Here is a 57,671-nt window from a genome sequence, read left to right as displayed (position 1 = left end):
ATCCGGCCCAGCCCGTCATAGCGATAGGCATTGCCGTGACGGCGTTCGGGTTCCGGCACCTGACCCGAGGCAAAGGCTGCCTCAACATCCGGCACGGTTTCTGTCATGTAAGGTGTCCAGCGGAAGGTCAGCAGCTCATTGCGGTTGAACTCCGAGTACTTGAACATCCGAACACCGCCCTCAGCCACATCCTCCATCTCGGCCAGCTGATTGCCCCGTGCGTTGAACGCAGCCAACGAGCGCACGAATTCGCTTTCGCCCTCCGGCGTGTCGGCGGCGGAGGGGTAACGCCGCAGCGAGGTCAGGATCATGGATGGCGCGCCGTTCAGGCCAAAGCGGTAGGCATAGCGCTTTTCCGACCCATCCGCGCTTAGTTCGCGCAGCTTGCGGCCCAGCGCGTCGTAGTCGTAGTTGATTTCCATGCCCAGTGGCGTGGTTTGCCCAGACAACCGCCCGGCAATCCCATCATCATAGGCCATCGTGGTAACCTGATTGCGGCTGTCGTCTGAGCCGTGGAACTTGGTATGCGCCGTTGGCAAGGTGCCGGTTTCGTCAAAGGTCACGCTTTCGATTTTCGACAGATTGTCGGACATTTCCACGACGTTGCCGAACCTGTCATAGGCCATGTTCTTGAGCAGCGTATGGGTGGCGCTGTGCCAGTCGGCAATCTCTGGCGGAACATCTGCCAGACTGGAGAATACGTCGATCGCCCGCATTCCCAGCCGCCCCCCATTTTCCGGCAGGTAGGCAAAGCGTTCCCGCGACAGAAGGCGCGTGCCTGCCACGGTTCGCCGCGCCGATGCGGCGTTGACAATGCCAAGCGGTGCCAAAGTGGCGCGCGCCTCTGAGTAATCGGTTTCCGTCACCCGCGCATAACCGGGCATGACCTGGCCCTCTGGGCCGGTCAGTTCGACCACGGTTTCGGTTTCGCGGCCCGCATAGTTGAATTCGTCGAATTCCGCGAAGATGCGCGTCTTGACCGGGTTCACGCATTCCGTGTCGCTTGGCTCTTGCACGTGCTGTGGCCCCGCCGCAGCGGTCAGCCTTTCCTCGGTCTTGCGCAGCCAGCTGACATTGGCAATCCCAGTAGGCGCTGTCTGCCATGTATTGCTTTCACAGGACAGCATCGCGCCGGGCGTCGGCAATTTCTGGGCCCGTGTCGCGGTGGACAGCGAATGCAGCCCCGCCGCATTCGGATCGAGCGACGCGGACCCGGCAGCTGCAGCAAGCAGCACCGGATCGGCATCGACCGCGTAGGTCTGCCGGATACGCAGCTTGCCAGCAAGGTGAAGGTCGGCTGTCACATCGGCAAAGGCGTAATATTGCTCGAACGCGATCGAAGATTTCTGGGTATCTGCCCCGCCCACGAATTCGTCGCCATAGATGACGCGCTCGACCTCGGAAAAGCCGATGAAGCGGCGGTTGATCACGTCATAGAAGGGCTTGTGGTAGAAGTATTCCTCGACCTGCACATCACGCCGCGCCGCGTTTGCCACGCCTTCAGAGGTGACCATCTGTTTTGCCACCACCACCGGAAAGTGCAGCGTCGCGGTTTCGCGCCCCGCCGCGCGGTCGCGCAGCATCTCGTCAGTGGAGGTTGCATAGCGGATGTCGTGCCGCCGCCCGCTCTCGAAACTCACCACTGTCAGCAGGTTGGCCTTGACCAGTTGAATCTCTGTGGTGCGATTGAAATCAATCACCACGACCGGCGCAATCTCTGGTCCACTCGCCTGTTGGAACACGATGATTTCCGCCTGCCCGTCGGCATCCAGATCAGCCACGCGCGAGCGGAAGGAATTGGGCGCATTGCCCACCTGCACCCGAGCATTCAACGACAGCCGCAGGCTTTCATCCGCAAAAGAGCCATCGCCAAAGCCCAGCCAAATCTGAATCTCGTCGGTGCGGCTGCCCATCGAGGCAAAGTCGCGCACCCCATCGCCATTGGCATCCACGTACCACATCGACTGCACGTTGTCGGACGGGCTCATACCCCTTATCGCGGTGAACCGCCCTGCCCCGCATTTTGGGTCATTCAAGCGCATATCCCCCCAGAGCAGCGCACCCGCCTCGCGGCTGAAAATGTTGCCCTGGTTCTCGTAGATGCAAAACCCCTGATCAGCGACGTTGATCGTCACCAGATCGGGCAATCGATCACCGTTCACATCCGTCAGCCGGGTCGACTGGCGGCTCAAGAGGCCCCCATCTTGGCTGTCCATCGGCAGCACCTTGGACACCCGAGCGAAATTGATCGCATGGCCCCCGTCTGGCTGGCGTCGGGTAAGGTTGAGGTAAATCAGCGCCTCGGTCCGGCCATTGGCATCAAGCCGCGTCGCGACAATGTCGCTTAGACCATCAAGGTTCACATCCACAAAGCGGCCATTGCCGTCCGAGAACAGCGACGGTGAAATCCCGTCCAGCGGAATCGCCCGCCCGATATAGGGGAAATCCCCGACCGCGTTGCCGTTAAAGACATGCAGCAGACCGTCCTCGACCTCTAGAATATCGGCATAGGTGTCACCGGTGATGTCAGCGAAATGGAACCGGTTCTCAACCAGCCTCGGCGTGATCTCGCGCGTCAGGCCAGAGGCTGTCGTGCGCGTCAGCTTCAGTGGGATAGACGTCTCAAAGGCCGATTCCAGAGCCCCTTCACCCAAGTGCACCCGGGTCACTTCGGTGTCGCTGGTCTGCACCACGTCAAGCAGCGCATCCATGTTCAGATCGGCAAGTTCCAAGTTTTGCGGCGAAATATCCCCCGCAAAAGCCAGGTTTGGCGCGGGAAAGACAAGCTCCCGCTCGGCCAACTCTGCCGCCGTCCAGCTTGAATAGTCAAACCGCAGATCGGGGTAGCGCAGCGTATCATCGCCAAGCGCAGAGCCGCCGGTGTTGCCAAAGCGATAGACCGCGCGCAGCTGGTCTAGAACATTGACCGAATTGGGGTCGATCTCGCCCGCAAGGTCGGATTCGGCCATGGCCTGACAATCGGGATGGGTGCGCACGGTGAATTCGGTATTGTCATTCAGCGACCGGCCGATAAAGGCCATGCACCACTGGTCATAGACATCACCTGCGAAACTTGCCGTCACTTTGCCGTAGAGCTTGGGGTTCTGCTGGCGCACTCCGGCGATATGGCTGACAAGGCTGGCGCGCGTGTCGATCAGATCGAAATCATAACGGCTTTGCCCCCCGGCAAAGGCCACCCCGGTCAGGTAGGACCGTTCTCCGTGCTTTTCATATTCATAGCGCACTGCGTCACGGTTGGTGTTGACGCTCATCACCAGCGGCCAGCGGGTGATCGTGGGCTCGGCCGTTGCGAAATTGCCCTCGGCTACACCCTCGGCACCAGAGAAATACATCCGGCTGCCATCCGCCATGCGCAGCTCGAACCCGGCTGGGATCGTTATTACCTCTTGCTCACCGGTACGGTTCAGCACGACCACCTCGAACGGCATATCGTGGCGCACGAACACCATCTGTTCTTCGGCCACTTCCGGGCGATAGCTCGGCAAACCTTCTATCTCGCCCAGATAGACCAGCCGCGCGCCCTGAAAGCTCAGCCGGTGAAAGAAATCGCCATCCGGCTTCCTGCCCGGTATGGCGGTGCCGAAATCCTGGTTCACGATCACCGAAGACGCGGTAAAGGACCATCCCACGCCCAGCCCCGACCCGCTGTCCCCCGCGAACTGGTTGTAGCTCAGAAAGAGGCCCGGACCGAACTTGCCGCGCTGCGGCAGCTCTGGCAGCGGCAGCGAAAAGTTGGCCGACCCAGTGTTGGCGTTGAGCTGGAACGCCCCCTCCTCTTGGCTAACCGTGCCGCCCGCAGATGGCAGCTGGATCACCGAAGAGGCGGATTTGTCATCGGCGGCGAACCCGCCCACAGGTAGGACCGCGAGCATGGCGGCGACAGGAAACGCTGTGTAAAATCGTGTCATGACAAGGTCCTTTCGGTTGGGACGTAGGATCGACAATCAGGGGTTTGACGGTGTGATGATGATCGGCACCGGCTGTAAGAAGTCGCGTCGGATCACCACGTTGGGATCGACCAGATTCGAATTGAGAATGAATTGTGGCTCTCGCTGGCAGATCACCAAGATCGGAACAGTGTTCTGCAACCCGCAAACCGGGTTACCCTTGATGTAGGGGTTCTTGCTGAGCAACGGGGTGATCTGATTGAGTTGCGCGATCTTGTTGTCCCGCAAATCGAGAAAGGACAGCTGCGGCAGCCCGGAAATTCCGCTGGTCACGGTCAGGCGGTTCTTGCGCAGGTTGAGGCTTTTGAGTTTGGAATACCGGCTGACCGCGCTTGGGTTCGCGATCTGGTTTTCCGTCACATAGAGGTGTTCGAGATCCTGTGAAAAGACGATTGGAATGGTGCCAAGCTGGTTCTTGCTCAGGTTCAGGGTTTTGAGCTTGCGCAACTGCCGCATCGGCTGCACATCCCTGATGTTGTTGTCATACAGAAGCAGACTGGTCAGTTCCGGCATCCCGGCGATAGGAGCCACGTTGCTGATCTGCTTGGCATTGAGGTTCAACGATGTGACGCTGCGCGCCCATTCGTTGACGCCCCGGCAATTCTGGCTGCTCTGGCCCGCGCCCTCGGCCACCGCCATGATCGCGTCCACCGTACGCCTTGCATCGCCCAGCATCCCGATCTGAAACCTGTGCACGAGGCAATAGGTCAGCATCGAATTCATCACGACCGGCGCGTTCCACATCGTCGCGGTTTGCAGGCTTGGCAATTCGTCCAGAACGCGGATGTCGCGGACCTGGGTGTCGCGGAAATTGACGGATTGCAACTCTGGCATGTTGCGCAGAGCCCAAAGTTCAGCAATCGGGTTCGAAGAAATGTCGAGGTTCCGCAGCGCGCGCAGGTTGATCAGGCTGTCGTCATCCTCGAGCCCGGTATTCGAGGCATCGACAAATTGCAGCCGTTGCAGGAACCGCAGGTTGCTCACTTCGCCAACGGGGTTGTTGTCCAGCAGAACGTTCGTCGCGCTTTCAGCCACCCGGATGTAATCCAGCGTGGTCAGCCCGCGGTCGCGCAGGTTGATTGTCGACATGGTCTTTAGCCGGCTTTCTGATGACCTGCAGGTTTGCGTCTGTGATATGCTCAAAAGCGCGCCAACCTCAGTGCGATGCGCCTCACTCAGCGTTTCCGGTTCGTTGCGCAGGATGCAGGCCGACAGGTAGTCGCCGAAGGTCACCGGATTGCCCGCCATGCGCAGAGTGGTCAGCCGCTCCAGCGCGGCCAGGGGCCGCACATCGATGATCGCGTTATTCGATAAATCAAGCGTGATGATCTGCGTCAGCGCGGCCAGTGCCGAGACATCGGTGATCGTGTTGTCGGCAAGGTTCAACGATGTCAGATGGCTGAGGGTCGCGAGTGGTCCAAGCTCTGACAGGGTCTTGCCGGTGATCGTCAGCGCATTCGAGGAATTAAGTACGGTTGCCGCCCCCGAACAGGTGCTTTGCCCGGTGACTTCGATCATCGCGCGGATCGTGGCGCCGGTCTGGGTGGGCTCATCGCGCAACTGCACGCAAAAGGTGATGAAATCCGTGGGGCCACCGGTGGAGGCTGGATTGCCCGCGAGCTTGAATTCCACCTCGCTTCCAAAATTGGCCAGTTCGCTGAAATCGTCGATTTCGTTGTTGGAAAGGTCGAGTAACGTGAGCTGCGACAGACCAACCAGCACGCCGATGTCATCCGAGGTCAGCTCGTTTCGCGCCAAATCCAGCTCTGTCAGCTGGGTCAGAAATTGCAGAGGGGCGATGGTGTCCGGCACATTACCGGGCAAGGACAGTTGTTGCAGCAGCGGCAGCGACGAAATCGGCCGCAAGTCGCTGATAGTGTTTCCACCCAGATCAAGCGAGGTTAGGTTCACCAAGGTGGCCAGTGCGGCCACATTGGCAATCCGGTTGTCGCTGAGATCCAGGAACTGCAACGCGGTCAGCCCTGCCAGTGGCGAGACATCCGAAATCTGGTTGCCCGCAAGCGACAGCGAGTTCAGATGCGACAGTGTCGCCAGCGGTGCCAGCGACTGCGCTCCGCTATTGTCGAGGTTGCGGCTTGTCACCGCGGTGAGGAAGTCCTGTGCCTGCCTGCAGGCCACCGTATTGCCCAGTGCGCCCGGCCCGCCCGGGGTGCCATTGAGGATCGCGCGCATTGTCGCTTCCTCTTCCGGCGTCAGGTCTCCTTTGGTGCACCAAGCGGCAAAGGTCTGGGGCGCCGTTTCGATGGGGGCGGCCCCCGGGCGGCACGCAATCTCGTGGATCCGGCCTGCGAAAAACAGGGTGGGGTCGCCCGGAGTGGCATTGGAAAGGTCAAGATTCAGTGCCTCTACCAAGGCCGCACAGCCGGGGATATAGATCCGGTCATGGGCCGCCTCACTGCCGATATCAGCCTTGAATTGCAGGTAATGGATCAGCCCCTGCGACGTGTTCGCGGCAAAGACCGTGATCGGGTAATTCTCTGAGCTTGGGCAAAGTAGCGGGTTCTCCGCCGGGGCCGCATCAACGATGCTCTGATCGGTCGGATCAATGATCTGACTGGACGGGATCAGGAACCCCAACGCGGCAATCATCGTCTCTTCGTCGGACTGGCTTTCGCAGCGCACCCGATATCCCCGGCCTTCAGAAATCACCACCGGGTAATGCAGCCGGTCGCCCAAAATGTCAGTGACCAGCACCACGCTGACCTCTTGCGCCTTTGCGGGAAGGGCCAGCGCCAAAACGAGAAATAGAGGGGCAAGAAAGCGAAGCGTCATGGGTCTAATCCCTTCATTTTATTCAAGTATCTGGACGGTTCCCGCCCCGCAGGAGGGCCGGGTGTTATCCGCGGTCAGATTGTTACCGGGCAGGGTGAAGATGGCGGCGCTGCCTGCAGTCCAAAATGTGCCAACACAGGCAAATCCCTGCGCGGTCGATTGCATCAGCTGCGCCTCTGAAGCGCCGCGAAACTGCAGCGCTGTAGATGACCCGCTTTGCGCATCGGTGCTGACCAGCCGCAGGTTCGTGGCGTCGAGGGTCGCGTTGAAAAGCGACGCGCCCACCCGGCCAGTCAGCGTTACATTGCTCAGGATCATTTCCGCCCCGGCAGAGGCTGAAATCGCATACCGCGCCGATCCGAGCGTTGTGGGTGCCCCCGGCGCCCCACTGATCGCCAGCCGACTGTTGGACCCTTGCACCGCGATGGTGCCTGCCTGAACCCGCGTCGCCCGCGCATAATATGCGCCAGAACAGAGTGAAATGCCCCGTTCCGGCGGCAGCCCGGCATCGCCATCGGCCACCATAATCACCCCATCGGTGACCAGAGTGCCGCCATCGGAATGCAGCCCGATCGCCTCTTGCGGCACCTCTTCCAGACGCCGCCGAAGAGTTACGTCGCGCAGCATCAGCCTGAGATCGCCTCGGCTATGGATCATCACGCGGGGCGAGGACAAAAGACAGGGCGACGCCGCGCCAGAGGCACCTGCGGGAACCGTCAATATGGCCCGTTCAAGCCCGGGCATCGGGACAATCTCGACCTCAGCAAAGCCCCGCTCTGCGTCGATCATGAGCGGCGCTGTTGCTGTCACGGCCTCAGGCAGATGCACGATGAGTCGCGTCTTGCCAGCGCAGGAACCGCTGGCATGGAAGACTTCCGGCACCAGCGGCAGGCCCGGCCCGATCACCCTTATGCAGGTCGCCGCACGCGCCGCGTTACAACGCATCGCCGCCGCTTGGCCGGCCCCCAAGTGCGCCGCCCGAGCCATGGATTTCCAATCGCCCTCGCCCGGCACGATGCCCAAGGCACTGGCCACCGCCGCACAGCCCTGTAGCCAGAGCGCCCGCCCGTCAGCAAAACGCAGACCCGACAGGTCCCGCCCCAGAATATCGAGCGCGGCAGGCGTCTGTTCCACGCCCTCAAAGCTCAGCGCAACGTCGATCCCCGGCAGGGCAAAGAAACCATGGCTGTGATCATATCCATCGCAATTCCGCGTGCAGATGTCAGCAAAGAGCGCCGATTGCACCGCCTCCAGTTCCTCGAAACCCAAGGGCGACACCACGTCCTCCTCGGGTACGGCAAAGAGCATACGCAATGCGGCCTTTGCGGCCTCCAGTCTTGCGCCACCTTCAAGGAACAGGGGCGCAATCTCGACCCCGTCGAGCCGCCGGATCGGCAGATATCCCCGTCCCTCGCCCATCGGAGCGCTGGCAATCAAGAGCGTATCGGGCAGCCCCGCCTCGCTCATGAAAAGCTCTGCACTATGCAAGGTCCAGCCCTCTGCACCGCTGTCGGCATCGGGGATCACCGGGCCCTGCGCCTCCGCCCCGGGCCCGCAATTGATTGTCAAACGAAGCTCCAGCGGATCAGGCTGGCCAAAGCCCTGAAACCCCGCACCTTGCGCGCGTTCGCGAATGCTCAAGGCGGTCTTGATCGCCTCGCATTTCGCATCCACCGCGTAGAACCCCGCCCCGTTCGGCGCGGCCAGCAGATACCGCCCGTTTGCCGTCAGATCGGCCCAAATCGGCACGCTACCGGGCCATGCGGCCTCGGCCAAAGGTGGCGGGTTGCAGGGAATAGCGGGATGTGCGCCAAGTGCCGCGCTGTCCGTCAGATCGACCTGCGTTCGGTCTGAAATGGGCCGGTCATTCGGCATCTCGATCAGCGCCCTCACTGCGCCCTCGCTTGCGCAACCTGCAAGTTCCACCGCCTGACCGCCAAAAAGCGCCACGTAAACATCCACATTGTCGTCGGTCACATACCGCGCCAGCGCGGGTTCCTCTGCCCGCGCGGCACCTGCCGCAAGGCAGATCAGCGAGATGAGCACCCCCCTCCTCATGGCATCTGGCCCATACAGGTCAGCGCCGTCGCGGGCGAGAGGCCCACCGTCAGGAACACATCATCAATCCCCGCAGCGCGGCAGAAATCGGCAACTCCGATTCTCTGCTCGCCGTCAAAGTTCACCTGCAAATCGCCACCCTTCATCTGCCCCTGCGCATTCAGGCAGATCGGGTTATTGGTCAGAGCGGGCTGGCGGCAGACATGCTGCGTCGCGATCATCCGACGGCGGCTGGCAAGTTCGCAGAAATACACCCGGCAAAGCTGGCCGATCAGCGCCCGGTGCTCTGCCTCGGACTGCACCACCGCGCGCACATCATCCACCAGTTTGCCCGCCCGGGCCGCATAGTCATCGGTCTCGACGCGGGCCAGCTCCTCTGTCAGTTCCACGCCCCGTTCCACGATCTTTGGCAACAGGTTGACGTTGTCGCTGGTCATGAAGAGCCCTTCTTTCCAGCGGTTGAACTCGTCGAGGATGGCCGTCGCCCGCAGGATGCTTTCGCGGTAATTCTCGTAAATCGGCGTCATCTTGGCATCGCGCTCTGTCTCGTAAGCGCTGTGGTAGGCGGTATATTCCGCGTTCACTGCGGCTGCGCCGTCCTTGAGACCCTGGATCGACGCGCCCGCCATAGCGAGCACGCCCTCTGCACGCTCGCGCTTGCGTTGGAACATGGCCGTGATGGGGCTTTCAACGCCGGTGAAATAGGTCTGGACGACAGCGTCGGTGGCTTCGTCGACAAAAACGTTCAGCTCGGTTTCGGTGATATTGGTGATCAGCCCACATTCCGCGTCGAACCCGGGGGCAAGGACACCGGAATAACACGAAGCCATTTCGCCCAGCCGCGTGTCGAGCGTATTCGGCACGCCCAGGTCCTCGGCATAGTCAAAGAGGGCAAAGTCCCACCGGATGGCGTTCAGCTCTGCCTGACTCTGCATCCTCGCGGCGCAGAAATTGTCCCGCGCGGTCAGGTCAGCATTGCCTGATCCACGAAAAGTCTCGAGGTGGCGTTCTGCAGTCGCGCAGTGCCCCAGCCCGGTCAGGAACCCCGCCAGTTGCTGATGCACCACCGGAAGCCCCTGCACCTGCGCCCGGTTGAGGAGTTTCAAGACACGGTCCAGCTGTTCGGCCGAACGGGCGGGCTGATGGAACTGGCAGACGCCTTTTTCAAACGCCTCGATCCGCACATCGTCAAACGCAGGGCCCTCGCAGTTCGGCGCGCGGATGACGGCGCGTTCGATCACGTAACCTTCGATAGAATTGCGCGCCGTATCCCGTGCCTCGGCACCTGGGGCCGCGATCAAAACGGCCAGCGCCGTCAGAAAGACAAATCGGCTCATGGCGTGCTCGCAAACAGGAAGAGAAGGGTGAAAACCGCGCCTTCAAACGGGCAATCGGATGGGTTCACGGCCAGCTTGTAGGTTCCGTAAACCGGCGCGCCGAGGAATGGCAGAATCGCGTCCTGATCGTTGGGCGGCCCGGGCATGCGGGGGAATTTCCGCGCCGCAAAGCGGTTGAACTGCCAATAGCTCAGTACCCGGTTCAGATCGGCCTCGTTTGCGGCCATATTGTAGAAGGTGTGCTGCCCACCCCTGCTCGGCCCGATGATCCGTTCCGGCACCGTCACTGGCGATCCTTCGGCCAGCGGCCGGAACACCGTGCCGGACCCAAGATGGCTCAGCGTGTAGGTATTCCACTGGGCCCCAGTGCAGGTGTACTGCGCCCCGATCAGCACATCGATCAGCGTCATCGTTTTGCGCTCGCGAAACTTTTCGTCCCAGATGACAAAGAACCCGGCCTCGCGCATCGCGTCGTCACTGCCCGCGAAGGGCGAGATTTCAAAGGTCACTTCCTCGTCGAGCGCCAGTTTCTTGATGAAGCCCGATTGCGACGGCACCACCACGCGCGCCACCTCGATTGGAATTTCGGTTTCGTCAAAGAACCTCTGCCCCTCGATTTCCGAGACCAGCGCCGTCAATTGCGCCGCATCCTTGACGTAGGTCAGCGGATAATCATCGCGCCGGCCGGTGATGCCCAACACCAGGGAATACCGTTGCCGCATCAGGTGCAGCAGCCGGTTCGCCGTGGTCAGGCTGGTGCGTTTGGCCGAAATGTAATCCGGGATCCCGCGCAAAAGCTCGCTTAGTGTTTCTTGACTCGCGATGAAAAGCTGCCGCCGCTCGTCCGGGTCGTCGATCTCACTGGCAAGGTTGACCATCTCCTCGCGCTGCGCGGCCACCTGCACCAGCATATCCGCCTGCACCTGCTCGATCTGCGTCTTGAGCTCTGCCCGCTGGCCCACCAGCTCGATGGAGCCTTCAAGCGCGCTCACCAATTGCTCGGTATTGCCCTCTTCGCCACGAATGCGCGCCTCGACAAAGGCCAGTTCCGAGTTGGAAATCGCCAACTGCTGATCGGCCTGTCTTTGCCGCAGCTCGTCAATCACGGTGGTCACTTGCTGGCTTTCCTCGGCCAACCCTTCGACCGTTGCGCGGGTCATCTCGATCCGCTCGATCCGTCCCTGAGCAGCGTCCACCAGCGCGCCAAGCTGCGCGTTATCCTCGGTCAGCTGCGCCTCGTTCAGCGCCAGCTTTTCAAGCTCAAGCTGCAGGATGGCGATCTCGTTGAAATACCGCTCGATGAGCCCTTCTTGCTGCAACCGATCAAAATCCAGAAGCGCGTTTTCCTCTGCCTGCAACTCCATCGTCGCCAACATCCGGGTGTGCTGCGCCTTGAGCCTTGCGACCTGTTCATCAATGCCAAGCTGCGCGTTGTCGCAATCCACCGCAGCCATCGATCCCTGCAGCTCAAGCTCTTTAATCGCCTGCAGCCCCTCGGCCCGTTTCCCGGCCAACTGGAAATGCGCCCGATGAAGCGCCAGCGCCTTGACCGCTTTCTCGAAATCAATCCGCTCATTGGCCTCGCGGATATTGGCCAGCTGCGTGGCAAAGGCACGGACCTGACTTTCGGTCTGGATGTTGATCTTGCCGAATGCCAGCGCGGTATTGAGTGCCACGCGCGCCGCTTCCATCACCGCATAGGCGGGCTTGTCCACCGTGATCGTGGTGTAGACGCCGCTTGCCATACCCGCAGCGGCAACCGTGGTTTCCGGCACCGCAGCCAGCGCCGCATAGGCACCCTGCACGACGGCCAACCCAGTCTGCAGACCCAAAATTGTGTTCTGAAAATCACTCGCCCAGCCCGTCACGAAATCAAGCTGCTCATTCACCTTGTCGCGCTGCTGTTCCAGCCCGACCCGCTGCTTCTCCAACAGCGCCTTTTCCGCGTCATAGATGCCCTTGGCAAAATCCACCTCGGTTTGCGAAAAGCCGTTGCAAGAGACGGCGCCCAGTTCATCCTCAAGGCTCAGCCCGCTGTCGATCAGGGTCGAGGCCTCGGCCATCGGCTCAAGCTCGGCCAGTTCCACAGGGTCGCCGATCACACATTTCAGTATGAAGGCTCGGCCAAGGATTCTTGCATCGTTCAGCTTGGCGCGCAGTCCCGGCTCGCTGTCAGTGCCGCACATCGTGTCTTGGTATTCCACACGAGTGAAAGATGGGCTGACCACGTCGCAGGGTTCCTCGCCCGGCAGAGCGGGGGCAAAAGGCGTGTCCAGCGTCTCGCCGATAAGGGCAAGCTGGTTTTCAACGCCGCAAATGTCCTCTCGGATCACATTCCGCCGCAGCGCGTGCACGTCCACCTGTGTTACGTCGATCCGGTCGATCCGCTGCTTTGCGCCCTCGATGGAACTCTGAGCATCGACAATCCGCGTTTCCAGAATCGCCCGCTGCCGCACCAGCGTTTCCAACTGCGTCCGATTGCGCGCCAGTTGCCGGTCATATTCCCCAATCTGGCTTTCCAGCGACGATACCTGCAGATCAAGGTTCATCCGCGTCATCTCGAAACTCAGCAGCCAACGTAGTTCCGCTCGCCGCTCGATCTCTGCTTCCTTGGTAATCGCGATAAGGTCGAGCGCCTGGCGTTCCTGCAATTGCTGGCGGCGGTTCTCGAATTCCGCGATCTTGGTGGACAGCGCGATCTCGAGATTTCTGATCTGTTGCCGTCGGCTGAAGGTGTCTAGCTCTGCGTCCAGCGCACTTATCTCTTGCTGCACTTCGCCGGTCAGGATCTGCGCCTCGGTTTCCAGTTTGCCGATCTGATGCGCGAGAAGATTGATCTTTTGCCCCCGCACCACGCGGCGCTCATCAATGGCGCGTGTCGCCTGCCCCTCGGACGCCGCCGACCATTCGCGCACAATGGCCTCCATCCGCGCCTCGACCGCCTCCAGATCGCGTTTTGTCCGGTCGAGCGCCTGTTGCAGTTCCTCGAAGGGGATCGTGGTGAACGCCACCGGATCGATATTGAGAAAGATCATCCCCCGTCTCAGGCTCTCCATTCTTGCCTGCAACTCGCCTTCGAGGATCGTGAGATCAGCACGCAGATCATCATAGGTCTGTTCTGCCGGGATGTCGGTCTTGGTCTCGATCAGGGTCCAGAGCGCGAACTCATATTGCGTGTGCGCTTTGTGCAGGTTTGGCTGATCTTCCAGCGCGGCACCCGGGATCACCTCTAACGCCTCGCTGACGGCAAAACCCAACGATTTGACGCGCGCCTCACTCATCGTCTGATACCAGGTGTCGCCCACAGTCATGCGCAGCCTGATCTTGACGCTGCTCAGCCCCACAAGCTGCCGTGTATAGGTGCGAAACGCATCATCTGCCTCGGCGCTTCCTTGTTGCCGGGCAAGCAGTTTCAGCCCCCGTTCGGCCACCGCAATCCCGTCTTCTGCATGTTGTTGCGCGCTCTGCGGCGACAGCAGCGTGCTGTCGCGGCTCAGAACACCTGCGGTGGAGAGAAATGGCAGGTCAGAGGCCAGAAAGAGCCGGTAGCGCGCCAGTTGCAGATGGCAGTCAAAGCCACAGACCTGCGCCAGCCGCCCGCCTGGATCGGACCCGCAGCTATCAAGATAGGATTCCAACTCTGGCGCTACGTCCGACATGTATTTCAGGTCGCCCCGGAACGTGGCGATCTGCAGCAACGTGACCAGCTCGGCGGCGTGCAACTGCGCCTCCTCCGCCGACACGTCGAGGCATTGCTGCGCCTCTGCCCCCCGCCCCGGCAGGGCGGCGGCAAGAGCCAGCACAAGGATCAAGGAAAAGTGCCGGATCATTGCAATTCCTCCAGCAAATTGGCGCTGATCTGGCCGACATGGCGGGCCAGTTCGGCCATCAATTCTGTCTCAAGACTTGGGGAGGTGCCCGCCTCTACCAGCGCCCGTGCGCGCGCGAGGCAGGCGACGTAGGGTCCTTCGATTTCGCTCGACAGGACAAAGGAGTCGCGGTTCATATCCAGCCCATCATAGACCGACCCAAGCCCCCGGCATTCCGCCAGCCCGTCATCTGGCAGCAGTTCGGCCAGCGCCGCCAGCTCTGTCAGCACCCCGTCCATGAGTGCCACCATCGCAACCATCTGACCCTGTGCCGCTTGGTATTCCGACATCTCACCCGGCTGGTTCAACGCGGAAAGATCCACTGCTTCCAGCTCTGCAATGGTCTTTTCAGCCTTCAGCTGGTCGTTCTGCACCAAACGGATATTCGCTGCCGCATTGCCGAAAACGCGCTCCAATTCGAGGATCTCCGCTGTCAGGATCTCTACGTCCATCGCGGTGACGAGGCTTTGGAATTCTTCCGCTGCCGCGTTGAGCAGTGTCAGGCTGTCCTCTACCTTTGCCCGCGCCTCCAGCGCGATCCGCTCCCTTACCCGGACCTCGATCAGCCGCACGGTTTCGGCCCGCCCCCGCACCGGCTCGAACGCGCAGACCAGATCGGAGAGCGCCGATCCCCCCAGCCGCTCCGCCGCCGCTGCTTTCAACGGTTGCAGCGCGGCCCAGCCCTCAGCCGGTGTAATCTCCACGCTCGTCTCAAGCGCGCTGTCCTCAAGCGCCGCCATGCGCGTAAGCCTTGTGCATTTCTCCGTCAGGTCCGGCGCTGCAAAGTAAAGCCGCGCGGTGATCAGATAGGCCTCGAGCGCCGCAGCCTTTTGCCTCGCGGCCAGCGCCGCGACCATCTCTGACGGGTCTTCTTGATCCTCGGCGTAGTAACCCACACGCGTCAGGTAAAGCTCTGCCCAGGCCAGCCGCCGCATCAGCGGCCCGGCCTCTTCCTCGGTTAGGGGGATGACCGGAAAGGCCAGTCTGGCCCCTTGGCCATCCGTGCCGGGGGCGGTCTCTCCTACCACTTCGCCGATGATCGGCACGCCGAAATCAACTGCCGGCTCGCGCACCGGTTCAGGCACAGCTGCCACAATTTCGAACATCTCGAACGCGGCAAGGTCAGGCGCTTCGCTACCCAACGTTGCCCGCCAGAATCCGTCGAGCTTGCTGATGCCATAGGCACGGTCCAGCACCGCGTTCTGCGCCTCTGCTGGCCCCGACAGGCATATCACGAGCGTGATCCACAAGAGCTGTCTCATCGGCAGTACCACACGCGTTCCGCGGCATTAGGCAGCGCGCAGTTGCCATTCGCATCCCCCAGCGACCGCCAATCCAGCCGAATATCCGACAGCGCCTCGCGCGCCGCATTGGCCGGGCTGTCCGCGCCCAAAACGCCCTCAAGCTGCGGGAACGGCCGTGCCGGATCGGTCGGCATCAGCACGCCGATCATATTGATATGAAACGCCGATTCCTTTAGGAACCCCTGCGCCTTGCGGACCGTCTCGGTCCTGACCTCGGCGTAATCCGCAGGCCTGAAACCCCCAAGCGCCACCCGAAAGGCATCCTCACGGTTTTCCACGCGGCGCAGCCTTGCGCGGCCATCAGCCAGGAGCTGATCCAGTACCACGCTATCTACGCGCAGCGCCGCACCTTCGCCCGACACACCGCCGAACACCTCATCGAAAAGGCCGCGCACACTGCCCAGCACCCGGCCCGCCGCCTCGATCTCGATCCGGCGCAGCGCGATCCCTGTCTCAAGATCCGAGGCTTGGGAGACGAAGGTCCGCAGCGCGATGTTGAGCGTGCCCATCACATCGGCCACCGCATCGGGCGGCGTCAGGAAAATAGCCCTCGCAAACTGCGTCGCCTCTGCCGCTGCGATGGCCTGCACCCTTGCCCGGGTCAGCGCGCTTTCCGGACAGCCGCCCACCTGGTCTAGCTCGCCAAGCATCTGCGTTGCCTGATAGATCTGGCGCATCTGCGCCAAGGTCCCGAAACTTGCGCTTTGCCGGAACTCTGTGTCCACCGTACCGAGGTAATCGCGCAGCCATTCACGCCCTTTCACGACGGCCCGACATTGGAGCCCCGTCGCCCTTGCCCGTACGTGATTACCGAAATACGCGGCACCAAGCGCGAATTTCTGGTCCAGCGTCGGGGCCACATCCTCGGCAAAGAGCGTTGCGATGATAGTGTCGTATTCTCCGCAGGCCAGCACCCGTTCGAGGCAGAGTTGATCCTGCTGGAGATCACATGCGGTGATCGTCGGCCCGCAAAAAGACTGCGCCGCCACCCGCTCTGGCCCCATTGTGGTCAGCATCATCGCGGGAAGCACCAACATCGCGCAAACGGCCCTTCTGGCCGTCAGTCTCTGCATCATTTTTTGTGACATCGACCCCGTGCCCGCATCCGGCATGGGACTGCAAAATTCACACTGTCAAAGTAAGAGGTTCATTGTGAAAGCGCAGTTTCCCAAAAAAACCGGAAGTCATCAAAAAAATCGTATCAACCTAGGATAGTATTTGACCTCGATTCGCACAAGCTAAAGAAGTGTTATATGCGGGCACGCTCCACTCAGAGATGATTCGTGCCAAACGCGAGCTGTACCCGTGGACCGAGCGCGTGACGCCGAAACGAGATAATCACGGTTATCTTTCAGACGCTTAAATTCGTCGCGTTGCCCCTAATCTGTTCCGCCTCAGTTTGTGTGTCGGGACTATTCTGAAACTGGAAAGTTCAGGAGGGATCGTCGTGAACCGAAAGAGACCCTGTTCACCCGGAAACGATGTTTCGCTTAAGCGCGTGAAGCGACGGCATACCGAGGTGGATTTTATCCGGCAGTCTGGCACCCAGAGGCATCTAGCCAGACTGTCGTGTTGAGACGCAACTTAGAGCGCCCCACTGAAAAGGTGCAGTGCCTGATCATGCTGACGCTGTTGGATGTGGGGCAGCGCAGGTTGTCTGAAGCTACCCTTCACTTTGCACAACCGAAGACAGGATGCACATGTATCCGAGGTTCTATACCTTTGCTTGTGGGCCGAAAACCCCGAGTTGGTTGACCGTTTCGGCGATATCCCGTTCTGAGGGCGGGCACCCTCAGGTCCGGCGGGGAAACCCGCTGGGGCGTAGCGGAACGACGAAAACTGCGTACAGACCTGTTGTGATCATCAGCCACCACGGGATCTGAGCAAGGCAACAAGCGACACAATTACAAGCGTCATGCCCAGCAACTGGCTCAGCACAAGGCGCTCACCCAGGAAGACAATGCCGCCAAAGACACCGAAGATGGGTGTTGTCGTCAGGAACATGCCCGCCAGCCCCGGTGCAATCCCTTTCAGTCCTACAATGTAAAGCCAGAAGGCGAGGGCGTACTGGATCAGGCCCGACAAGATGGCGAGGCCCAACGCGGGCAAAGTCACCGACGCTGGAAGCGACTGCCAACCCGCAAACAACGCAAATGCGCTCAGGATTACGACCAGCCCAAGGCCAGCGGTTTGCTGCAACGCAGTCAGAAGGACCGCAGGCATCGTCACGGCAAGCTTGCTGGACGCCAGAACATAGGCAGCCGCAAGCGCTGTGCCGAAGAGGACCAAGCCATCGCCCAAAACCGACCCGCCCCCAAGACCTGCAGGATCGGTCAGGGATACAAGTGTCACGCCGATGACTGCGGTGACGATCGCCACGATCGCCCTGAGGGTTGGCCGGGTCCGGAACAAAAGCCATGCGCCGAGAAAAATGAACACGGGCTCGAGGGCTGCGATGACCGAGGCATTGCCCGCCGTGGTCAGGGCAAGGCCCGGAACACCGACGGCATAGGCTAATCCGGGTTCAAGAACGCCCGTGGAGCCAGCCCGCACCATCGGTCGAAAGGCCAAAAGAGACGTGGAAGAAAGAAGAACAGCAGTCCAAAGCGCGGCAACACTGGCCACCAATTGTATGACCAGCAAGATGAAGGGATCGAAAGCATCAAGCGCCCCTTTGGTCATGACGGTCGCGCCCCCCCAGCACGCCGCTGAGCAGAGCATCGCCGCCACGGCAACCGAGCGTGACGGGACAGGATGGCTTATGGCGTCGGTCATGCGCGTGACAGCGCAACGGCCTGAATTTCGACGGGGCAATCATCCTGCCCGCAGACCCCTTCGTCACAGAAGCGGCAAATGTGATCCGCACTTTGGCGGCTTTTCGTCAAGGCGGCGAGGATACGGGAAAGTGCGACCTCCAGCGTTGCCCGTTCCATGGGAGTAAGTCCCTCGGTCAACGGAATCAGTATCTCGCTCTGCGCCTTTCGCAGATCCGCATAAAGCCTAAGACCTTCAATGGTCAGCGAAATCGCAACTTCGCGCCGGTCCTGCCCATCGCCGCGCCGTGCCAGTCCCTTGTCCGCCAAGCCATCAATCAGCCTTACTGTCGCCGAATGGCTAAGCCCGATAATCCGCGCAAGTTCCGACAGAGTAAGTGCGGAATGCTGGCCCAAGGTCAGAATCGCACCTGAGGTTGATGGTTTTAGATCCGCATGCCGTGCCATCGACATCGCCTGAGCATCCGAGATGGCCGTGGCTGCTGCGTTGAGCAGGTTTGCTAGTCTGTCCATGGTGAGTCTCTGCTTTATATGTATGCATCATGCATATATAATTAAACGGCGCTGTGTCAAGCGACCTGCATGGCTTACGGGTGCCATCGGTCTTGCCTGCCCCCTTGCACCATTCGCGACATCACTTGGGCGATGAGGTAAAATCGCCAGCGCCATTTTATGCTTGCCTTAAATACATTTATGTCCATACATAAAAGTAAGAGTCAGATCCTTCATGAAAGACTTAGCTGTAAATTCCAGCAGCCTGGGCGTGGGCGCATACTCTTGATCCAAAGGTAACCTTCGAAGGGGCCAAAGAGCTTGCCTTCGATCCGAACAGGGAAATCTCCAATGAAAAATCTTGTGACAACTCTGGCAACATCCGCGGCGCTGTTCATTGGGCAAGGGGCGCAAGCAGATAATTTTGTCGTTGGCACCAAGAACTTCACCGAACAATTCATTCTTGGTGAAATCTATGCCGCTGCGCTGGAAAGCATTGATATTCCGGTTGAGCGCAAGATCAATCTTGGGGGTACGCTGATTGCCCATGCGGCGCTCACGGGTGGGGATATCGACATGTATCCCGAGTACACCGGCACGGCCCTGTCTGCGGTTGTCAAAGGCGAGATGTCTTCTGACGCACAGGTCGTGTATGATACGGTGAAAAGCTACTATGATACAGAATTGGATCTAAAGTGGCTGGAGCCTGCCCATATCAACAACGGCTATGCCATGTTGGTGCGCCGGGAAACCGCTGAGAAATACAACCTCAAAACACTGTCCGACCTAGGCGTTGCAGCGCCAGAGCTGTCCATTGGCGGAGGGCCGGAATTTCCTGACCGTGCCGACGGGCTCGTCGGCCTGCGAGACGTCTACGGGGCCGAGTTTCGTGAATTCCGCATGTTTGCAAAACTTGGGCTGCGGTACGATGCCTTGGCTGCGGGTCAGATTGACGTGAACAACGGGTTTGCGACTGATTGGCAGATTGCAGCTGAAGACTATGTCGTAATGGAAGACGACAAAGGGCTTTTCCCGCCGTATTTCGTGGCACCCGTCGTTCGCAAAGACGCGCTTGAAGAGTTTCCGGGGGCCGAGGAGATGCTGAATCGCGTCTCTGATCAGCTGGACAATGACATCATGCGGACCCTGAACAAGCGGGTAGAGGTCGGGCGTGAAGAAGCGCGCGATGTGGCACAGGATTTCCTGAAATCCGTCGGCATTATTGACTAAGGAGCGTGCAAGGCAGGTATGATCCTGCCTTGCGTTTCTAACTGATCGGACCCTTTTCATGATAATCAATATCGACTCTCGGGGAGTGTCGGCGCGCACGATTTTCAAGATCGCTCATGACTTCACACCGATAAGTATTTCCCCCGAGGCCGCCAAAACAATCGCAGCAAGCTATTCATGCTTGCAAGAGCATGCGGCCAGTGGCCAAGCGATTTACGGCGTAAGTACAGGTCTTGGCGCGGCCGTGGATACGGTCATGAAGGTGCGCACGGGCGATGACCAGCATTTGATTCCAAGGGCGCGGGCCGTTGGGGTAGGTCGTATCGCCACCGAGGTCGAAACCCGCGCCATGATCGCCACGCGTTTGTCGCGTGTCTGCGTTGGTCATTCTGGAATGTCCTACGCTGTGGCCGCTGCATTGGCAGGGATGCTCAATCACCGCATTGTGCCCCGCGTTCCGATGCTTGGATCTGTCGGAGAGGCAGATTTGGCCCCGATGGCCCATATCGCAGAAGTTCTGACCGGTAGAGGCACTGTTATCCGCGCTGATGGTAGCCTGACAGACGGGCGTACCGCCTTTCGTGAGGCCGGACTAGAGCTGCCGAAATTTGGTGTCAAAGACGGGCTTGCGCTGGTGTCATCGAATTCAGCCGCCCTTGGGCTTGCCGCGCTTGCCATCGCGGATGTTCAGCGTGTCTTTGCCGCGCAAGTGGCCGCAGTGGCATTAAGCTATGAAGGGTTTCGCGCCAGTATCGCGCCACTCGCACCCGCAGCGACGGCGCTGCGACCAGCCCCGTATCAGGGCACAATTGCCGAAAGCCTATTGTTCTTACTCGAAGGCGGCAATCTGATGCAGCCCAAAGCACAGCGGCGGCTGCAAGACCCTTTATCGCTGCGTTGTGTGAGTTCGGTTTTCGGTGCGGTGCAATCCACAATTTGCCACGCCCGCGACGCCGTTGCCTTGGAACTGGCGACCAGCGACGACAATCCTGCGGTCAATACGGCGCTTGATCTCGTATTGCCCAACGGGAATTTTGATCCGACCCATGTGGCCCTTTCCTTTGATACAATGGCACTGGCCCTCGCGCGTCTTGCCGCGATGACGGGCGAGCGGATCATGAAGATGATGTCCGCCGAAATGTCTGATTTACCGCGGTTTATGGCACCTGACGTGGGCGGTTCCAACGGTTTCGCAACAGTGCAGAAAACCGTTTCCGCGCTGGTCGCAACGATTGGGCAACAGGCGATGCCGATGCCATTTGCCGCGATCCCCGTTGCGGATCGGGTCGAGGATTACGCATCTTTGTTGATGCCCGGCGTTGAGAAATTCTCGGCCATCGTGGAGAACCTGCGCTATCTTGTCGGGATCGAATTGATGGTTGCGGCGCAAGCGGTTGATTTGCGAACAGGCATAACTTTGGGGCAAGGTACGGCAGCGATCCAGCAAGCAGTAAGGGCGCGTGTTGCGCCATTGACCCAAGACCGTGCAGCCAGTCCTGATATTGTCGCTCTGGCCGAGGCGATCCAGCAACAAAGGTTAGGCCCGATCCTCACTGAACTAGAGGAACAGCTTTCGTGAATTGGTGGCCCTACAACCTTGACCGGATCGGAACCGCTTTTTTAGAGCATTTGTACCTTTTGATTGTGCCAATCACGATCGCCTTTGTGATTTCCTTGGCCGTTGGTATCTACAGCGCCAAAAAACCTAGGCTTTACAGCTTCATCATGATCGTGACGGGCATTCTCTTTGCGATCCCCAGTCTGGCCCTATTTGCGCTTTTCATTCCCATTTTCGGCATTGGCACAATTCCTGCGATCATTGGGCTGGCGGCCTATTCGCTGATGATCATGATCCGAAACATCGCGACAGGCTTCCAGAATTTGCCGCCCGAAGTTATCGATGCCGCACATGGCATGGGCTACGGGCGTTGGCGGCGGATTTATGAGATCGAATTGCCTCTTGCACTGCCATTCATCATTGCAGGGCTTCGGATTGCGTCAGTCACAGTGATCGGGATTGCCACCATCGCAGCATATATTAATGCCGGTGGGCTAGGCACGATTATCTTCGAAGGCCTCGATCAACGCTATCCCGAGAAGATTCTTGTCGGTGGGGCGCTCACCTCGGCATTGGCCTTGTCAGTAGATTTCTCCCTTTCGACCATTGAACGGAAGCTGCGCAAAACAACCGGAGGGGCCATGTAATGAACCTGCTTGACGCATTCACATGGTTCCTTGCTCATAAATCCACCTTTATGATCGCGCTGAAGCAGCATTTATGGATGTCTGCTGTGGCCATGTCTATCGGGGCGGCGATAGCCATTCCGTTGGGGTTCTTGGTGGCACATTCACGGCGCGCATCTTTCGTTGCGATCAATATCGTGGGCGCCATTCGGTCGATCCCTAGTCTTGCGATCCTGTCAGCAGCGTTGCCGCTTTTGGGGATTGGCTTTCTTCCTTCGGTCGTTGCACTCATCGTGCTTGCGGTGCCTCCGATGTTGTTGAACACGGTTGTGGGCGTGGCCGAGGTTGACCTAACAGTCACAGATGCCGCAACCGGCATGGGCATGAGCCGTTTGCAGATTGCGCTGCATATCGAGTTGCCATTGGCCTTGGGGCCGATCATCTCGGGCGTCAAAATCGCCTCTATTCAGGTTATTGGCGGTGCAGCATTGGCCTCATTTGTCGGGGGCGGTGGTCTGGGTGATTTCATCAGCACCGGTATCGCGATCATGGATATGCCAAGGTTGCTGGTCGGCGCAGTTCCTATCGCTCTCCTGGCGATTGCCGCTGAGGTTGGGTTTAGCTTTTTAGAACGCCGCGTGTCGTACCGAAACGTCAACCTTTCAGGAGAGCCGTGATGATCGAGCTTAGGAACGTCACCAAGACCTATAACAGTGGCGGCCGTCCCGCTGTTGACGACGTCAGTCTGCAAATCGAAACCGGCACCACGGTGGCACTGATCGGGCCGTCGGGCTGCGGCAAGACCACGACCATGCGGATGATCAATTGTCTTCAAGTGCCAACATCAGGGCAAATTCTGGTCAATGGGCAAGACGTGACCAAGGTTGATCCGCAGGTCTTGCGGCGCTCTATTGGTTACGTGATCCAACAGGTCGGTCTGTTCCCGCATATGACGATCTCAGAGAACGTGGCGACGGTGCCACGCCTATTGAAACATGATCCGGCCAAGATCCGGAGGCGGGTGAATGAGATGTTGGAACTTGTCGGGCTGGACCCTGACGAAATGGGACCGCGGTTGCCAAACGCGCTGTCAGGTGGTCAACGTCAGCGGGTCGGGTTTGCCCGTGCGCTGGCTGCGGACCCCGAGGTGATGCTAATGGATGAACCTTTTGGCGCTATTGATCAGATCACCCGCAGCAAGGTTCAGACAGAATTCAAGGAAATTCTGAAAAAGACAAACAAGACAGTGGTGATGGTCACCCATGATCTGGACGAGGCGCTTAAGATGGGCGACCGCGTTGCGATTATGCGGGATGGCAAATTGCTGCAATATGATGCGCCGATTGATATTCTGGCGCGTCCCAACAGTCTTTTTGTGGCGGATTTCCTTGGTACGGATCGTGCGCTGAAACAGCTGAACCTGATTTCAGTGCGTGACAGGATGACCCCTGCGACAAGCACCGATTTTCCAACCATCGCCCCAAGCGCCAGCTTGCATTTTGCGCTGTCAGAAATCCTCGCCCAAAAGGTCGAGGGCCTGATTGTCCGTGAAGATGGGGGCCCTGTTCTTGGCTTTATCAACCGTGCTGCGGTGCTGGGCCCAGTGGCTCTTGCCTCTTAGTGCCGTTACAACTTCTCTCTTTCCGAAAGGCTTCAACATGACCGAGATCTGGGTCGACTATCTTAACGCACTGGACATTGCAGAACTTGCCCTGACCGACGATGAAATCCTGGCGGCGGTTGAATCCGCGCTGATTGCACAAGGCAACAAGCAGACTGTCATCGAACCGCGTGTGCATCTGGTTCCTGAAAGTTCGGACAAAGGGCATTTCAATGTCCTGCGCGGCTATGTGAAATCGCTCGGGGTGGCGGGCGTCAAAGTGGTCGGCGACTTTGTTGACAATTACAAAGTGGGTTTGCCGTCGGAACTGGCGATTTTGAATCTGTTCAGCCCCGAAACCGGTGTGCCCCTTGCTATTATTGACGCCACGGCGATCACCGACATGCGGACCGGGGCTGTGACAGCGCTTGGGGCCAAACATCTGGCGCGCAAGGACAGCAAGATTCTGGGCCATGTGGGATCGCGTGGCACATCCTATTGGAATGTGCGTTTGCTGAACCATCTGTATGATTTCGACGAAATCCGCATCCACTCCCGTCGGCCAGAAAGCCGCAATGCGTTTGGCGAAAGACTGGAAAAGGATCTGGGTAAAAAGATCATCGTCACCGACAACTGGCAGGATTGTCTTGAAGGCGCGGATATCCTGATCGAGGCGACACGGCTACCAGAGCCTACACCCATGTTCAAAACCGAATGGATCAAAAAAGGTGCCTTGGTGATCCCTTACGGCACTATGAGCGCGGTTGAATTTGATCTGACCGACATCATGGACAAGATGTTGGTGGATGACTGGGGTCAATGTGGTCCGGGGCGTCCCTACGGTTCACTGCGCGCCCATGTGGATGCTGGGAAACTGTCCGAGGAAACCCTGCACGCAGAATTGGGCGAGGTCGCCGCAGGACTGAAACCGGGCCGTGAAAACGACGACGAAACGATCTTGTTCTGGCATCGTGGTCTTAGCAGCACCGACGTGGCACTTGGGGCGGCTTTGGTGGCCAAGGCTAAGGCCAATAACATCGGCCAGAAAATTCGGTTCCGCTAAACTTTGGCAGAGCGTCTTGGCGTAAAGAAAGGGCACCATTGGTGCCCTTTTTCTGTCTGGATCAGCAGGGCTCGTGATAGCCTGCGGCCATTGCCTCGGCGTGCCACTGGTCGGTAACGGCATAGTCTTTGCGGCTTGGGATCGCAAACCCGCTCAGGCACAGGTCTTTCAGGTAGGGGGCCATTTGCGGTGAATCGGCGGCTTGGGCAAAGGCCTCGCCTAGCTTGGCAACGATTTCTGGGGCAATTTCTGGGGCGGCCACCAGCAGCGGTATGGGCGAGGCTGGCGTCTGGGCAATGACCCGAATACGGCGCGCGGTGTCCGGTTCATGGCGGGCCAGCAGGCTGTGAAAATAACTGTCGAGCGGGGCAACATCGGCGCGGCCCTTTAGAATGCTATTCAACGAAGCGCGGGGGGTGACAACCGGACCGATGCTTTCAGAATAAAGGCGTTCCTGCCCGTTCAGATGATCCAGCAACAGTTTGCGTGGGGCATTGAAACCCGAGTGCGAGCCACGATCTGTCCAGGCAATCCGCCCGCCAAACGTGTCTTGCAGGCGGTTAAAAGGGCCTGCATCCGACACCACCATATTGGTACAATACTGCGGCCCTGTCAGCGGGTGCAGCGTTGCGTGGTACTCGGGGATTGGGGCCGCGACGATCTGAAATGCGCGGGTGGCACGCTGAAAGGGCCAGCCGCACATGAACACGCAGGCCAGATCCGTGCGGGCCCACAGCAGATCAAGCGGGGCGGGCGCTGCGTAGTCGATCACATCCAATGGCACCCCAGCGATAGCGGCTGTGTGTTCAAACAAACTGCGCCAGTGACTGCTCAGGGCAGGATTCAGATTATACATTCGCGAGCAGGCAATCATCTGGGGCTCTCTTGTTCACCTTCGGGTGGCTTCTGGGGGGGCCGGGGCTTAGCGCTTCAAGTATTCAGAACAGTTCTACATGCGTGCCGTCAGATCAAAGCGGGATTGGAACCAGCTTTGATTTGACGGACAAAGGCCTGCACCGCACTGCTGCGATGGCGCTGTGTGGATAGCACCATCGTCAAGGCGCGGTCTGGCTGGGGGGATGGTCGAATGGCGATCTCGGAGGATTGGCCTAGAAACCCCGCCGCAAGACGCGACATTAAGGCAACGCCCAGCCCGTCAGAGACAGCGCTCGCGATCGCCTCGTTGCTGGGCAGCACCAATGCGATGCGAATGTCCGACAGGGTCAGCCTGTAATGGCTCAGGAATTCCAGCAGCATGGCGCGGGTGCCAGAGCCTTCTTCGCGGATCACCCAAGGCAGGCTCATCAGCATGGCGCGGTCGATCTGCAGGCCAATCTCGCGGGAGCCGATGAGAACCATCTGGTCAGTTCCGACTTGCGTGGCCTCCAGCCCGTCCATGGTGACGGGGGATTCGATAAAGCCCAATTCGGCTTTGCCTGAGGTGATCCAGTCCATCACCCGATCCGAATTGGTGATTTCGACCGAGAGGTCGATGTCGGGATTGCTGGAATGGAAGCTCATCAATTGGCGAGGCAGCCAGTAATTTCCCACGGTCTGACTGGCGACCAGTTGGATTGAACCTCGGCGCAGGGTGCTGAGGTCTTCGAGAACCCGTTCGGCTTGTTGGCTGCGGTTCAGGATGTCTTTGGCCTCGGTCAGAAACACAGCTCCGGCGGGGGTCAAGGCGATGCCGCGCCCCACCCGGTCGAAAAGTTTCACATCATGGCGTCGTTCCAGCGCGGAAACCGCAGCGCTGACAGCGGATTGCGACAAGCGCAGCACTTCGGCGGCGCGGGTCATGTTCAGCTCCGTGGCCACTGCGACAAAGATGCGAAGTTGTTCAAGTGTCATGCCAGCGGTTTACGGGAAGAGGGCAAGGGCCAGCAAGAGGCCAGCGCCTGAAACAAAACAGCAGGACACAGCCGCCAACACCAATGGGCGCGGACCACGGGCCAAAAGGGCGGGGAAGCGGGTTTGAAAGCCGATCGCCGCCAGCGATGTGGCAAGGATACAGGCGGTCAGCGTGGCAAAGTGGGCCCGCAGATCAGCGGGAATATCCAGAACAGAATTGACCCCAACCATGGCCATGAAACCCAGCACGAACATGGGAAAGGGTGCGCGCTTGCTGGAGGCGTCTTGGTGGCCCTTGTTAAACAGCGCACCCACCAGCAGCAAGACCGGCACCAGCATCAGCACGCGTGCCAGCTTGACCATCGTTCCGACGGTTCCGGCATCCTCGTCGTGTTGAAACGCAGCTGCAACGGCTTGGGCGACCTCGTGGATCGTACCGCCCGTCCAGAAGCCGTGGACCATCGGGCCAAAGTTCAAATAGGCGCTGGTCATCGGCAAAAGCGTCATTGCGACAGAGCCGAACAACGTGACCATTGCAACGCCGTAGGCCACGTCTTCGTCTTTGGCGGAAATGGTGGATGCGGTTGCCAGCACCGCAGAGGCCCCGCAGATTGAAGTGCCCGACGCGATCAGCACAGTTAGCGATTTTTCAACACCTAAAAGGCGGCCCACCCAGACGGTAAACCCCATTGTCCCCATGACCAGCGCCACCAACGCCACCAAGGGCAACAAGCCCAAGGCCAGCATATCGCCGAGCGTGACCTGCAAGCCGAGCAGGATAATCCCAAAGCGCAGCAGGGGGCGAGACGCGATTTGCAAACCGGGCAGGCTCGCTTTGGGGGCGGGGATCGCATTGCCGATCACCATGGCGATCAGAATGGACAAGATCGGAAGCCCGATTGTCGTGGCCAGTCCGAGATGGTGCAGCAGGGCTGCAAGCCCCGTAATACCCACGGCAATGACCACCCCAAACGCGTTGCGCGTGATGAAATGCCCAAACCCGAGGGCCTGTTGGCGGGGGGATATTGTGGTGATCATGGGATGCTCCGTTGGATGTTAGGAGCGGGGTACCATGGCAAAATTCATTATAAAAACATATTAATTTTATGATTTTAATTTATAAAAATGGTAGATTGATGGAAACCTGAGTTGAGACGCGATGCGTCGGCAAGCTCTTGATAACCGATTAGAAAACCTGTCGTTTTGGCGTGGTTTGTCGGCCCATGCCGCTTTTTCTTCTGCAAAACGACTTGGGGATCGACCGAACTGAGCAAGGTGGCTTAGTGCAGGCTGGCCGGATTTCACCGGTCAGATGATCACAAAACCTAGGCCCAGTCACGCGCTCGGACCCTGGATCAGTTAACTTGGCAATGTCAGATGTCTGGATTAACATCACCATGAGGAGAACAGGTGTCCGGCGGTAAGCGCAGCACACCTGTGAAACCACTTAGTCTTTATTTTGCAACCGGTTTTCACAGGCTGGGTCAATCCGTACCCGGGCGAGAAATCTGCGAAGGTGCAAATGAAATAGTCGCAAGGCATGAGAAGTACTCAGTTATGAAAGTCACTTACAAAGAGGTCAAAGCCGACATTCTCGGAAAGATTATAAAGGGCGATTGGGCACCAGGCAATTTGGTGCCAAACGAAGTCGATCTTGCCGAGACTTATGGCTGTGCGCGCGCGACAGTGAACAGGGCGATGCGCGAACTCTCTGACGAGGGGATCATCGAACGACGGCGCAAAGCCGGAACGCGCGTGCGCATGTCACCAATCCGGCAGGCCCGCTTTGACATTCCACTTGTGCGCGACGAGATTGAGGATAAAGGCGCGTCCTATCGGTATTCATTGTCCAGCCGCGTTGTCGAAGTGGCACCAGACTGGTTACGCGCGCGGCTCAAATTGCCAGAGGAAGGCAGAGTGCTGCATCTTGTGTGCATGCATTACGCTGACTGTATCCCTTATGAGCACGAAGACAGGTGGATCAATCTGACCGCTCTGCCAGCAGCGGAATTTGTCGATTTCTCAGAATGCGGCCCAAGCGAATGGTTGGTCGCAACGATCCCGTTCTCTGAAGCCGAAATCAACCTGTCAGCCGGATCGGCAGATCAGAGTTTGGCGGATTATCTGGCATGCTCGGTAGGAGATCCGGTGTTCAATATCGAACGCTCGACATGGTGGGAAAGCGACGCGGTGACCTATGTGCGTTTCTCATACCGCCCCGGCCATCGCCTGACGTCTCGCTACTAGGCTGGGGCTGCGCTGCCGCCGTGACGCGGCAGCGCAGGTGATCGTCAAAGAATGCCGGGCAGGTTCAGCCCATTTTCGCGGGCACAGTCGAGCGCGTCTTCGTATCCCGCATCGGCGTGGCGCATAACGCCAGTCGCCGGATCGTTCCAAAGCACGCGCGCGATCCGGCGGTCAGCATCCTCGGTGCCATCACAGCAGATCACCATGCCGGAATGTTGCGAGAACCCCATGCCTACGCCACCACCGTGATGCAAGGATACCCACGTTGCTCCTGAAGCGGTGTTCAAAAGAGCGTTGAGCAAAGGCCAATCCGACACAGCGTCCGAGCCGTCTTTCATCGCCTCGGTTTCGCGGTTGGGCGATGCCACCGAGCCTGAATCCAGATGGTCACGCCCGATGACGATCGGAGCGGAAAGCTCGCCGTTGCGCACCATCTCGTTAAAGGCCAGCCCCAGCTTGTGACGCACCCCCAGACCGACCCAGCAAATGCGGGCAGGCAGGCCCTGAAAGGCGATCCGTTCGCGGGCCATGTCCAGCCAGTTGTGCAGATGTTTGTCCTCGGACAGAATTTCCTTCACCTTGGCATCTGTTTTATAGATGTCTTCGGGATCGCCAGACAATGCCGCCCAACGAAACGGGCCGACCCCGCGGCAAAACAGCGGGCGGATATAGGCGGGAACAAAGCCGGGGAAGTCGAACGCGTTGTCCAGACCTTCTTCCTGCGCCATCTGGCGGATGTTGTTGCCGTAATCGACAGTCGGGACACCTGATATATGAAAATCGCACATGGCTTTGACCTGCACTTTCATGCTGGCGCGCGCGGCCTTTTCAACTTCTTTCGGGGCGCTTTCACGCTTCTCTTTCCACTGCGCCATGGTCCAGCCTTGGGGCAAGTATCCGTTGATCGGGTCATGGGCGGATGTCTGGTCTGTGACGATGTCGGGTCGAATGCCGCGCTTCACCAACTCGGGAAACACATCCGCTGCATTGCCCAGTAGACCAACCGATTTTGCCTCGCCCGCAGCGGTCCAGCGCTGGATCATGGCCAGCGCTTCGTCCAAGGTTTCGGCCTTTTCGTCGACATATCTAGTGCGCAGCCGGAAATCGATACTGTCGGGGTTACATTCGACCGCAAGACAGCAGGCCCCCGCCATCACAGCCGCCAAAGGCTGGGCGCCGCCCATTCCGCCAAGACCACCAGTCAAGATCCATTTGCCTTTGAGAGAGCCGTTATAGTGCTGGCGGCCAGCCTCGACAAATGTCTCGTAGGTGCCCTGAACAATGCCTTGCGACCCGATGTAAATCCACGATCCCGCGGTCATCTGGCCGTACATCGCCAAACCCTTTTTATCCAACTCGTTGAAGTGGTCCCAAGTGGCCCAATGCGGCACAAGGTTGGAGTTGGCGATCAGCACCCGCGGCGCATCCTTGTGGGTTTGAAAGACGCCGACAGGTTTACCCGATTGCACCAGCAGGGTCTGGTCTTCTTCCAGTTCGCGCAGGGAGGCGACGATCATATCGTAGTCCTTCCACGTCCGCGCAGCACGGCCGATGCCACCGTAAACCACCAATTCGTGCGGGTTTTCGGCGACGTCAGGGTGCAAGTTGTTCATCAGCATCCGCAAGGGGGCTTCCGTCAGCCAGCTTTTGGCCGTCAGTTTTGTGCCAGTTGCCGGGTATATGTCACGGGTGTTCTTGCGCGGATCGGTCATGATGTGCCTTTCTGGGTCGGTTCTAGAGGTGGGGCCACGGCGGCCAGCTGTGTCAAAATGCTTGAGTGGACGCGGCTAAGGCGTCCGGATGTCATGCCCATCGAAATCGGTCAGCGGCACGAGTTCGGTGGTGCTCTGAGCGGGAGAGAGCAAGGCCCCCAAAGGATCACGGATGGTATCTAGAGCGGGCCGGTGGAAGGTCGCACGCCCCGAGCTTGCGCCAGACAGCAAACCGTCATGGCACCTGTGACGGTGCCAGTCCGTATCTTCCAACCCACAGCTTCGGGCGATCAAAGCGGCAGACATTTCCCCCGGCACAAAGGTGCCCGTATGCGGTAGGCCTAACGTCATCGGCGTCTTGCCTTGATGGATTTCAACGGCGGTCACGCGATGAGCTCCGGCATGTCGATGCCTGCAGCGTTCACGATGTCACCCGAGGCAATCATCACGGCGGCGCGTTCCAGATCGGGCGCGAGATAGCGGTCTTCGCCCAGCGCGGCCACGTCTTGGCGCACCCGATCCACCACCCGTTGCAACGTATCGCTTGTGGCGAGCGGTGCGCGGAAGTCGATGCCTTGCGCGGCGCAGAGCAATTCCACACCAAGAATACGTGCGAGATTTTCGTTCATTGCCCCCAAACGGCGTGCGCCATGGGCGGCCATGCTGACGTGATCTTCCTGATTGGCAGAGGTGGGTGTGCTATCGGTGACGCAGGGATTTGCCAGATGTTTGTTTTCGCTCATCAGGGCGGCCGTTGTGACCTCGGCAATCATATAGCCACTGTTCAGCCCCGGATTTGGCGTAAGGAACGGTGGTAGATTGAAACTGAGCACCGGGTCCACGATCAGAGCAACGCGGCGTTGCGCAATCGCCCCAATCTCGGCAATCGCGAGCGCGATCATATCGGCGGCAAATCCGACAGGTTCGGCGTGAAAGTTGCCCCCCGATACGATCAAATCCGCCTCGATCAAAACCAGCGGATTATCAGTGGCGGCATTCGCCTCGATCCCCAGGGTTCGGGCCGCCATGCGCAGCACATCCATCGCCGCCCCCGTCACCTGTGGCTGGCAGCGGATGCAATAGGGGTCTTGAACCCGGGCATCCCCCACGATGTGGCTCTCGCGGATTTCGGATCCGGCCAGCAAGGCGCGCATGGTCTCTGCGGCCTGTATCTGGCCGGGATGGCCTCGCAGGGCGTGGATTTCCGGCTGCAATGGCGCGGTAGACCCCATGATGGCGTCAGTTGACAAGGCCGATGTGACCAGTGCCGAATGGGCCGCGCGCCATGCGCCGAAAAGGCCCGCAAGCGCAAAGGCCGTCGAGAATTGGGTGCCGTTAATCAAGGCCAGCCCTTCTTTGGGGCCAAGCACAAGAGGAGTAATACCAGCTACGGCCAAAGCTTCGGCACCGGGCAATATCTTACCCAGATACTCGGCCTCGCCATGACCCATCATGACAGCCGCCATATGCGCAAGCGGAGCCAGATCCCCCGAGGCACCAACAGAGCCTTGCGCCGGGATCACAGGCGTCACGCCCTTGGCCAGCATCTCCTCAATCTGTGCCACAACCTCTAACCGCACACCCGAGGCACCGCGCCCCAAGCTGAGCAATTTGAGAGCCATCAACAGACGCGTCTCGCGTCGTGAAATCGCAGGGCCAACACCGCAGCAATGGGACAAGATCAGGTTGCGCTGCAGGGTTGTGGTATCTTTGCTCGCAATCTTGACCGAGGCAAGTTTGCCAAACCCGGTATTCACACCGTATACCGCATCTGTCCCTGCAACAGCCTTGGCGATCCGCGCATGAGCGCGCTCGATCGCTGGATGGCAGGCCGGATCAAGCCGGACCGAGGCTTCGTTCCAATAGATGTCAGCGAGATGATCCAAAGTAACAGCGCCGGGGGTGAGGGTGAGTGTGGTCACAACGTCCCTCCGAATATGCGGGCGTGAAGGGGATTAAAGCCGATGCGGTACGAGAGTTCGGCAGGGTGTTTGATGTTCCAAACTGCCATGTCGGCGCGCTTTCCGACGGCGAGGGTGCCCGCGTCGGATAGCCCCAAAGCCCGCGCAGCGTTTTGAGTGACGCCGCGCAGAGCTTCTTCGGGGGTCATCCGAAACAAGGTGCAGCCCATGTTGAGCGTCAGCAGCAACGAATTTAATGGGGAGGAACCGGGGTTGATGTCTGTTGCCAAGGCCATAGGCACCCCATGTTTGCGCAACAGGGCGATAGGCGGGGCTTGGGTCTCTCGCAATGTATAGAATGCACCGGGCAGGATGACGGCAACCGTCCCAGCTTGCGCCAATGCTTCTACGCCGGCCTCATCCAGATATTCGATATGATCGGCTGACAGCGCTCCATAGCCCGCCGCCAGTTTCGCGCCGCCAATGTTTGAAAGTTGCTCTGCATGCAGCTTGACAGGCAGGCCCAAGCTGCACGCCACATGAAAAACTCGGGCAATCTGAGCAGGCTGGAACGCGATCCCCTCACAAAAACCGTCGACAGCGTCGACCAGTGCTTCGGCGTGGGCTGCACGCAAGGCAGGGATGCAGACCTCATCTATATAAGCATCGTCCCGACCCGCGTAGTCCGCAGGTGTGGCATGCGCCCCGAGAAACGTAGTTTTGACCCGAACGGGGCGCTTGTGGCCGATCGCGCGGGCCACGCGCAACATCCGCAATTCGGTTTCGATATCAAGACCGTAGCCGGATTTGATTTCGATGCAGGTGACACCTTCGGCGATCAAAACGTCGACACGGGCAAGTGCGGTGGTCAACAATTCTTCGTCGGAGGCCGCACGCGTGGCCTTTACCGTCGATACAATTCCGCCACCCGCCCGCGCGACCTCTTCATAGGTCGCTCCGTTGAGGCGCATCTCGAACTCGACAGCGCGGTTGCCACCGTGGACGATATGGGTGTGGCAATCAATCAAACCCGGTGTCACGACGCGCCCACCAAGGTCAATCTGGGGAAACGAGTTATAAAGCGATGGTAAGGCCTCACGTGAGCCAAGCCAGTCAATCAACCCATCGACAACGACAACCGCTGCATCCTCGATCCAGCCATACTTAGGGCCTGAGTCGCAAAGGCTTGCGAGATTCAAATTCACAAAAACTTTGCTATTCTCCGTCATTTCGGGCCACCGCTGCTGAAATTTCACTTTAATGGTATGTATAGTTATGTTTTATGTCTATACATAAAAACCGAGGGACGTGAAATGATTTTTGCACGACGAGCCATGCTTGCAACGGGGTGGGCCAGCAATGTCCGTTTGGACGTGTCGCATGGTCGGATCACCGCGCTCGAAACCGATCAAAACGCCAAGCAAGGCGATACAACGGTCGATACGTTATTGCCCGCGCTGGCAAACTTGCACAGCCACAGCTTCCAGCGTGCGATGGCGGGGATGACCGAATTCCGGATGGCGGGCAAAGACAGCTTTTGGACATGGCGTGATCTGATGTACCGTTTCACTGCGCATCTGACGCCAGAGCATGTCGAGGCGATTGCGGCGTTTGTCTTTCTGGAAATGCAGGAAGCGGGTTACGCCAGCGTCGGCGAGTTTCACTATCTACATCATCAGCCCGGCGGCATGCCCTACGAGGATCTCGGCGAACTTTCGGCCCGCATTGCAGCGGCTGCCGCAGCTACTGGGATCGGGCTGACCCACCTGCCAGTGCTCTATACATACGGGGGGGCTGGCCAGATGGCACTGACAGCGGGGCAGGCGCGCTTTGGCAACTCTGTGGATCGCTTTAACGACCTTGTCGCGCGGGCCAGAGGCGCCATTGCTGATCTGCCAAAGGATTGTCGCGTGGGTATTGCGCCACATTCCCTGCGGGCCACCTCACCTGATGATCTCAAGACGGTTCTTGCGGCCCATGAAGCGGGGCCGGTTCACATTCACATCGCGGAACAACCCCAAGAAGTGGCAGATATCCAAGCAGTGCTTGGGGCACGGCCTGTTGAGTGGTTGTTGGCGAATGCAGAGGTCAACGCGGACTGGTGCCTGATCCACGCCACCCACATGACGGATGCAGAGACCGTGAACATGGCAAGGTCTGGCGCTGTCGCAGGGCTTTGCCCGATCACAGAGGCAAATCTGGGCGATGGCCCCTTTAACGGGCCAGCCTATCTGAATGCAGGCGGGGCGTTTGGAGTGGGCTCGGATTCAAATGTGCTGATTTCGCTCACCGAAGAGTTGCGCACCTTGGAATATTCCCAGCGCCTGCGCGACATCGCGCGCAATGTCTTGGTTGTGGGAGAAGGCTCGGTTGGGGAAACCCTCTACTGCGGGGCTGCGAAAGGCGGTGCGCAGGCTTTGGGGCGTGGCACCGGCGATATCTCGGTCGGAGCATGGGCGGATTTGGTGGCGGTTGATAGTGAAGCGCCTGCATTATGCGCCTTGAAGGAACATCAATTGCTGGATGGCTTGGTCTTTGCCGCCAAAGACGAGATAGTAACAGATGTCTGGTCAGGGGGGCGTCATGCGGTCAAACAGGGCAAACACATCCACCGCGATGCGATCACCGCCGCCTATCGCTCTGCGATGCAAAGCCTGATGGCCTTGCTTTGATCCGGATAGGTCAGGCGGATTTCTAATAGCGCGGCGTCTTCTGTCAGTGTCAGCGCGACGTTTGGCGTTGTGACAAACACGGTGTCGCCTGTGGCAACCGCCACCCCATCAATCTCGGGTGCTCCACTAAGGACATGGAGCACCATGAGCCCGTGATCGGGGCGGGTGATATCACCAATCAGCGGCCCACGCCGCGTCAAAACCTCTCCTTCACATGATCGCGGATCAAACATGAGGTTTAGGTCGGTAAGCGGCCCATTGGCCAAACGGGCATAAACTTTCAGCCCCCCGTCAAAGCGGATCGGCTCCCAAGTGCGGGCCTCGATAGACGAGGTCGGTGTATCCAGTGTCATAGTCCCGCCAGAGACCACGGTCAGAATGCGCACCATACCCGCGAAATCGGAAAATGGACCGTCCTGAGAAACATCAGCGCGGCTGAGTGTCCATGCGGGCTGGTCAAGATACAGGCCCTTCGCGATGTTGCGCGTGACGCCGCCACCGTTCTTCCATGGGACATCAATCAAAGCGCCGAATTTCAAAGTTTGCATGGAAAACCTCTCTCTGTCACTCAACAGCACGCATAGCCGCGCCCTGCCCTCTTCATAAATGATGTGACACCTCTCATTAAGTCTAGACATTAAATCTCAATACGCGCCTTTCGAGGCCTGACAAAAGCGCGCATTCGATCACATGGCGAAAGGGTCAGAAACGTTGGTCCATACGAGCGGCAATCACAAAACCACGTGGTGACCACACCGGCGCGCCAAAGGCCCGGATACATTCTCATCCTCTTCAGAGAACCACCCTAGTTTGTGGCGAGACGTGGTGAGACTAACGAAGATATGGAAGCGTCGATGATTGTTTGAAGCGTCTCGCGGTTGGGCGAGGTCTTGGCAAAGACGTTCAGACCCTGTGCAATGCACAGAAGATATTTTGCCTGGCTCTCGGGGTGTTCAAAGGAATCGCGCTTCAATGCCTCGCGAAAGGCGATTTCCAGGCGGGTCAGATGATCCAACATGAGCTGGGCAACGTCGTCATCCACCTCTTTCAGTTCGACGAAGGCGTTTGTTCCCAAGCATCCCCAACGCCGGTTTCCGTTGACGATACCGTTCGCGATAAAGTCGAAATAGGCGCGAATTCCGTCCAGGCCGCATGGGTTGGTTTCCAGCAATTCAAGGCCCGGACGGTTCATACTGTCCAGATACCGCCGGATGACAGCTAGAAACAGCCCATGCTTGCTGCCGAATGCCGCATAAACACTTCCGGGGTTTAACCCCATCGCATCACAGACGTCTTGAATTGACGCACCGGAATAGCCACGACGCCAGAAAACTTCGATCGCGCCATCAAGCACTTTTTTTTCATCGAACTCTCTATGACGGCCCATTCCGATACCAGATTTCCCAATTCTTTTGCTTAGATGTATACACTATCTATGGCAAAGCGAGCGGATGGTATAGAGGGCGGACCTACCAAGGTTTGATCTGAGCGGTTCGCGGGCCGTTAAAACAGGACGGGTTCCTGCAAGGCCATAGCGCATGTTCCAACCCGTCACAGCTTGGGTCTTGCCATGGTCGCCTATCCGCGAATGGCCAACTGGCAACGTCCCAGCAACCACGCGCGGCACCCTCATTGATCACTTTCCCCCTATGCCCTCAACGACGCGGGTGCCGCAGCTTTGTCCGCCTGGTCTATAAGTCCCGCCAGATCATTCAACGATTTCAGTCGGTAATCAGGCTCCATCCCAAAGCTTTCCATCTGCATGCGCAGCAGTTTGAACATCGTTGTCGGGCCAACCACCGCGGCAGAAGAAATTTCCTCTGCCAACGCCTCAGGGGTTACGCGTTCAATCCAGGCAACCCGAAAGCCGAAATTCTTGGCGGCGCAGGCATCAAAAGCGTTGGATGACACGAAAATCGTATTCTCCGGCTTAACCTTCAGGACAGCCTCCACCAACTCATAGGCATCTTTGTGCGGCTTGAAGATACCGGCCTTGTCGATGCTGATGACGGATTGCAGTTTTGCATCGAGCCCAGAGTTTGAGACCAGAGCATCAAGTATCTCTTGGTTGCCGTTCGACAGGATAGCGAGCGGCACGCCTTCCAGCGCATCAAGTGCTGTCAGGCAATCGACATGCGGATCAAGATGCAGGTATTTGTCCATTATCCGGTCGCGCACGGCCTTTTCGGCGGTCACACCGATGGCGTTGAGCGTATAGTTTAGCGACTCTTCGGTGATCTCCCAAAAGCTGCGATAGCTGCCCATCATCGAGCGAAGCCATGTGTATTCCAACTGCTTAAGCCGCCAGACCTGGGTGATCAGTTCGCCGTGCTCGGGGAATTCCTGATTGGTGATCTGCGAGACAGATTGAACGTCAAAGAGTGTTCCGTAGGCGTCAAAGACAAAAGCGTCGATAGTCATGTTCGTTTCTCCTGATATTGGGATTGCTGTTCTAGAGGGCCAGAAAGGCGAAGCTGGCAAGAAATACCGATGCAGCCGAGACTGCGCCGGCCGCGCGTAGGAATGACCAGTGCAAATCTGCGGACAGCCCCCGTGTCAGCGCATGCAGAAATAAAGCCATAGAGATGAGAGAGATCGTCGCAGCGATTGCGGTGTGGCCGGGGGCGCCGTTGATCCAGAAGGCGGCGGCAGGCGCCCCGACCCAGAGTGCCAGCGACGACGCAGACACAAGGGTCATCAGGCGTAACAGCGGCACCCGCCCGCCAAAGGCCCGCGTCATTGCCCATATGACAACGGTGAACCCCAACCAGAGCAACAGAGTTTGTGCCATGCCACCCAGCGCGACGTAAAAGAGCGCCTCGCTCTTTGCGACGCCCAGCGCCTCGACCTGTTCGCTATGCGCAAGAAATGTGGCAAAGCTCCACAAGAGCCCCGCCGTCGGCAGACCCAACACGGCCTGCCAACGGCTTTCTGTAAAGATCGTGGCGTTTACCACGGCACCAAGCCCCACAGCAGAATGGGCGCCCACAGTGCGGCCAGGATCAACAACCATTCGCTGCTGTCATAGCGGGTACGGGTCACCTGTGCCCAGCCATGCATTTTTTCGACTAGCTCCTGCGCCGTATACCTCTCTTGTGCGGCCACCTCGCCTTTCAACTTTTCGGCGGCCAACGACACCAAGATCGTCAGGATGAACCCGACCGGAACAGAAATCAGCGCGGTTGCGAAGCCGAGCTTGGCGACCAGACCAGTGCCAACCGAGAAATCGGGCAGGACGTAAGGCGACAGCAAGATATAGGTGACGCCAGACACCAGGCTGCCCGTGAAAGCCCCCCAAGAGTTGATGCGCGTAGACCACACACCCAAGACCACCATTGGGGTGATTGCCGTGGCGCACATCCCGAAGGCCCAGAAAATCGAGGTAATCAAAAACGCAGGTGGATCGAGCGACACCAGAAGCGACACCACTCCAGTACCTGCAAGGGCCAAGTAACCGTAACGTAGCTGTTTTGCCTCGGTGAGGTGTGGACGCAGAACGCCGACGATGTCATGGCCGACCACCGTCGCCACGCCAATCATCAGGCCAGCAATGGTCGAAACTCCGGCGGCTAGGACACCCGCGATGACAAAGGCTGAAACCCAATCGGGATTGTACGCCAGATTCAACAGCAACGTGGTCTTGTCCGCCGCCTCAGGCGTTAGTTCCTGCCCAATCAATGCAAAGTGATACACACCTGCAAAGCCCAAGGCATAAGTGCCCAGAAACATCAATCCAACCCAGAGACAGAACCAAGGGACCACCCGACGGGCCGACTTGATGTTCTCCGAGGTCAGCACTCGCTGTGCCAACTGCGGCAGTCCAAGCGTTCCGATTGTTAGTGCAACGAACAACGCCACATAGAAACGGGCCTCGAATTTGAGGTCGAAGAACGTCGGGATGCGTTCCAGCAAGGTATCGGTGAGGCTACCGTATCCCAATGGCGGAAACCAGAAACCGGGCACGCCCATCGCCTTGAGGATCGCGGCAAGAGGTACGAGCAGGGCGATCATCATGATCACCATCTGTATTGCATCGTTATATGTCGCGCCCTTCATTCCCCCGATTGTGATGTAGCCCGTGATCACCAGCGCCGACAGGATCAAAGACGGAGTATATGGCAGCCCAAGCAGAACCTCGAACACCTTGGCGATGCCGATGAACTGACCGACCATATACATCAGCATGATCAACAGCATCCAGCCAGCAGCCAGAAAGGCAGTGCTGCGCCCGTATCGCGTCTGGACAAAGTGTACTGAAGTGAACACTTCCATCCGGTACAGCGACGCGCCGTATAGCATCACAAGTAGAGGAACGCTCAGGATCAGTTGCACCCACATGCAAATGAACGGCAGATGTAATTGTTGGATCAGGGCCACCACGCCCAGAAATGTGGCGACGCTCATCCATGTGGATGACGCAGCCAGTGAGTTGACGAAGGGGCCAATGGAACGGCCTGCCAAGTAAAGGTCTGTCGCGTTGGCTGTTTTCTTTTTGCTGAAGAGCGCGACAGCATAGTACAGGCCGAACACGGCAGACGTGATCCCCAAACCAAGCCATATATTTTGAAGTTGCCAATCTGCCGGGGTCATTTTGTGCCCTCCGTCAGGGCAAGCGCGTCTGGACCTTTACCTTGCACACCAGATCCTTCGAGACCTGTTTCTCGGCTATGAAAAAATCCGGCGTTTTCGGCTTCAATCTCGTCCTCTAGCTGGTTTGCATAGCGACACCAAACCATCGACCACAGCAGCACGCCAAGCGAACCAAGTGTGATGGCGATGAAGTAATGGATTGGCAGCCCGAGTATCCGGATACTGTTATCCGTGCCCAACATGACCGCCCAAAGACCCGTATGCCCGAGCAGGACATAAACGATGCCGAACCCGACGGTAGATCGTATTTCTTTCCTGTAAGCGTTCAAAAGAAGCTCCTCCCTCTTTCCGGTTGCAGGAACCGCCCTGATCTCCTCAACAGCGCGATTTCCTTTGAAGACAGCGCATCAAGAACGCCATGACTCGGAACGTTAGGTTTTCTTGAATTTAAATTCAAGAAAAATAGAGGTGTGTTTTGCGGCCAGTTTTGACCCCAACGACACGCGTGATCTGATCTTTGCGCTGGCCATCAACGCGCCTGCAATTGGCGGCGGATTGGGTGCCCACTTGGGAAGACTGGGAACAAGCCTGCGGCGGCGTGTCGAAACCATGAATTCTCTCGAAAGTGCCTTGGTCCCCGGCTTGAACCGACTGTGATAGAGGGGCGATCCGCGCAGTTCTTCGAGCGTCGCCTTGACGGGCAGTCATCCGGTTCCCTCGCCCCATGCCCGCCTATGCCGTCTGGGCGTAGCATCGGTTTGCCCTGAGCTTACGCAATGTCTGGGAATTGGTTTTGGAACAGGCCGCAATCGTGTCGCCTGAACGCATCTGGATTTGGGGCCAGCGGTTCAGAACGCAGATTGCGACCAAGGATCGTTGCGTTCGCCCATGTCCTGCAGAAAGCTGAGGTGCCGGGCGTGGGCACACCAGATCTGCGATACTCAGTCCGCCGACACCTCGGCAATGAAGTCCTCTGCCACTTCAAGGTAGCGGTCGATGTCGGCCTCTGTATGCACAAAGGACACTTGGGGGCCCGCGCTTGCGATAGCCTCCCAGATCCCTCGATTGGCCATGAAGACGCGCCGAGCGTCGCTGAAAGCCTGATCGAGCGATGGAAGAGCTTCGTCCAGATTGCGGGGAAGCTCGGGCGCAAGGCAAAAGCCCGAGCGCGGGCCGTAACGGAAGGCCCGCCATGGCAGGCCATGCGTGGTAATGATGCGTTCGATTCCGTCCGCCAACCGTGAACCGAGCACTGCCACACGTGCATAGGCGGCTTCGGTCAGGATATCCTCAAGCACCGCGCGCGCCGCAGCCAGCGTGATGGCACTGCCATAGGTCGTACCTCCAATGGCAAGGCCGCGCACTTGGGCCACGTCCACATCCCGGTGCCGTTCGACAAACCCGCCCAGTTCTGCCGTCATCCCATAGGCCCCAAGCGGCATCCCCGAGCCCAATCCCTTGCCAAGCGTCACAAAATCCGCAGATAGGCCATGCGCCCGGATAAGGCCCCCATAGGCAAATTGCCAACTGTGCGTTTCATCCAACGCAAAGAGCGCGCCCGCCGCTTTTGCCAGCCGGTAAGCCTCTTCCAGAAAACCGGGCTCTGGCAATACGAGCGAACAGTTAGTGAGTGCGGGCTCGGTCAGAATAAGCGCGACATCATCGTCCTGCAGTGCCCGCGCCAGCGCCGGAATATCGTTGAACGGCACGTTGACCGTATCTGCCGTCGCCCTTGCCGAGATGCCCATGCCATCGGGGGCAGCATCGGCATTCGCGCCCGGCGCGCCGCCTTCGGCCATCGTGGGCTCGATATGGCCGTGATACTTGCCTTCGAATAGCACGATCTTTTGCCGGTCAGTAAAGGCCCGCGCGATCCGGATAACCTCGGTATTGGCGGCCGAGGCGCTGAGCGTGTATTGCCACATCGGCAGGCCGACACGGTTGCGCAGCAACTGCGAGACGGCAATTGCATCTTCGGTCGGCAGAAGAAACTGCATGCCGCGCGCGGCTTGCCGTGCAATCCTGCGGGTGACCGCGTTTTCGCCATGTCCGGCGGTGTTGCTAAGATCCGCGTGATTGAAGTCGAGATAGGTGTTGCCATCGACATCGCGAAAGCAGCTTCCAAATCCTTCGGCAACAAAGATCGGTCGATGTCGGTAAAGCCCCGCCATCCAAGCCATCGGAACCCCATCCGGCATCACGCCACGAGCGGTTTCAAGTAGGGCAGCCGAGCCTGCCGTACGCGATGCGAAAGCCGCGGATTCCCGTGTGAGGATTTCGGCCAGCCTTGATCCATTCAGCCGTCCCAGCATCCGCAGCTCCTGTATGACGTGCATCTCTCAGGCATCTAGCCTGTGGCCATGACAAACATCAACTGTCTGTTGAACGGGGTGGTTTACTGCTCGATGGGCGCACATCTGTCTGGTCGAAACGGGGTTGCAGCAGGGACAAACTATGCGAATTGCGCCCCCTCAAGAACTGGGCCCGCGTACCGTGATGATCGGCGTCCACTCTCCACCCGCACGAACGGCGGGAAGGAGGCAATGTTGTGGTGTTAAACTGAGCGTTCCTTTCTGATCCCGTAGGTGTTTTTCCTGCGGAAGGGCGCGGTGCACTCACCCCGAGCAACAGGATACCGGTTGCAATTGGCAAAGAGACGCGGGCTCAGATCTGCGTCAAGGGCATGTGCTTGACTGTAACCGTCCCTTTAAGTGGCGGTTTTCCGGCTTGAGCTAACCATAGCGTTCTTGCGTCTCCAACCGGGAAACTGATCAAGCAATCTGTGCCACACATGATACCACGTGCTGCCTTGCTTCCAGCAAAGGCGTCTCGTCCCCCGTCGTCAGAGACAGGACCATGGCGCCCTGGAAAAGCGCGACAACGAGGTTCGGGGTAAGTGTGGTCTTGTTTCCGGCCAAGGCTTTGCTGAGCCAATCCCGTAGCCGGTTGTAGAATGCTCGCACCGCATCAGAGGTTCCTTCCGGCAGGTGCGTGGCAATTGAACCAAGAACAGCACAGAGGCAGGTCGAACTTTCTACACGATACGCCTCAATGTATCCATCAGCGAGGCGCAACAAGCGGTCGCTTGCGGTCTCGGACGGATCATCGGGTGCGCCCAGTGAGTCTATGAACCTGTTGGCGTAGCGGCTTGTGACTTCGGCGCCCAACTCCGCTTTTGTGGGGAAGTGGTAGTGAATTGAAGCGCTCTTTACCCCGATAGCCTCGGCAATGTCGCGAAAGCTGACCCCATCAAAGCCGTTCTTGCGAATTTCGCGCTCAGCATAATCAAGGATTTGCTCGGCTCTACTCTTAAACATGTCTTTGGGTCCCTTTTGTACCTATCACTAGATAGCGATCATAGAAGCTGGTGCAAGACTACAATTAAACCCATCAGTTGATAGCGGCTCATCTTGGTTTGGGGATGCGCGTCATCGTGAAGCGACAGGGTAGATAGGAAAAAGGTGATGCCCAGCGAATTGCCTGACAAGCAATTTGCCCACCATGTCTGCGGGGCTGAACCGCCGCTGATCGCAGAGATCTCGACACCGGATTGACTGGGCCAAAAGCACCGCGCTCTGAACTATTGAAGGGCTTGCGCACTAACACCGCTCCAGCGTCGTCTCAGGGGCAATCACAGGCGGACCCTGCTTTAGCAGTAATGCGCGCAATTAGATCTTGTGCCAAATCAGGGCCGGAAAGATCCACCTCGTGACATGCCACAGGGGTCGACAGAGGCCTGCTGCATCCCATTCCGACCGTTTCATGACCCGCATCTTCGAAAGTGGAAGAAAGGGACTGACCAAGGCCAGCCCCTGCCCCTGCCACAAGGGCAAGGGGTCGATCGGTTGGCATTACTCAGACCGCTGGCGGCTGTGCGTAAACAAGATGCCCTGTCTTTATCCAAAGCTTTGCGCCGTTCGCACCTGCAACCGCATGCAGTGACCCGCCGTCAGGAAGCCGGAGCCACGACCCTATGTGCAGCTCGTTTCCGTTTTCGGTGATTTCCCCACCAATCACGAGCAATTCCAGCCCACCATCCGCATCGAGAGCAAGCGACGCGCCCGCGTCAAGATGACGATAGGTGACTGTTTCGCGCGAGTCCTCGTGCAGGATCGCGGTGGCGACCCCGTCGACCGGAGCGGCAAGTTCATCCGCCATGTTTTTCCGGAACTGGTTGCGGTCATTCATGTCGAATTGCCAGAGCTTGACGAAGATTGTGCAACCCGGCTCGGACCCTGGGGTATGTTGCGTTGTAGGAGGATTGCGGACATAGGTCCCTGCGGGGAAGTCGCCGTGCTCATCCTGGAAAACACCATCGAGCACGATGAACTCTTCACCACCAGTATGGGTGTGGGCAGAGAACTTGCTGCCCGGCGCATACCGAACGATGGTCGTGGCGCGTGCCACTTCACCACCGATCCGGTCGAGCATACGCCGGTCAACGCCTTTCATGGGCGAGGCCTGCCACTCAAGCGCATTGGAGTGCACAACAACGCGTTTAGAGAAATCTGCATTCAGTTCCATCTGTGAGTTCCTTTGTGCTTGAGTTGCAGAGGGAGTTACGCCGCGATACTGGGCCGCGCGTTCATCTTCTTGCGCCACGCAGCGAGATTGGTAAGGTTAGCAGGGATCTCAATTTTGGCGAAGTCGGCAAATGCCAGCCCAGCGAAAACCGTGATGTCAGCCATCGAGAATTTGTCACCGGCAACATAGGCGCTTTTGCTCAGGACTTCGTCTAGATACGCCATGGTGTTCGTCGCGACGTCGCGCTGCTTCAGGCCCCAATCTTTATTCTGGTAGACTTCCAGTTTGGGACCAAGGCCGGGGGTAGCGTGATGAAAGTAGTTCCCCACGGCGTTCAACAGCCCGGTTTCGGCGCGGATATTCATCATCGAGATAACTGCGCGTTCCCGGTGGTTTTCGCCTGTCAGAGAGGGGCCATTTTCGAATTCGCCGTCAATGTACTCGATAATCGCGTTGCACTGTGAGATTCGCGTGCCATCATCGAGTTCGAGGCAAGGTACGGCCGCATCCGGGTTGATCTTCTTGAATGCCTCGGTGCGATGTTCACCGCCCATCACGTCGACCGGGATGAATGAGACATTTTCAAAAGCGCCTTTCTCGGCAAGTGCGATCCGAACGCGGGCGGGGTTCGGGAAACCTTCAACATCATAGATCTTCATGGGACATCCTTTCCAAGGGTTTTGTTTTCGTGATGACTATCTATCAGTAGATAGTCTAAGCAGGAAGAGGGTTTTCCGTTCATCTTGAAAGAGATCACGCGTTAGTGATCGGAACTCTTGGGATCACCGCCAATCAGGCGCTTTTGCGCGAAACCGACTATAAAGCGTGTCTAGACTGCGACCGAGAGCGCTTTTTGCGCAGCCCTCTTAGCAGCTTGACCGTCGGTGTTCTGCCTGGCCCGTGTTACAAGATGGGGTGTTCTGCGGGCCCGGAAACCACTGCCGCCAAGGGAATATCCCCAAAGTGGCGGAGCCATGCCCGGCGAAATCCCGCTGTGGTTCCATAGCCCACACTCCGCGCCGCCACGGGAATCGAAGCGCCTTGGATCAGGGCGATATGGGCAAGGCCCAGCCGCCACCGTGTTACGTAGGCCAGCGGGCTGGTCCCAAGACAATCGCTGAAATCCGCCATGAACCGGGATCGCGACATGCCAGCCTCTGCCGATAGCATTTCGACTGTCCAAGGCCGGGCTGGGGCAGCGTGGATGGCAATCAGTGCGCGATGCAGGCGCGGGTGTGACAGGCCAGCCAGCAACCCAGGGTCTGGCGGACCTGCGTCAATGGCACGGCGCAGCACCAGAACCAGCATCGCCTCGAACAGGCGGGCCATAGCAAGTTGCGATCCGCAACGCCCGGATTGCGCTTCGGCAACCAGCACATCGGCCAAGGCCGCAAGACCGGGGCAGTTTTCTCTGGCAACTGCCAGACGGGCGGGGCTGCCATGCAGCACCTGCGCCAAAGGCAGGGCACACTCAAGGCGGGTTGCGACCAAGGCACCGGGTTCCGGCGTGTTGGGGGGGCGAGTGAACAGCACCAGTAAAGTCGGGGTCAACACCAGCGCTGCCCGTGGATCATCCGCCGCGCAAGGCGTTGCGACGGGCCGCAATGCAGACATCAGCGAAGAAAGCCGATCCTGCCGCAGAATGGGACGATCGGAAACAAAATTGGGCACATCGACAGTCATGAATCCCATAATGCATCATGCAACATCCCCCTGCAATGGAAGATACAATGCTCATTCCCCGCCAGACCGCTCCCGCACTGACCGTTCCTACGCTTGATCACGGCCCGTTCAATCTGGCAACCGCTACACCGCAGCGCGGCACGGTCATCTGCTTTTACCGGGGCCTGCACTGCCCGATCTGCGCCACCTATCTGACTGAACTGGACAAACAGACCCCGGCCTTTGCCGAGCGCGGCATCGAGACGATTGCCATCAGCGCTGACGGCGCTGATCGTGCCCGCGCGATGGCCGACAAGATCGGCGCGACCGCGCTGCGCTTTGGCCATGATCTGCCCTTGCCCGTGGCGCGGGACTGGGGCCTCTACATCTCGACCTCGCGGGGCAAGACCTCTATCGGGATCGAAGAGCCTGCGCTGTTCTCGGAACCGGGGCTGTTCATTGTCAACACAGACCAGTCCATCTATTACCTGTCGGTGCAGTCGATGCCCTTTGTGCGTCCCAGCTTTCGCGAATTACTTGGGGCGGTCGATTTTGCGATCGAAAAGAACTACCCAGCGCGGGGCGAATACACAGGCAGTCTTGGGACAGCCTAAGCGACTGAACCGACCGGGCGCATCTTGTGTTCAAAGGACGCCGCGACGAGGGCAAGCCCAAGTTCGAGGACCTCAAGCTCGCTTTGTGTGATGTTCAATGGCGGCAGGAACACCGGATCGCTCATGATGTATCCGACCCCACGCTCGCCAACAATCGAAACACCGGCACCGGCCAATTTTTCGATATCGCGGTAGATCGTCCTGAGGGAGATCTCCATCCGATCCGCGATTTGCTCGCCTGTGTGGAGTTTCCCGTCTCGAAAGACCTGATTGATGTCAAACAGGCGATCGGCGCGCCTCATAGCCTCATTTCAACACGAGAGGGATATGATAGGACAGTACCATACTGTTCGGATCGATGCTCATGATGAACGGCGTCAACGCCTCGTTCTCCATGGAACCGGCCATCGCGGTCTTTGCAGCTTCCGAGTTGGTCCACCGGACGTGATCCATCCACATCCCGTCCTCGCCTTCCGACAAGACACGGCCGATGAACCCGTCCATGGCGCACAAAGCCAGCATCGTGTTTGCCGCCGCCGCCACAAAGTGCTCGCGCTCGACACTCTCGGCCAGACGAAACTGTACAATCTCAATTACGCCGGCTGCCGTCGCTGCCGTCGCTGCCGACGGGTCACAGTCCTGAGCCCGCGCGCCCGTGGAAAGCGCGACCGCTGCCGCCATTGAGGTGAGGATAATCTTTTTCATTGCTTACTCCTTTGCCGCATGGCTCAAGGGGGTAGCACAGGCCAACTGACACGGTCTGTCAGTTATCTGCGGCCCTCCAAGATCATCCTTCGGGTGCATGGCCCTTCCATTCAGGGGCAAGTCATAGAAGCCGCGCCAGAAGCGTCGCAGCGCCCGCTTCGGCTGCCTCCTGCGCTCCGGCTAGGTAACCGGGTTCGGTGCGGCTGGTCTCAGAGCCGATCAGGGTCAGCCGGTGTTGCCATGCGCCTTCGACCCATGGGCCGGGGTTGGGTGACGGGTGGTCACCTGCCGTCAGGTCGTCAGGCGTGGCCGTCAGCGGATCGGCGGCCCAGTCCTTGTAAAGCGTGGCTTTGGGCCGGCCCGCATGCGGGCCGAAAAGCTGTTCCAGCTGCTGGACAGAGGCGGCGATGACAGCCGCCGCACCCGCCTGCACACGGGCCTTGGCCGGAACACCAACGAAGCCGAACAGCGCCGCCTGCCCCGTCGCCGTCGTGGCGTCGTGGATTTCAACCAAAGGCCCGCTTTGGCTGCGCGCCGCGCCCGACAGCCCCGCGTCGCGCCAGAAGGCGCGATCATAGACCACAACCAGCTTGGCATGCGGTGCCATCCATGTCGGTGTGCCCTGCCAGAGGCGGAGGACAGACGCGGGCATTGGCGGATCGAAGGCGATTTGCGCCGCCAGCAAGCGCGGTGGCACGGCCAGCAGCACGTGCGGGGCAGAAAGGCTGCCACCATCGGTCGTCACATCGACACCGGTGGCGGTCAGCGCCAAATGCGTAGCGCAGGTGTTCAGGCGGATCGCATCTGCCGGCAGGTCGCGCGCCAATGCCGAGACCAGCGCCGCCGTACCCCCGCCCATCCGCATAGAGGCTGGCTCCTGCTGCATACCCGAATACCTTTGTACAGAGCCCTGACCACGCTGGAACAGCAAATCGCCCGTATCCGACTGGGCAAAAGACGTCACGCCCGCCCCGTTCACAAAGTTCCCGAAGTCGGGTTGCATACCGGGCCAGAACCAGGACGGGCCGAGGTCAAAGGGGCCAGAGCTGTTGCCAGAGTCATCCACCGACAGGATGCGCCCGCCAAGGCGGTCGCGCGCCTCGATCAATTGAACGTCGATCCCGGCCCGATGCAGCGCCCGGGCCGCTGTCACGCCCGAAAGACCACCACCGATAACAATAACCTTTGGCAAAATCATCCCTCCGAGGTCGTGGGCGGCGGCGGAACTACTGGCACATCGCGCTGCTGGCCGCCGCCTGTTATGGCCACGACCTTGCCCGCAAAGCACATTCCAATCACCCAACGATCTATCCGCAGTTACACATTTGATAGAGGGTGCCGATCCCACACGCAATATCTATCTATCAGTTGGTAGCCTCCCTGAATTGATCAAGAAGGCCGCCACTGTAGCTATCCCTGACGCGGCGCTGGTCCGCATGCGAGAAGGGGGCTATAGCAACTTCAGCTTTTGCGATCTGGCCACTGATGTGGGTTTGAAAGGTGGGCTTTCGCTGGGCGTTGGCGAGTGACGGCGGCATCAGATAGGTTCACAGACCATAGGATCTGAGCATTATTGGCGTCATTCCGTAGCGTTGTTTGAACAATCGCGAGAAATGCGCCGAGCCTTCAAATCCGCAAGAAAGGGCAATTTCCGTTAGCGAAAGTGAGCTGCCCTCGATCAGGGTGCGGGCGCGATGCAGGCGCAGATCGCGGGAATAGGCCTGTGGGCTCTTGCCCAAGTGGCGCGCGAAGAGACGCTCAAGCTGCCGCGCCGACAGGTTAATGCTTTGGGCGATCTCGGCGGTTGATTGTGGAAACTCAATGTTGGTTTCCATTGCCTTCAGAGCTTTGCGCAGGGGGCCGTCCGGTAAGCTGGCTAAATCGCTTAAGCCCTGCGGTTGCTCGCTTTCGGCCATTCGCAGGCGTTCCAAAAGCAAGACACGGCCCACGTCCCGCATCAAGACCAATGAGGTCATCTCAGCGATCAGCGCCAGAACCACATCAGCGGTTGCGGCCATGCCCGCGCTTGTCACCAGATTGCCCGATCTGTTGAAAAGAGTGTTGGTGCCCCTTTCAGCTATTCCTGCCTCCTCTAGCATCGGGCGCCCTTCCCAGTGCACGGCGGCGGTTTCGGCGGCACCTGCGGTAAGAAGCGCTTGTGCGGCATCTGACAAGACCACGGCCAGCCCGCCCGCGTTTCGCACGCGCTGCAGGCGCGGCAGGAACCGGCGCAGTGCACGTGCCATTTCCGACCCACCGGTCACGATCAGAAGATCCGGCAGGTTCGTCGTCGAGTCCATCGGTGTGACTGTGATTTCCATTCCACCAAGTGACGTTAGCGTGTTCGCGGCGTCGACGGATACGATCTGCAGCCGGAACAACTCGCGGCCCGCCAAACGGTTGGCAATGCGAAAGCTGTCGAAGGCAATGGCAAGCTCTGTCGCAACGAAACCCTGCGCAAGCAGGATTTCGACCAATTTCGGACCATTTTCCTTGGGGCTAGGCCCGGACACGCAGGTTTTCTGGGTCATAGAGACACTCGGGCACCACTGTCGCCTGCGTAGGGACCCCTATCACCTCCACCATCAGCGCTGTGCCTTCTGCGGCAAAAGCGGGTTCCACGAAACCCATGGCGATATTCTTGCCTACCCGGTGCCCCCACCCAACGGAGGTGACCGATCCCACAACCCGACCGTCGCACAGGATCGCATCGCCCCCATGCGCGGTGGCATGCGTGGCATCGAGGACCATCGAAACAAAGGCACGGCGGTGGCCTTCGGCGATCATCTTTGCCAGCGCCGCCTTGCCGATGAAATGGGGTTTATCCATCTTTACAAAGCGCCCGAGGCTGGATTCGAACGGGGAAAACTCGGTCACGAGGTCCGCCTTCCAATGGCGATATCCCTTTTCCATGCGCATAGATTCAACAGCGTAGGACCCAAACAGCCGCAATCCGTGCGCCTCGCCCGCCTTTCGCAGCGCCAGATAGGCCGCGTAAAGCTGCGCGTTCGGGACGTGGATTTCATAGGCCAACTCGCCCGAGAAACTGACCGACATCACCACAGCAGGTGCGATGCCAACAAAGGCCCGCCGCACCGAGAGCCAAGGAAAGGCCGTGGCCGACCAATCCCCGCGCGACGCGGCCGCCAGCACATCACGTGATTTTGGACCGGCCAGCACAAGGATCGTATGATCATTCGTCAGCGACCGGATGCTGACCGACCCATCCTTGGGCATATGCGCCGTCAGCCAGTCCATGTCGTGATATTCTGACGCCGCCGCCGAACCATACCAGATCGTGCCGTCATCGATATTCGCAAGCGTCGCCTCGCCCTTGACCATACCGTGATGGTTCAAAAGATAGCCAAGCCCAACCTTGCCGACCTTCCGCGTCATCCGCCCGCAAAACATCGTGTCCAGCCAGTCCTGCGCACCCGGCCCGGTGATTTCGAACCGGTTGAAGCCGTTGACTTCGGTCATCCCGACGCCGGTTTGCACTGCGCGCACCTCGGCTGCGACCACGTCGAACGCCTCATTGAATCGGAAGCCGTGGGTTTCGTGGAAGTCAGGCGAGGGCTTGATGTAAGCCATACGCTCCCAGCCGTTCACGACGCCGAATTCGGCACCTTCTGCCGCCAGGATCGGTGTCAGGGGCGTGGTTTTCATCGGTCGGCCAGCCGGGCGGTGTTCGTGCGGCAGGTGAAAGCGAAATTCGTTCTGGTAATCCTCAATGGCCTTGAGGGCGCAAAGTTCCACATTCGCGTGGTTCGTAAAGCGGCGCGGGTCGATGACCCAGGTGTCATACTGCGCTTCGCCATGCACGATCTGCTGCGCCAGAAGCCAGCCATGGCCGCCTCCCTCTCCAATCCCGGCGCGCAGGCCGATGATGCAGAATGCGTTGCGTTTGCCCGGAATCGGGCCGACCAGAGGTGCTCCATCAATGGTATAGGTGATCGGACCATTGACGATGGTGTGGATCCCCACTTCCTCCAACGCGGGCATACGTTTGAAGACGTTTTCTAGCACGGGCAGCACGCGGTCAGTGTCCGATGGACAAAGCGCGTTGACGAAATGTGGATCCACCCCGTCCATGCCCCATGTCCGGCAATCCTGTTCGTAAAAGCCGACCAGCAGCCCCTGTTTTTCCTGACGCGAATAGAAATCGTCGATCGGGCAGCGCAAAAGAGGCACCCGTTTGCCAAAGTCGATTATCCCCTGGATCGGTTCGGTCAGGAAATACTGATGCTCCATCGACATGACCGGGTGATGCACCCCCATCATCGCGCCAACCTCGTTCACGCGATAGCCGCAGGCGTTCACCACAATCTCGCAGGCGATATCGCCTTGGTCGGTATGGACAATCCAGCTATCGTCTTTCAATTGCGTGAGGCCTGTGACAGGCGTGTTGCGATAGACCTCTGCCCCTGCCTTGCGAGCCCGTCTTGCGAGCGCTTGACAGAGCTGCGCGGGGTCGATGTCGCCATCCTCGCCGTCCCACAACCCGCCCACCAGACGATCAGTGGTGATCAGCGGATGGCGGCGGGCGCATTCGGCGGCATCGAGGATTTCAAACTCCACCCCCATCACCTTGGCTTGGCTGGCAAAGTGGCGATAGCCATCCATTGTGGTTTCGGAATTGGCGAGGCGGATACCGCCATCGCCGTGATGGTAATTGATCGGATAATCAGGATCTGCAGCCAATTCCTTGTAGAGACTAATCGAATGGCTTTTCAGTCCCACCATCGTCTGGGTCATTCCAAAATTGGTGACCTGCGCCGCTGAATGCCAAGTGGTTCCGGATGTAAGCTCGTTGCGTTCCAGCAAGACGACATCGGTCCAGCCCTCTTGCGTCAAGTGGTACAGGGTGGAGCAGCCAGCAATGCCGCCGCCAATCACCACAACGCGAGTTGTCGATTTCATATCATTCGCTCCTGCTGCTTATTGCTATGACAAGGGCAAAGCGGCCAGGTTTCGTCAATCAAGGTCAGGTTCGTTCATAAAATGCGAAGCGTCTCGTAAGAAAGACTGAAGTCGCAGCTTCAGCGTTGTCAGCGACGGCACCATAGGCCCTCAGTAGAACAGCAATCGGAGGGCGAGATGAACGAAGGACAAACTGGACGACGCAGTGGTGGCCGGGCAGACCGGGTTGCCAAAAGGGCGTTGCCGCCTGCGGTCAATCCTTGTCCACCGGGTCAGCGGGGCGGGCAATACCGGCCCTTGTCCGAAGCCGATATGGTGGCCATCTACCAGACCGCACTTCGGCTTCTGTCTGATCTGGGCGTGGGCGAGGTGCCGGAAATTCTTGTAAAGCCGTTCCTTGCCGCCGGGGCCACCTTTGGCGACGGGCGGGTGTTCTTTCCGCAAGACATGGTCAAGCGGGCCATCGGCATGGCTGCGAAAACCTTCACCTTTCATGGCCGCGATCCCGCGCGGTCAATCGAGGTGGGCGGCGATGCCGTGCATTTCGGCACCGGCGGCGCGGCCGTTCTGACGTTGGATATTGACAGCGGCGGCTACCGCCCCTCAACCCTGCGCGATCTTTACGATTTCACAAGGTTGCAGGACACGTTGACCAATGTCAGCTGGTTTACCCGCTGCTGTGTCGCGACCGACCTGCCGGATATCTATGACCTTGATGTCAACACGGTCTTTGCACTGATGAAGGGCACAACGAAACCTGTCGCCACGTCGTTCACGATCCACGAGCATGTTGCGCCGATCATGCGGATGGTCGACATCGGCCTAGGCGGCGATGGCACGTCTGGCTTGTTTCACGCAACTCCATTTCTAAAGACTCATATCTCGCCGATGATCTCGCCGATGCGCTATGGCGAGGATGCGGTGATGGTGACGCTGGCCTGTATCGAGCATGGGATTCCCCTGTCCTGCATCACCGCAGCGCAGTCTGGCGCAACAGCACCCGCGACGCTGGCCGGATTTCTGGCCCAGTCGCTTGCCGAGACGCTGGCCAGCTTGATCATGGTCAACGTCATCAAGCCCGGTCATCCGATGGTTTTTTCCAACTGGCCTTTGGTGGTGGACCTGCGCACCGGTTCCTTTGTGGGTGGCGGCGGCGAGATCAGCGTCATGAACGCAGCCTCGGCGCAGATTTCCAACTGGCTTGGCCTGCCTTCGGGCGTTGCCTCCAGCATGACCGACGCCAAGGTGCCGGATGCGCAATACGGGGCCGAAAAAGGGATATCCTCGCTTGCCGCGGCCCTCGGCGGAGGGAACCTGATCTACGAGTCATCCGGCATGATGGCGTCTTTGCTGGGGGCCAGCTTCGAAGCCTTCATCTTGGATGACGAGATGCACTCGCTCATCTACCGCACCCTGCGTGGGGTCGAAGTCAGCGAAGAAACGCTGGGTTATGAGGCGATCTGCGAGGCGGTGCTGGGACCGGGCCATTTCTTGGGCGGAACGCATACCATTGCGGCGATGCAACGCGATTACTTTTACCCCACCATCGCCGACCGCGACGCGCCCGTCACCTGGGAAGAAAAGGGCCGCCCCGATGCTTGGGGCCGTGCAAAGCTTGCTGCGCGCCGCGTGCTGGAGACGCATCATCCCTCCTATCTCGCGCCCGAGGCTGAGGCCCGGATGCGCGACGAGTTCCCGATCCAACTGGACCCCTGAAAGGAGAGGTTTGGCAAAAGCGTTGCCCAGCTGGGGCCGCATAACCCTGACCGACCTCACGCGCGGGCAAACCGTGGCACCGGCCAATGCGGCACAACTGGAAAGAGGGCGCGAAGACAGGGCCGTTTGCCAACAGTCTCGAATGTCTCGTCAGCGCCAATCAGGATTGTGCGTGGTCTCAGGCTTCGGTCTGGGGTTCATCCTCTGCCACCTCGATCGCGCCCTCAAAGCCCGGCACAATCGCCTCGAAGCGGGGAACAAGCACGTTTCGCAGGATGCGGCGGCAGTCGCGTGCCAGTGCTTCGGGCAACTGGCCCAGTTCTTCGGCGCGGGCCACAAGGTGGATATGGCGCGTTTCGCCTGCAAAGGGCAACGGCAGGACATCGAGCATCGGGATGAAACGTTCGGCATCCAGGAGGTTTAAAGGGGTCGTCAGTGTCCAACCGCCGGTTTGCACGACCATTGCAAGAACCGACCGTGTCGCCTCGAACGCATAGCGGCGGGGGACGTTCAGTTTCACGCGCTTCAGGTGCTGGGCGACCTTCTGGCCGATGGGCATCGTCTCTGAATACTGCACGAAGGGCAGCCGGGCCAGCGCTTCGCGTGGGTCGGTGCCGGGCTTGATCGCCCCTTTGGCGGTCAACAAGATGAAGGCTTCGCGCAGGATCGGGACAGATTGAAACGTGGTGCTTTCAGCAGGCAGCAGGGCGGTTACGCCAATATCGGCCTCTCGTGTTTGCAGCCGGTCAATGATCTGGTCGGACCGGCCAGAGAAAGCATAGACAAAGCACTTGCGAAATCGCTTTTGCAGGGCAGACACAAGAACGGGCGTCAGCGAGGCATCAAGGTCGTCGATGATCGCGAGATTGAGTTGCGGTAAGCTGGTCAGGCTGATCTCGGCCAACTCGGCCTGCGCCTCGGAGACGACCGACAGGATACGGTGAGCATGGGCGCGGAGCACCTGACCTGCGGGGGTCAGGGTGACTGGCTTGGCGCGACGGTCAAAGAGTTTCGCACCGATGGCGGCTTCCAGCGCGGTGATATGCTGGCTGACGCCCGAGGACGATCCACCAAGCCTTTGAGCGGCCCCGGCGATGGAACCTGCTTCCTCCAGCGCTACGAAAACGCGCAATCCGCGTAAGGTCAGTTCGGCTGGCAGGCGGGTAACGTCGGACATGGCAGCTCCTTTTCCGACAAACTAGCCGTCATTCGCGCTTGCGGAAACTGCCTTGCACGATGCGGTCAATAACCATGGCGCAGAGTAGAATGGCCAACCCGGCGAGCAGCCCTTGCCCCTTCGCCGCATATTGCAGCGAGGTCAGCACCACCGACCCTAACCCCTGAGCGCCAATCAGGCTGGCAATCACCACCATCGACAGGCACATCAGGATTGTCTGGTTGATCCCTGCAAGGATAGACGCCTTGGCCAACGGCAGTTCGACACCGCGCAAGACCTGCCATTCGGTCGCGCCATAGGCGCGGGCGGCTTCCTTAACATCCTCGGCCACGCCGGTCAGGCCAAGTGTGGTCAGCCGGATCACCGGCGGCATGCCAAAGATCAGCGTGGCAATGATGCCGGGCGGCTTTCCCGTGCCGAAAAACGCGATGACAGGGATCAGATAGACGAAGGCGGGCATGGTCTGCATGAAGTCAAGGATCGGCTGGGCGATGGCAAACGCGGTCTTTGATCGGGCAAACCAAATGCCCAGCGGGATGCCGATGACGATGCACAGAATTGACGCCGCCCCCAGCAAAGCGACTGTCTGCATTGACAACTCCCAGAAGCCGTAGAACGCGAGATAGGCGAGTGCGGCAGCCGTGAACACTGCGATGCGGGGCCCGGCAAGTTGCCAGGCCAGCGTGCAGATCACAAGCATGATCACCGGCCAGGGGGTGCCAACAAGGACGATCTCCAACCCCTCGACCAGAATGCGGATGCTATTTCGGAGCCCGTCAAAGAACCCCTGCCCCGAGGCATATGCGGCTTCAAATCCTGCGTCAAACCAGGCCGCCGTGTCAGAGAATAGCGTCTTGTCAGCCGGAAATGTCGTTAGCCAATCCGGTGGCATACCGATCCTTGCGTAAAGCGTGACGCCATAGATCAAGCTGGCAAGGGCAAGGGTGACCGCCCCCCGCAGAGGCGGCGCGCCATGTGGCAGGGTCTGGTCACCCCGCCATGCGGTGTAGCGGCGTTCGTATATTGCATTGGCAAAGAACCCGGTTGCCAGCCGGATGACAAGCAGCAGGATGACGCCCTGCACCACACGGGTGCTCGCCCCGTCTGTCAGGGATGCCGTTTCTGCCATTGCTGCATCAACGGCCTTTTGAAGGTTGTCGGCCAGTTTGGTGGCGCGGGTCGCGGTATCGGTGTCGCCGGCCGCTATGGCTTCGGTCGCCTCGGCGCGGCGCGTGGCGATAGTGTCTTGCAACTGGCTGATCCGGGCCGCCTCGGCACTGTTGGTGTTGCCACCAAGGCCAGAGACGATCTGGTTCAGGGCCAATAGGTCAAGAAAACAAAGCAGCAGGAACAGAAACGACATCCCCCGCATCCCGGCCCAGATCGGGCCAAGAATCGCGGCGGCGGGGTTGAAGCTAAGGACAAAGCCTGATCGCGACTGGATCGCAGCAAAGGCGCGGGTGTAATAGGGGGCACTCGGGCCGGTAAATCGGGGGATCAAGTTGGCCTCCATCAGCGTCCCTCCCTGATGGCCGTCAGAAGCCTGTCTTTGGTGACGATCCCCACCGGCACGCCACCATCTTGGATGATAACTGGCAGAGTCGATCCCGAACACAGCCCGATCAGCGCATCAAGATTGGCGGTGGTGGGAGCATAGGAGGCGTTTGCGACATCGAAATGTGGAAAAGAGATCAAAGGCTCCATGACGGTGCGCGCGGTGATCAATCCCAGCTTCGAGATATTCTGCACGAAGGTCCTGACATAGTCATCCGCAGGCCGGGTCACGATTTCCTCGGGCGTGCCAGTCTGAACAATCCGGCCATCCTTCATGATGGCAATGCGGCTACCGACACGGATCGCCTCATCCAGATCATGGGTAATGAAAAGTGTGGTCTTGCCCAGTTTGTGCGACAATTCCATGAATTGGTCCTGCAATTGTCGCCGGATCAATGGATCTAGCGCCGAAAACGGCTCGTCCATCAGCAGGATCTCGGGGTCGGCGGCCAGAGCCCGGGCCAGACCCACGCGCTGCTGCATGCCCCCAGACAGCTGGCGCGGCAGGCGGTCGCCATAGCCTTGCAACCCCACCAGACTCAGCTTTTCCGCCGAAACTTGCCAGCGCGTACCCTTGGGAGAGCCGCGCAATTCCAAGGGATAGGCCACGTTATCCTGCACCGACCGGTGAGGCATCAACGCCATGTGCTGGAACACCATTCCGATGCGTTCGGCCCGCAGCGCCCGCAAGGCGGCAGGCGACAGTGCGCGCACGTCCTGCCCCAGCACGCGGATATCGCCCGATGTCGGCTCGATAAGGCGATTGACATGGCGCACCAAGGTGGACTTGCCGCTGCCCGACAGCCCCATGATGACAAAAATCTCGCCCGGCATGACAGAAATCGACGCCTCGGCAATGCCCACAACGCAGTTGTGCTTGGCCAGAACTTCGGCCTTTGTAGCGCCGGCCTTGGCATCGGCAAGGGCAGCCTGTTCGGCGGTGCCGAAGATTTTCCAGACACCCGAAAGTTCGATCACAGGATCTGCCATTGCATGTCCATCTCGTGCCTCAAAGAAGGAAGGGCATGGCAGCGCGCCGCCATGCCCTGAGTTTTCCAGCCTCAAGGTGTCACTTCAGCCAAGCGGCCACACGATCAGGGTTCGCGGTAATCCACTCGGCGGCCACGGCCCCGGCATCTTTGCCATCAATCACG

Annotated in this window: 46 protein-coding genes (2 of these 46 running past the window's edge); 10 read left to right on the top strand and 36 right to left on the bottom strand. The window is 59.1% G+C overall.

From position 1 onward, the window contains the following. From GC127_RS05730 to GC127_RS05690, 9 genes are all read right to left on the bottom strand, one after another. Positions 1-3,929, bottom strand: partial view of an RHS repeat-associated core domain-containing protein gene (locus GC127_RS05730; RefSeq protein WP_254700013.1) — the 5' portion only. Its footprint begins 2,512 nt before the window's first position; the window shows 3,929 of its 6,441 coding nt (coding positions 1-3,929); it begins with the start codon at positions 3,927-3,929; the stop codon falls past the left edge of the window. A 36-nt stretch (positions 3,930-3,965) separates the two neighbouring features. Next, positions 3,966-6,761 carry a leucine-rich repeat domain-containing protein gene (locus tag GC127_RS05725; protein WP_151976966.1) on the bottom strand — a complete coding sequence of 932 codons (2,796 nt, stop codon included), beginning with the start codon at positions 6,759-6,761 and terminating at the stop codon, positions 3,966-3,968. An 18-nt stretch (positions 6,762-6,779) separates the two neighbouring features. Continuing rightward, positions 6,780-8,819, bottom strand: coding sequence for a hypothetical protein (locus GC127_RS05720; RefSeq protein ID WP_151976964.1), 2,040 nt, complete (start codon positions 8,817-8,819; stop codon positions 6,780-6,782). Then, positions 8,816-10,156, bottom strand: a complete 1,341-nt coding sequence (locus GC127_RS05715; RefSeq protein WP_151976962.1) for a hypothetical protein — start codon at positions 10,154-10,156, stop codon at positions 8,816-8,818. The genes GC127_RS05720 and GC127_RS05715 overlap by 4 nt, the downstream gene beginning before the upstream one ends. Further along, positions 10,153-13,986, bottom strand: a complete 3,834-nt coding sequence (locus GC127_RS05710) for a hypothetical protein (protein WP_151976960.1) — start codon at positions 13,984-13,986, stop codon at positions 10,153-10,155. Before GC127_RS05710 ends, GC127_RS05715 begins: the two co-directional genes overlap by 4 nt. Further along, a complete protein-coding gene (locus tag GC127_RS05705; protein WP_151976958.1) occupies positions 13,983-15,287 on the bottom strand; it encodes a hypothetical protein in 1,305 nt (434 codons plus the stop codon). The genes GC127_RS05710 and GC127_RS05705 overlap by 4 nt, the downstream gene beginning before the upstream one ends. Continuing rightward, the gene (locus GC127_RS05700) at positions 15,284-16,366 is read right to left on the bottom strand and encodes a hypothetical protein (protein ID WP_254700011.1); all 1,083 of its coding nucleotides are present in this window, start codon (positions 16,364-16,366) and stop codon (positions 15,284-15,286) included. Before GC127_RS05700 ends, GC127_RS05705 begins: the two co-directional genes overlap by 4 nt. Before the next feature lie 826 nt (positions 16,367-17,192). Then, on the bottom strand, positions 17,193-18,104 hold the full coding sequence (locus tag GC127_RS05695) for a DMT family transporter (protein ID WP_008283122.1): 912 nt from the start codon (positions 18,102-18,104) through the stop codon (positions 17,193-17,195). Beyond that, positions 18,101-18,616: a MarR family winged helix-turn-helix transcriptional regulator gene (locus GC127_RS05690; RefSeq protein ID WP_151976954.1), complete on the bottom strand. Its 516-nt coding sequence runs from the start codon at positions 18,614-18,616 to the stop codon at positions 18,101-18,103. Before GC127_RS05690 ends, GC127_RS05695 begins: the two co-directional genes overlap by 4 nt. A 330-nt stretch (positions 18,617-18,946) precedes the next feature. Here GC127_RS05690 and GC127_RS05685 point away from each other — a divergent pair, with 330 nt between their 5' ends. From GC127_RS05685 to GC127_RS05660, 6 genes are all read left to right on the top strand, one after another. Beyond that, positions 18,947-19,825, top strand: a complete 879-nt coding sequence (locus tag GC127_RS05685; RefSeq protein WP_151976952.1) for a glycine betaine ABC transporter substrate-binding protein — start codon at positions 18,947-18,949, stop codon at positions 19,823-19,825. Between the two features lie 58 nt (positions 19,826-19,883). Continuing rightward, complete coding sequence (locus tag GC127_RS05680; RefSeq protein WP_254700009.1) at positions 19,884-21,404, top strand: histidine ammonia-lyase; 1,521 nt, start codon at positions 19,884-19,886, stop codon at positions 21,402-21,404. A 95-nt stretch (positions 21,405-21,499) separates the two neighbouring features. Then, positions 21,500-22,030, top strand: a complete 531-nt coding sequence (locus GC127_RS05675) for an ABC transporter permease (protein WP_217524480.1) — start codon at positions 21,500-21,502, stop codon at positions 22,028-22,030. After that, positions 22,030-22,686, top strand: coding sequence for an ABC transporter permease (locus GC127_RS05670; protein WP_151976948.1), 657 nt, complete (start codon positions 22,030-22,032; stop codon positions 22,684-22,686). The genes GC127_RS05675 and GC127_RS05670 overlap by 1 nt, the downstream gene beginning before the upstream one ends. Beyond that, positions 22,686-23,630: an ABC transporter ATP-binding protein gene (locus GC127_RS05665; protein WP_151976946.1), complete on the top strand. Its 945-nt coding sequence runs from the start codon at positions 22,686-22,688 to the stop codon at positions 23,628-23,630. Before GC127_RS05670 ends, GC127_RS05665 begins: the two co-directional genes overlap by 1 nt. Positions 23,631-23,667: 37 nt before the next feature. Further along, entirely contained in the window at positions 23,668-24,672 is a 1,005-nt protein-coding gene (locus tag GC127_RS05660) for an ornithine cyclodeaminase family protein (protein ID WP_008283115.1), read from the top strand. Between the two features lie 61 nt (positions 24,673-24,733). Here the strand turns inward: GC127_RS05660 and GC127_RS05655 are convergent, their stop codons facing one another. The 3 genes from GC127_RS05655 to GC127_RS05645 all read right to left on the bottom strand — a co-directional run bounded on the left by GC127_RS05655 (position 24,734) and on the right by GC127_RS05645 (position 27,561). Further along, positions 24,734-25,486 (bottom strand): phosphate/phosphite/phosphonate ABC transporter substrate-binding protein, encoded by a 753-nt coding sequence (locus tag GC127_RS05655; RefSeq protein ID WP_199861201.1) that lies wholly within the window; start codon positions 25,484-25,486, stop codon positions 24,734-24,736. Between the two features lie 149 nt (positions 25,487-25,635). Further along, a complete protein-coding gene (locus GC127_RS05650; protein WP_151976942.1) occupies positions 25,636-26,523 on the bottom strand; it encodes a LysR family transcriptional regulator in 888 nt (295 codons plus the stop codon). A 9-nt stretch (positions 26,524-26,532) separates the two neighbouring features. Continuing rightward, a complete protein-coding gene (locus GC127_RS05645) occupies positions 26,533-27,561 on the bottom strand; it encodes a YeiH family protein (RefSeq protein ID WP_151976940.1) in 1,029 nt (342 codons plus the stop codon). 372 nt (positions 27,562-27,933) lie between these two features. Here GC127_RS05645 and GC127_RS05640 point away from each other — a divergent pair, with 372 nt between their 5' ends. Then, positions 27,934-28,770: a UTRA domain-containing protein gene (locus GC127_RS05640; RefSeq protein ID WP_368074211.1), complete on the top strand. Its 837-nt coding sequence runs from the start codon at positions 27,934-27,936 to the stop codon at positions 28,768-28,770. Between the two features lie 44 nt (positions 28,771-28,814). On the opposite strand, the gene hutU is transcribed toward GC127_RS05640, so the two are convergent. From hutU to hutI, 4 genes are all read right to left on the bottom strand, one after another. After that, the gene (hutU, locus tag GC127_RS05635; RefSeq protein WP_008283110.1) at positions 28,815-30,482 is read right to left on the bottom strand and encodes a urocanate hydratase; all 1,668 of its coding nucleotides are present in this window, start codon (positions 30,480-30,482) and stop codon (positions 28,815-28,817) included. Between the two features lie 75 nt (positions 30,483-30,557). Beyond that, a complete protein-coding gene (locus tag GC127_RS05630; RefSeq protein ID WP_254700007.1) occupies positions 30,558-30,869 on the bottom strand; it encodes an N-formylglutamate amidohydrolase in 312 nt (103 codons plus the stop codon). Next, positions 30,866-32,404, bottom strand: a complete 1,539-nt coding sequence (gene hutH, locus GC127_RS05625) for a histidine ammonia-lyase (RefSeq protein ID WP_151976938.1) — start codon at positions 32,402-32,404, stop codon at positions 30,866-30,868. The genes GC127_RS05630 and hutH overlap by 4 nt, the downstream gene beginning before the upstream one ends. Beyond that, complete coding sequence (gene hutI, locus GC127_RS05620) at positions 32,401-33,612, bottom strand: imidazolonepropionase (protein ID WP_151976936.1); 1,212 nt, start codon at positions 33,610-33,612, stop codon at positions 32,401-32,403. The genes hutH and hutI overlap by 4 nt, the downstream gene beginning before the upstream one ends. Before the next feature lie 84 nt (positions 33,613-33,696). Between hutI and GC127_RS05615 the strand changes: the two genes are divergently transcribed. Beyond that, positions 33,697-35,055 carry a formimidoylglutamate deiminase gene (locus tag GC127_RS05615; protein WP_151976934.1) on the top strand — a complete coding sequence of 453 codons (1,359 nt, stop codon included), beginning with the start codon at positions 33,697-33,699 and terminating at the stop codon, positions 35,053-35,055. Here the strand turns inward: GC127_RS05615 and GC127_RS05610 are convergent. The 11 genes from GC127_RS05610 to GC127_RS05560 form a co-directional block, all read right to left on the bottom strand. Beyond that, positions 35,016-35,603 carry a HutD family protein gene (locus GC127_RS05610; protein ID WP_151976932.1) on the bottom strand — a complete coding sequence of 196 codons (588 nt, stop codon included), beginning with the start codon at positions 35,601-35,603 and terminating at the stop codon, positions 35,016-35,018. The genes GC127_RS05615 and GC127_RS05610 overlap by 40 nt on opposite strands. Positions 35,604-35,860: 257 nt before the next feature. Then, positions 35,861-36,442, bottom strand: coding sequence for a TetR/AcrR family transcriptional regulator (locus GC127_RS05605; protein ID WP_081506971.1), 582 nt, complete (start codon positions 36,440-36,442; stop codon positions 35,861-35,863). 260 nt (positions 36,443-36,702) lie between these two features. Continuing rightward, on the bottom strand, positions 36,703-37,476 hold the full coding sequence (locus tag GC127_RS05600) for a haloacid dehalogenase type II (protein ID WP_151976930.1): 774 nt from the start codon (positions 37,474-37,476) through the stop codon (positions 36,703-36,705). 31 nt (positions 37,477-37,507) lie between these two features. Then, positions 37,508-38,068 (bottom strand): hypothetical protein, encoded by a 561-nt coding sequence (locus GC127_RS05595; protein WP_037298911.1) that lies wholly within the window; start codon positions 38,066-38,068, stop codon positions 37,508-37,510. Continuing rightward, complete coding sequence (locus GC127_RS05590; RefSeq protein WP_151976928.1) at positions 38,005-39,645, bottom strand: sodium:solute symporter; 1,641 nt, start codon at positions 39,643-39,645, stop codon at positions 38,005-38,007. The genes GC127_RS05595 and GC127_RS05590 overlap by 64 nt, the downstream gene beginning before the upstream one ends. Beyond that, on the bottom strand, positions 39,642-39,974 hold the full coding sequence (locus GC127_RS05585; RefSeq protein ID WP_151976927.1) for a hypothetical protein: 333 nt from the start codon (positions 39,972-39,974) through the stop codon (positions 39,642-39,644). Before GC127_RS05585 ends, GC127_RS05590 begins: the two co-directional genes overlap by 4 nt. 612 nt (positions 39,975-40,586) lie before the next feature. Beyond that, positions 40,587-41,957 carry an aminotransferase class III-fold pyridoxal phosphate-dependent enzyme gene (locus GC127_RS05580; RefSeq protein WP_199861200.1) on the bottom strand — a complete coding sequence of 457 codons (1,371 nt, stop codon included), beginning with the start codon at positions 41,955-41,957 and terminating at the stop codon, positions 40,587-40,589. 459 nt (positions 41,958-42,416) lie between these two features. Further along, a complete protein-coding gene (locus GC127_RS05575; protein WP_008283099.1) occupies positions 42,417-42,962 on the bottom strand; it encodes a TetR/AcrR family transcriptional regulator in 546 nt (181 codons plus the stop codon). A 538-nt stretch (positions 42,963-43,500) separates the two neighbouring features. Beyond that, the gene (locus GC127_RS05570; protein WP_151976923.1) at positions 43,501-44,169 is read right to left on the bottom strand and encodes a cupin domain-containing protein; all 669 of its coding nucleotides are present in this window, start codon (positions 44,167-44,169) and stop codon (positions 43,501-43,503) included. 35 nt (positions 44,170-44,204) lie between these two features. Then, positions 44,205-44,828, bottom strand: a complete 624-nt coding sequence (locus tag GC127_RS05565) for a glutathione S-transferase family protein (RefSeq protein ID WP_151976921.1) — start codon at positions 44,826-44,828, stop codon at positions 44,205-44,207. 244 nt (positions 44,829-45,072) lie between these two features. Then, the gene (locus GC127_RS05560; protein WP_151976919.1) at positions 45,073-45,861 is read right to left on the bottom strand and encodes a helix-turn-helix domain-containing protein; all 789 of its coding nucleotides are present in this window, start codon (positions 45,859-45,861) and stop codon (positions 45,073-45,075) included. Positions 45,862-45,899: 38 nt separating this feature from the next. Here GC127_RS05560 and GC127_RS05555 point away from each other — a divergent pair, with 38 nt between their 5' ends. Next, positions 45,900-46,445, top strand: a complete 546-nt coding sequence (locus GC127_RS05555; RefSeq protein WP_151976917.1) for a peroxiredoxin-like family protein — start codon at positions 45,900-45,902, stop codon at positions 46,443-46,445. On the opposite strand, the gene GC127_RS05550 is transcribed toward GC127_RS05555, so the two are convergent. The 5 genes from GC127_RS05550 to GC127_RS05530 form a co-directional block, all read right to left on the bottom strand. Continuing rightward, positions 46,442-46,747, bottom strand: a complete 306-nt coding sequence (locus GC127_RS05550) for a YafY family protein (RefSeq protein ID WP_151976915.1) — start codon at positions 46,745-46,747, stop codon at positions 46,442-46,444. The two genes, GC127_RS05555 and GC127_RS05550, sit on opposite strands and share 4 nt — an antisense overlap. 4 nt (positions 46,748-46,751) lie before the next feature. Further along, positions 46,752-47,150: a hypothetical protein gene (locus GC127_RS05545; protein WP_151976913.1), complete on the bottom strand. Its 399-nt coding sequence runs from the start codon at positions 47,148-47,150 to the stop codon at positions 46,752-46,754. Between the two features lie 121 nt (positions 47,151-47,271). Continuing rightward, positions 47,272-48,342: an FAD-dependent oxidoreductase gene (locus GC127_RS05540; protein ID WP_199861199.1), complete on the bottom strand. Its 1,071-nt coding sequence runs from the start codon at positions 48,340-48,342 to the stop codon at positions 47,272-47,274. Positions 48,343-48,697: 355 nt separating this feature from the next. Next, the gene (locus GC127_RS05535; protein WP_008283088.1) at positions 48,698-49,681 is read right to left on the bottom strand and encodes a GlxA family transcriptional regulator; all 984 of its coding nucleotides are present in this window, start codon (positions 49,679-49,681) and stop codon (positions 48,698-48,700) included. After that, positions 49,650-52,070 carry an FAD-dependent oxidoreductase gene (locus GC127_RS05530; protein ID WP_151976909.1) on the bottom strand — a complete coding sequence of 807 codons (2,421 nt, stop codon included), beginning with the start codon at positions 52,068-52,070 and terminating at the stop codon, positions 49,650-49,652. Before GC127_RS05530 ends, GC127_RS05535 begins: the two co-directional genes overlap by 32 nt. Positions 52,071-52,247: 177 nt before the next feature. On the opposite strand from GC127_RS05530, the gene GC127_RS05525 reads away from it, so the two are divergent. Further along, a complete protein-coding gene (locus tag GC127_RS05525) occupies positions 52,248-53,786 on the top strand; it encodes a trimethylamine methyltransferase family protein (RefSeq protein ID WP_037298903.1) in 1,539 nt (512 codons plus the stop codon). Positions 53,787-53,964: 178 nt separating this feature from the next. Here GC127_RS05525 and GC127_RS05520 read toward each other — a convergent pair whose 3' ends face one another. From GC127_RS05520 to GC127_RS05505, 4 genes are all read right to left on the bottom strand, one after another. Further along, positions 53,965-54,963 (bottom strand): LysR family transcriptional regulator, encoded by a 999-nt coding sequence (locus GC127_RS05520; RefSeq protein ID WP_081506985.1) that lies wholly within the window; start codon positions 54,961-54,963, stop codon positions 53,965-53,967. 28 nt (positions 54,964-54,991) lie between these two features. Continuing rightward, complete coding sequence (locus tag GC127_RS05515; RefSeq protein ID WP_151976907.1) at positions 54,992-56,476, bottom strand: proline/glycine betaine ABC transporter permease; 1,485 nt, start codon at positions 56,474-56,476, stop codon at positions 54,992-54,994. After that, positions 56,476-57,507, bottom strand: coding sequence for a glycine betaine/L-proline ABC transporter ATP-binding protein (locus tag GC127_RS05510; RefSeq protein ID WP_081506987.1), 1,032 nt, complete (start codon positions 57,505-57,507; stop codon positions 56,476-56,478). Before GC127_RS05510 ends, GC127_RS05515 begins: the two co-directional genes overlap by 1 nt. 79 nt (positions 57,508-57,586) lie before the next feature. Next, positions 57,587-57,671, bottom strand: the 3' portion of a protein-coding gene (locus GC127_RS05505) for a glycine betaine ABC transporter substrate-binding protein (protein ID WP_008283082.1). It continues 854 nt past the right edge of the window; only the last 85 of its 939 coding nucleotides appear in the window; its start codon lies beyond the right edge, outside the window; it ends in the stop codon at positions 57,587-57,589.

The organism is Roseovarius sp. EC-HK134, from assembly GCF_902498815.1.
Classification (GTDB): Bacteria; Pseudomonadota; Alphaproteobacteria; order Rhodobacterales; family Rhodobacteraceae; genus Roseovarius; species Roseovarius mucosus_A.
This window is presented reverse-complemented; position numbering and strand designations above follow the sequence as displayed.

Bases quoted from the DNA above. Each gene is read 5' to 3' on its own strand.
- GC127_RS05725 (WP_151976966.1), bottom strand. From the start codon at position 6,761: ATGACGCTTCGCTTTCTTGCCCCTCTATTTCTCGTTTTGGCGCTGGCC.
- GC127_RS05720 (WP_151976964.1), bottom strand. From the start codon at position 8,819: ATGAGGAGGGGGGTGCTCATCTCGCTGATCTGCCTTGCGGCAGGTGCC.
- GC127_RS05715 (WP_151976962.1), bottom strand. From the start codon at position 10,156: ATGAGCCGATTTGTCTTTCTGACGGCGCTGGCCGTTTTGATCGCGGCC.
- GC127_RS05710 (WP_151976960.1), bottom strand. From the start codon at position 13,986: ATGATCCGGCACTTTTCCTTGATCCTTGTGCTGGCTCTTGCCGCCGCC.
- GC127_RS05705 (WP_151976958.1), bottom strand. From the start codon at position 15,287: ATGAGACAGCTCTTGTGGATCACGCTCGTGATATGCCTGTCGGGGCCA.
- GC127_RS05700 (WP_254700011.1), bottom strand. From the start codon at position 16,366: ATGTTGGTGCTTCCCGCGATGATGCTGACCACAATGGGGCCAGAGCGG.
- GC127_RS05695 (WP_008283122.1), bottom strand. From the start codon at position 18,104: ATGACCGACGCCATAAGCCATCCTGTCCCGTCACGCTCGGTTGCCGTG.
- GC127_RS05690 (WP_151976954.1), bottom strand. From the start codon at position 18,616: ATGGACAGACTAGCAAACCTGCTCAACGCAGCAGCCACGGCCATCTCG.
- GC127_RS05685 (WP_151976952.1), top strand. From the start codon at position 18,947: ATGAAAAATCTTGTGACAACTCTGGCAACATCCGCGGCGCTGTTCATT.
- GC127_RS05680 (WP_254700009.1), top strand. From the start codon at position 19,884: ATGATAATCAATATCGACTCTCGGGGAGTGTCGGCGCGCACGATTTTC.
- GC127_RS05670 (WP_151976948.1), top strand. From the start codon at position 22,030: ATGAACCTGCTTGACGCATTCACATGGTTCCTTGCTCATAAATCCACC.
- GC127_RS05665 (WP_151976946.1), top strand. From the start codon at position 22,686: ATGATCGAGCTTAGGAACGTCACCAAGACCTATAACAGTGGCGGCCGT.
- GC127_RS05660 (WP_008283115.1), top strand. From the start codon at position 23,668: ATGACCGAGATCTGGGTCGACTATCTTAACGCACTGGACATTGCAGAA.
- GC127_RS05650 (WP_151976942.1), bottom strand. From the start codon at position 26,523: ATGACACTTGAACAACTTCGCATCTTTGTCGCAGTGGCCACGGAGCTG.
- GC127_RS05645 (WP_151976940.1), bottom strand. From the start codon at position 27,561: ATGATCACCACAATATCCCCCCGCCAACAGGCCCTCGGGTTTGGGCAT.
- hutU (WP_008283110.1), bottom strand. From the start codon at position 30,482: ATGACCGATCCGCGCAAGAACACCCGTGACATATACCCGGCAACTGGC.
- hutI (WP_151976936.1), bottom strand. From the start codon at position 33,612: ATGACGGAGAATAGCAAAGTTTTTGTGAATTTGAATCTCGCAAGCCTT.
- GC127_RS05615 (WP_151976934.1), top strand. From the start codon at position 33,697: ATGATTTTTGCACGACGAGCCATGCTTGCAACGGGGTGGGCCAGCAAT.
- GC127_RS05610 (WP_151976932.1), bottom strand. From the start codon at position 35,603: ATGCAAACTTTGAAATTCGGCGCTTTGATTGATGTCCCATGGAAGAAC.
- GC127_RS05605 (WP_081506971.1), bottom strand. From the start codon at position 36,442: ATGGGCCGTCATAGAGAGTTCGATGAAAAAAAAGTGCTTGATGGCGCG.
- GC127_RS05600 (WP_151976930.1), bottom strand. From the start codon at position 37,476: ATGACTATCGACGCTTTTGTCTTTGACGCCTACGGAACACTCTTTGAC.
- GC127_RS05595 (WP_037298911.1), bottom strand. From the start codon at position 38,068: ATGGTTGTTGATCCTGGCCGCACTGTGGGCGCCCATTCTGCTGTGGGG.
- GC127_RS05590 (WP_151976928.1), bottom strand. From the start codon at position 39,645: ATGACCCCGGCAGATTGGCAACTTCAAAATATATGGCTTGGTTTGGGG.
- GC127_RS05580 (WP_199861200.1), bottom strand. From the start codon at position 41,957: ATGCTGGGACGGCTGAATGGATCAAGGCTGGCCGAAATCCTCACACGG.
- GC127_RS05575 (WP_008283099.1), bottom strand. From the start codon at position 42,962: ATGTTTAAGAGTAGAGCCGAGCAAATCCTTGATTATGCTGAGCGCGAA.
- GC127_RS05570 (WP_151976923.1), bottom strand. From the start codon at position 44,169: ATGGAACTGAATGCAGATTTCTCTAAACGCGTTGTTGTGCACTCCAAT.
- GC127_RS05565 (WP_151976921.1), bottom strand. From the start codon at position 44,828: ATGAAGATCTATGATGTTGAAGGTTTCCCGAACCCCGCCCGCGTTCGG.
- GC127_RS05560 (WP_151976919.1), bottom strand. From the start codon at position 45,861: ATGGGATTCATGACTGTCGATGTGCCCAATTTTGTTTCCGATCGTCCC.
- GC127_RS05555 (WP_151976917.1), top strand. From the start codon at position 45,900: ATGCTCATTCCCCGCCAGACCGCTCCCGCACTGACCGTTCCTACGCTT.
- GC127_RS05550 (WP_151976915.1), bottom strand. From the start codon at position 46,747: ATGAGGCGCGCCGATCGCCTGTTTGACATCAATCAGGTCTTTCGAGAC.
- GC127_RS05545 (WP_151976913.1), bottom strand. From the start codon at position 47,150: ATGAAAAAGATTATCCTCACCTCAATGGCGGCAGCGGTCGCGCTTTCC.
- GC127_RS05535 (WP_008283088.1), bottom strand. From the start codon at position 49,681: ATGACCCAGAAAACCTGCGTGTCCGGGCCTAGCCCCAAGGAAAATGGT.
- GC127_RS05530 (WP_151976909.1), bottom strand. From the start codon at position 52,070: ATGAAATCGACAACTCGCGTTGTGGTGATTGGCGGCGGCATTGCTGGC.
- GC127_RS05525 (WP_037298903.1), top strand. From the start codon at position 52,248: ATGAACGAAGGACAAACTGGACGACGCAGTGGTGGCCGGGCAGACCGG.
- GC127_RS05520 (WP_081506985.1), bottom strand. From the start codon at position 54,963: ATGTCCGACGTTACCCGCCTGCCAGCCGAACTGACCTTACGCGGATTG.
- GC127_RS05515 (WP_151976907.1), bottom strand. From the start codon at position 56,476: ATGGAGGCCAACTTGATCCCCCGATTTACCGGCCCGAGTGCCCCCTAT.
- GC127_RS05510 (WP_081506987.1), bottom strand. From the start codon at position 57,507: ATGGCAGATCCTGTGATCGAACTTTCGGGTGTCTGGAAAATCTTCGGC.